The organism is Corallococcus sp. CA053C, assembly GCF_003611675.1.
Taxonomy (GTDB): Bacteria; Myxococcota; Myxococcia; order Myxococcales; family Myxococcaceae; genus Corallococcus.
The window spans coordinates 1-51,908 of the sequence record NZ_RAWA01000023.1; the positions used below are offsets into that span (position 1 = coordinate 1).

At 68.6% G+C, this 51,908-nt stretch carries 49 protein-coding genes and 1 pseudogene; 30 read left to right on the plus strand and 20 right to left on the minus strand.

The genetic code is table 11. The features are described from left to right. The 7 genes from D7V97_RS44525 to D7V97_RS05070 all read left to right on the plus strand — a co-directional run. On the plus strand, positions 1-846 hold an 846-nt coding region (locus D7V97_RS44525), incomplete at its 5' end, for a hypothetical protein (protein WP_199728711.1). Between the two features lie 16 nt (positions 847-862). Further along, on the plus strand, positions 863-2,707 hold the full coding sequence (locus D7V97_RS05045; RefSeq protein WP_120609448.1) for a hypothetical protein: 1,845 nt from the start codon (positions 863-865) through the stop codon (positions 2,705-2,707). Positions 2,708-2,714: 7 nt separating this feature from the next. Further along, the gene (locus D7V97_RS05050; protein WP_120609449.1) at positions 2,715-4,550 is read left to right on the plus strand and encodes a hypothetical protein; all 1,836 of its coding nucleotides are present in this window, start codon (positions 2,715-2,717) and stop codon (positions 4,548-4,550) included. Between the two features lie 7 nt (positions 4,551-4,557). Beyond that, on the plus strand, positions 4,558-5,649 hold the full coding sequence (locus tag D7V97_RS05055) for a pentapeptide repeat-containing protein (protein WP_120609450.1): 1,092 nt from the start codon (positions 4,558-4,560) through the stop codon (positions 5,647-5,649). Positions 5,650-5,686: 37 nt separating this feature from the next. Continuing rightward, positions 5,687-6,088, plus strand: coding sequence for a hypothetical protein (locus D7V97_RS05060; protein WP_120609451.1), 402 nt, complete (start codon positions 5,687-5,689; stop codon positions 6,086-6,088). A gap of 2 nt (positions 6,089-6,090) precedes the next feature. Further along, a complete protein-coding gene (locus D7V97_RS05065) occupies positions 6,091-6,474 on the plus strand; it encodes a hypothetical protein (protein WP_147444687.1) in 384 nt (127 codons plus the stop codon). Beyond that, complete coding sequence (locus D7V97_RS05070; RefSeq protein ID WP_120609453.1) at positions 6,471-6,863, plus strand: hypothetical protein; 393 nt, start codon at positions 6,471-6,473, stop codon at positions 6,861-6,863. Before D7V97_RS05065 ends, D7V97_RS05070 begins: the two co-directional genes overlap by 4 nt. A 109-nt stretch (positions 6,864-6,972) precedes the next feature. Here the strand turns inward: D7V97_RS05070 and D7V97_RS05075 are convergent, their stop codons facing one another. Both D7V97_RS05075 and D7V97_RS05080 read right to left on the minus strand, forming a co-directional pair. Beyond that, positions 6,973-7,437 carry a hypothetical protein gene (locus D7V97_RS05075; protein ID WP_120609454.1) on the minus strand — a complete coding sequence of 155 codons (465 nt, stop codon included), beginning with the start codon at positions 7,435-7,437 and terminating at the stop codon, positions 6,973-6,975. Between the two features lie 139 nt (positions 7,438-7,576). Beyond that, positions 7,577-9,718, minus strand: a complete 2,142-nt coding sequence (locus D7V97_RS05080; RefSeq protein WP_120609455.1) for an ATP-binding protein — start codon at positions 9,716-9,718, stop codon at positions 7,577-7,579. A 149-nt stretch (positions 9,719-9,867) separates the two neighbouring features. Between D7V97_RS05080 and D7V97_RS05085 the strand changes: the two genes are divergently transcribed. Continuing rightward, complete coding sequence (locus D7V97_RS05085; RefSeq protein ID WP_158623275.1) at positions 9,868-11,565, plus strand: DUF4157 domain-containing protein; 1,698 nt, start codon at positions 9,868-9,870, stop codon at positions 11,563-11,565. A gap of 19 nt (positions 11,566-11,584) precedes the next feature. Here D7V97_RS05085 and D7V97_RS05090 read toward each other — a convergent pair whose 3' ends face one another. Beyond that, complete coding sequence (locus D7V97_RS05090) at positions 11,585-13,261, minus strand: phosphatidylserine/phosphatidylglycerophosphate/cardiolipin synthase family protein (protein ID WP_120609457.1); 1,677 nt, start codon at positions 13,259-13,261, stop codon at positions 11,585-11,587. Positions 13,262-13,323: 62 nt separating this feature from the next. Here D7V97_RS05090 and D7V97_RS05095 point away from each other — a divergent pair, with 62 nt between their 5' ends. After that, positions 13,324-13,527, plus strand: a complete 204-nt coding sequence (locus D7V97_RS05095) for a hypothetical protein (RefSeq protein WP_147444688.1) — start codon at positions 13,324-13,326, stop codon at positions 13,525-13,527. A 90-nt stretch (positions 13,528-13,617) separates the two neighbouring features. On the opposite strand, the gene D7V97_RS05100 is transcribed toward D7V97_RS05095, so the two are convergent. Then, positions 13,618-15,504 (minus strand): DUF4157 domain-containing protein, encoded by a 1,887-nt coding sequence (locus tag D7V97_RS05100; RefSeq protein WP_147444689.1) that lies wholly within the window; start codon positions 15,502-15,504, stop codon positions 13,618-13,620. After that, positions 15,501-16,133 carry a transposase zinc-binding domain-containing protein gene (locus D7V97_RS45735; RefSeq protein WP_368668873.1) on the minus strand — a complete coding sequence of 211 codons (633 nt, stop codon included), beginning with the start codon at positions 16,131-16,133 and terminating at the stop codon, positions 15,501-15,503. Before D7V97_RS45735 ends, D7V97_RS05100 begins: the two co-directional genes overlap by 4 nt. 32 nt (positions 16,134-16,165) lie before the next feature. Here D7V97_RS45735 and D7V97_RS05110 point away from each other — a divergent pair, with 32 nt between their 5' ends. Continuing rightward, positions 16,166-16,969 (plus strand): hypothetical protein, encoded by an 804-nt coding sequence (locus tag D7V97_RS05110; RefSeq protein ID WP_120609461.1) that lies wholly within the window; start codon positions 16,166-16,168, stop codon positions 16,967-16,969. Between the two features lie 157 nt (positions 16,970-17,126). Here D7V97_RS05110 and D7V97_RS05115 read toward each other — a convergent pair whose 3' ends face one another. Continuing rightward, positions 17,127-17,987, minus strand: coding sequence for a hypothetical protein (locus tag D7V97_RS05115; RefSeq protein ID WP_120609462.1), 861 nt, complete (start codon positions 17,985-17,987; stop codon positions 17,127-17,129). A 344-nt stretch (positions 17,988-18,331) separates the two neighbouring features. Here D7V97_RS05115 and D7V97_RS05120 point away from each other — a divergent pair, with 344 nt between their 5' ends. Together D7V97_RS05120 and D7V97_RS05125 are read left to right on the plus strand one after the other, a co-directional pair. Then, positions 18,332-19,276, plus strand: coding sequence for a zinc-binding dehydrogenase (locus D7V97_RS05120; protein WP_158623278.1), 945 nt, complete (start codon positions 18,332-18,334; stop codon positions 19,274-19,276). 52 nt (positions 19,277-19,328) lie between these two features. Then, positions 19,329-19,964, plus strand: coding sequence for a TetR/AcrR family transcriptional regulator (locus D7V97_RS05125; RefSeq protein WP_120609464.1), 636 nt, complete (start codon positions 19,329-19,331; stop codon positions 19,962-19,964). A gap of 61 nt (positions 19,965-20,025) precedes the next feature. Here the strand turns inward: D7V97_RS05125 and D7V97_RS05130 are convergent, their stop codons facing one another. Further along, entirely contained in the window at positions 20,026-21,537 is a 1,512-nt protein-coding gene (locus D7V97_RS05130) for an ABC transporter substrate-binding protein (RefSeq protein ID WP_120609465.1), read from the minus strand. A 208-nt stretch (positions 21,538-21,745) separates the two neighbouring features. Between D7V97_RS05130 and D7V97_RS05135 the strand changes: the two genes are divergently transcribed. From D7V97_RS05135 to D7V97_RS05145, 3 genes are all read left to right on the plus strand, one after another. Next, the gene (locus D7V97_RS05135; protein WP_199728712.1) at positions 21,746-21,991 is read left to right on the plus strand and encodes a hypothetical protein; all 246 of its coding nucleotides are present in this window, start codon (positions 21,746-21,748) and stop codon (positions 21,989-21,991) included. A 170-nt stretch (positions 21,992-22,161) separates the two neighbouring features. Further along, positions 22,162-22,872, plus strand: coding sequence for an SDR family NAD(P)-dependent oxidoreductase (locus D7V97_RS05140; protein WP_120609466.1), 711 nt, complete (start codon positions 22,162-22,164; stop codon positions 22,870-22,872). Positions 22,873-22,883: 11 nt separating this feature from the next. After that, positions 22,884-23,120, plus strand: coding sequence for a 4-oxalocrotonate tautomerase family protein (locus tag D7V97_RS05145; protein ID WP_120556902.1), 237 nt, complete (start codon positions 22,884-22,886; stop codon positions 23,118-23,120). Between the two features lie 83 nt (positions 23,121-23,203). Here the strand turns inward: D7V97_RS05145 and D7V97_RS05150 are convergent, their stop codons facing one another. The 3 genes from D7V97_RS05150 to D7V97_RS05160 all read right to left on the minus strand — a co-directional run bounded on the left by D7V97_RS05150 (position 23,204) and on the right by D7V97_RS05160 (position 26,040). Further along, entirely contained in the window at positions 23,204-24,139 is a 936-nt protein-coding gene (locus D7V97_RS05150) for a LysR family transcriptional regulator (protein ID WP_120609467.1), read from the minus strand. Between the two features lie 187 nt (positions 24,140-24,326). Further along, positions 24,327-25,505 carry a hypothetical protein gene (locus D7V97_RS05155; RefSeq protein WP_120609468.1) on the minus strand — a complete coding sequence of 393 codons (1,179 nt, stop codon included), beginning with the start codon at positions 25,503-25,505 and terminating at the stop codon, positions 24,327-24,329. A gap of 187 nt (positions 25,506-25,692) precedes the next feature. After that, positions 25,693-26,040, minus strand: a complete 348-nt coding sequence (locus D7V97_RS05160; RefSeq protein ID WP_120609469.1) for a YciI family protein — start codon at positions 26,038-26,040, stop codon at positions 25,693-25,695. A gap of 430 nt (positions 26,041-26,470) precedes the next feature. Between D7V97_RS05160 and D7V97_RS05165 the strand changes: the two genes are divergently transcribed. Next, positions 26,471-27,298 carry a hypothetical protein gene (locus tag D7V97_RS05165; RefSeq protein WP_120609470.1) on the plus strand — a complete coding sequence of 276 codons (828 nt, stop codon included), beginning with the start codon at positions 26,471-26,473 and terminating at the stop codon, positions 27,296-27,298. Positions 27,299-27,566: 268 nt separating this feature from the next. Further along, positions 27,567-29,075: an aldehyde dehydrogenase family protein gene (locus D7V97_RS05170; RefSeq protein WP_120609471.1), complete on the plus strand. Its 1,509-nt coding sequence runs from the start codon at positions 27,567-27,569 to the stop codon at positions 29,073-29,075. A 146-nt stretch (positions 29,076-29,221) separates the two neighbouring features. Here D7V97_RS05170 and D7V97_RS05175 read toward each other — a convergent pair whose 3' ends face one another. Beyond that, on the minus strand, positions 29,222-30,514 hold the full coding sequence (locus D7V97_RS05175; RefSeq protein WP_120609472.1) for a hypothetical protein: 1,293 nt from the start codon (positions 30,512-30,514) through the stop codon (positions 29,222-29,224). Between the two features lie 264 nt (positions 30,515-30,778). On the opposite strand from D7V97_RS05175, the gene D7V97_RS05180 reads away from it, so the two are divergent. Further along, a complete protein-coding gene (locus tag D7V97_RS05180; RefSeq protein WP_120609473.1) occupies positions 30,779-30,961 on the plus strand; it encodes a hypothetical protein in 183 nt (60 codons plus the stop codon). A 37-nt stretch (positions 30,962-30,998) separates the two neighbouring features. On the opposite strand, the gene D7V97_RS05185 is transcribed toward D7V97_RS05180, so the two are convergent. The 3 genes from D7V97_RS05185 to D7V97_RS05195 form a co-directional block, all read right to left on the minus strand. Further along, the gene (locus tag D7V97_RS05185; RefSeq protein ID WP_120609474.1) at positions 30,999-31,637 is read right to left on the minus strand and encodes a glutathione S-transferase family protein; all 639 of its coding nucleotides are present in this window, start codon (positions 31,635-31,637) and stop codon (positions 30,999-31,001) included. A gap of 85 nt (positions 31,638-31,722) precedes the next feature. Further along, a complete protein-coding gene (locus D7V97_RS05190) occupies positions 31,723-32,205 on the minus strand; it encodes a hypothetical protein (RefSeq protein ID WP_120609475.1) in 483 nt (160 codons plus the stop codon). Positions 32,206-32,279: 74 nt separating this feature from the next. Further along, positions 32,280-32,789, minus strand: coding sequence for a DUF2267 domain-containing protein (locus D7V97_RS05195; protein WP_120609476.1), 510 nt, complete (start codon positions 32,787-32,789; stop codon positions 32,280-32,282). 227 nt (positions 32,790-33,016) lie between these two features. Between D7V97_RS05195 and D7V97_RS05200 the strand changes: the two genes are divergently transcribed. Together D7V97_RS05200 and D7V97_RS05205 are read left to right on the plus strand one after the other, a co-directional pair. Then, entirely contained in the window at positions 33,017-33,217 is a 201-nt protein-coding gene (locus D7V97_RS05200; protein ID WP_120609477.1) for a hypothetical protein, read from the plus strand. Positions 33,218-33,425: 208 nt separating this feature from the next. Further along, complete coding sequence (locus tag D7V97_RS05205; protein WP_120609478.1) at positions 33,426-34,202, plus strand: zinc-dependent metalloprotease; 777 nt, start codon at positions 33,426-33,428, stop codon at positions 34,200-34,202. Between the two features lie 113 nt (positions 34,203-34,315). Here the strand turns inward: D7V97_RS05205 and D7V97_RS05210 are convergent, their stop codons facing one another. Next, on the minus strand, positions 34,316-34,777 hold the full coding sequence (locus tag D7V97_RS05210) for a PaaI family thioesterase (RefSeq protein ID WP_120609479.1): 462 nt from the start codon (positions 34,775-34,777) through the stop codon (positions 34,316-34,318). A 288-nt stretch (positions 34,778-35,065) separates the two neighbouring features. Here D7V97_RS05210 and D7V97_RS05215 point away from each other — a divergent pair, with 288 nt between their 5' ends. Continuing rightward, a complete protein-coding gene (locus tag D7V97_RS05215) occupies positions 35,066-36,154 on the plus strand; it encodes a DUF3500 domain-containing protein (RefSeq protein ID WP_158623279.1) in 1,089 nt (362 codons plus the stop codon). Further along, the gene (locus tag D7V97_RS05220; protein ID WP_147444690.1) at positions 36,151-37,497 is read left to right on the plus strand and encodes a HupE/UreJ family protein; all 1,347 of its coding nucleotides are present in this window, start codon (positions 36,151-36,153) and stop codon (positions 37,495-37,497) included. Before D7V97_RS05215 ends, D7V97_RS05220 begins: the two co-directional genes overlap by 4 nt. Positions 37,498-37,668: 171 nt before the next feature. Here D7V97_RS05220 and D7V97_RS05225 read toward each other — a convergent pair whose 3' ends face one another. The 4 genes from D7V97_RS05225 to D7V97_RS05235 form a co-directional block, all read right to left on the minus strand. After that, on the minus strand, positions 37,669-39,630 hold the full coding sequence (locus D7V97_RS05225) for a tetratricopeptide repeat protein (protein ID WP_120609482.1): 1,962 nt from the start codon (positions 39,628-39,630) through the stop codon (positions 37,669-37,671). A gap of 3 nt (positions 39,631-39,633) precedes the next feature. After that, entirely contained in the window at positions 39,634-40,854 is a 1,221-nt protein-coding gene (locus D7V97_RS05230) for a hypothetical protein (protein WP_147444691.1), read from the minus strand. A gap of 119 nt (positions 40,855-40,973) precedes the next feature. Next, a complete protein-coding gene (locus D7V97_RS46455) occupies positions 40,974-41,108 on the minus strand; it encodes a hypothetical protein (protein ID WP_255424751.1) in 135 nt (44 codons plus the stop codon). A gap of 167 nt (positions 41,109-41,275) precedes the next feature. Further along, positions 41,276-42,802, minus strand: coding sequence for an MBL fold metallo-hydrolase (locus tag D7V97_RS05235; protein ID WP_147444692.1), 1,527 nt, complete (start codon positions 42,800-42,802; stop codon positions 41,276-41,278). A 424-nt stretch (positions 42,803-43,226) separates the two neighbouring features. Between D7V97_RS05235 and D7V97_RS05245 the strand changes: the two genes are divergently transcribed. The 7 genes from D7V97_RS05245 (at position 43,227) to D7V97_RS05275 (ending at position 50,909) form a co-directional block, all read left to right on the plus strand. Further along, positions 43,227-44,642, plus strand: coding sequence for an APC family permease (locus D7V97_RS05245; RefSeq protein ID WP_233582521.1), 1,416 nt, complete (start codon positions 43,227-43,229; stop codon positions 44,640-44,642). Between the two features lie 163 nt (positions 44,643-44,805). Continuing rightward, positions 44,806-45,897, plus strand: a complete 1,092-nt coding sequence (locus D7V97_RS05250; protein ID WP_120609486.1) for a hypothetical protein — start codon at positions 44,806-44,808, stop codon at positions 45,895-45,897. Between the two features lie 148 nt (positions 45,898-46,045). After that, entirely contained in the window at positions 46,046-47,296 is a 1,251-nt protein-coding gene (locus D7V97_RS05255; protein WP_147444693.1) for a sensor histidine kinase, read from the plus strand. Further along, positions 47,293-47,928: a response regulator transcription factor gene (locus D7V97_RS05260; protein ID WP_120609488.1), complete on the plus strand. Its 636-nt coding sequence runs from the start codon at positions 47,293-47,295 to the stop codon at positions 47,926-47,928. Before D7V97_RS05255 ends, D7V97_RS05260 begins: the two co-directional genes overlap by 4 nt. Before the next feature lie 59 nt (positions 47,929-47,987). Next, positions 47,988-48,620 (plus strand): outer membrane beta-barrel protein, encoded by a 633-nt coding sequence (locus D7V97_RS05265; RefSeq protein ID WP_158623280.1) that lies wholly within the window; start codon positions 47,988-47,990, stop codon positions 48,618-48,620. After that, positions 48,617-49,771, plus strand: coding sequence for a serine hydrolase (locus D7V97_RS05270; protein WP_120609490.1), 1,155 nt, complete (start codon positions 48,617-48,619; stop codon positions 49,769-49,771). Before D7V97_RS05265 ends, D7V97_RS05270 begins: the two co-directional genes overlap by 4 nt. A 151-nt stretch (positions 49,772-49,922) precedes the next feature. Continuing rightward, the gene (locus tag D7V97_RS05275; RefSeq protein ID WP_120609491.1) at positions 49,923-50,909 is read left to right on the plus strand and encodes an aldo/keto reductase; all 987 of its coding nucleotides are present in this window, start codon (positions 49,923-49,925) and stop codon (positions 50,907-50,909) included. Here the strand turns inward: D7V97_RS05275 and D7V97_RS05280 are convergent. Continuing rightward, a pseudogene (locus D7V97_RS05280) lies at positions 50,854-51,150 on the minus strand (helix-turn-helix domain-containing protein); the annotation flags it as partial. The gene D7V97_RS05275 and the pseudogene D7V97_RS05280 overlap by 56 nt on opposite strands. Positions 51,151-51,219: 69 nt before the next feature. On the opposite strand from D7V97_RS05280, the gene D7V97_RS05285 reads away from it, so the two are divergent. Next, positions 51,220-51,908 (plus strand): LysR family transcriptional regulator (locus D7V97_RS05285; protein WP_147444694.1); only part of this gene is annotated, 689 nt, incomplete at its 3' end.

Sequence of the window (51,908 nt, forward strand, 5' to 3'; positions counted from 1 at the left end):
CGGCTGGACATCGCGGGAGCCCTCCGGATGGACGCGGGGCAGGCGCTGCTCTTCGAGGGGGCGGGCACGCTGCGCGCCGAGGACGGTACGAGCAGCCTCTCCTTCCAGGACGCGCCGCCCCGGATGGAGCTGGTGGCCCTGAAGACCACGAGCGCCGACTCCGGGAGGATCCAGCTCCAGGCGGGCACGGGCATGCCCCCGGTGGTGCTGTACCCCAACGGACACGCGACCATCACAGGCGCCCAGGACGTTCCCCAGGCGCGGCTCTCCGTGCTCGGGCGCGTGCGTGCGCTCCAGGGAGGCTTCCGGTTCTCGGACGGAAAGGTGCAGCCCACCGCGGCCCGCTCCACCACGGTCCGGGTCGGAATGATCATCGACTGGTGGTTGCCCAAGGGGGTGGTGCTGCTCCTGCCCGCGGCGTTCGCCATCTGTGACGGCCACGTGATCAACGACCCGGGCTCGCCCCTGAACGGGGTGCGGCTGCCGGATCTCCGGGGCCTCTTCGTCCGGGGCACGGGGGACTACATGAGCATCGGGCAGCGCGGGGGGGCGCAGAGCCATTCGCACCTGCTCACGCAGGTGCCCCAGCACACCCATGGCGTGGCCCACAACCACGGGTGGTTCCGGGGAACGTCGAGCAACACACTGGGCGAGCCCTACTCCGACGCCACCGACGACAAGCTCACTAGCTTCGACCACCAACACGCCGTCGAGATCCGGGTCGATGAGACGGACACAACCACCTCCCACGAGAACTCGGGCATCGTGAGCCCCCCGGCCGTGACGCAGACCACCGCGAACCTTCCGTCCTACTTCGGGCTCGTGAAGATCATGCGCATCCGGTGAGGAACGAGGGCACGCCATGACGACGAAGCTGGAGAAGCCCCGCTACTTTCCGGGGGAGTTCCTGGCGGCGGGTGACTACTCGGCCGAACAGGACTACCTGGCGCGCCTGCGCCACACGCACGACGGGGTGCTGCACACGTGGGGCATCGCCACCGGCCTCGCCGTCTCGCTCAGCGCGAACCCGCTCCGGGTGACGGTGTCCCCCGGAATCGCCGTCGATCCTTCGGGCCAGCTCGTGAGCCTCACGGAGCCTCGGGACGCGGACCTCCCCGTGCCTTTCGTCGACAGCCGACTCGTCCTCACCCGGACCGAGGAGGTCATCCCCCCGTTGCAACCCGATGGACTGCCGCGCCTGCGCGAGTCCGCGGAGCTGTCATGGGAGCCCCTGGGAGCCCCCGACCTGGAGCCGCGGCTGGTGCTCGCGAGCGTGTCGGCGGGGCCGACCCTGGACTTCACCCTGCGCCGCCATGCGGGCCTGGAAGTCGGTGCGCTGCGGTTCGTCAGCCCACGGCTCGCGCGCACGCGGGAGCCGTCGCTGCTGGGCTGGTCGGCGGCGGAGGACCATGGGGTGCGGATCAGCGCGAACGAGCTGCGCATCCAGCCCCTGCAAGCGCCACGGGAAGCCACGGTGTCGCTCCAGGGCGGCATGCTCGGCATCGGCACGACGCTCCCGACCAGCCCGCTCGACATCCGCGAGCCCAACGCGCCGCTCGTGGGCCCCGGGCTCCTGTCCAGCGACGGAACGCTCGTCACCGGCACGGATCCGACGCTCGGAAGGCTGCTGGCGGTGGGCGACCGGATCCTCACCCGGGACCGTCAGGGGCAACAGGTCCAGAGCGCCATCGCCGCCGTCCTTCCGGATGGGCGCGTGGTCACCGCGTCCCCCCTGGAAGCCCAGGACGCGCTCTGGCAGTTCCGCCGCGAGTCCATTGCCCGGTTCGCTTCGCCTGACGGTCGTGCGCTCCTGACGTGCGACGCGACGGCCCAGGTCCGGATTGGCAGGGACCTGTCGGGAACGCCCGCGCGACTCGCGGTCTCCGGAGGGGATGTCCTGCTGCGCGGGGGCGCGGTGGAGTTCCAGGCGGACGGCCGGATCCAGGATCTCACCGGCGCCCAGGAGATCCGCTTCAATCAACGCGAGGGCTTCCTGGGACTTCGCACCGCGGGCGACCTCCACCTGCGCGCCAGCACGGCCCCGTCTCCCCTGCCCTTCGGCCTTTTCCTCGCGGCGAGCGGCAACGTGGGACTCGGCACGGACGCACCGGGGGATGCGCTCGTCGTCGAAGGCGCCCTGCGCTCCGTCGGCGACGAGGCGCGGGGGATCGCGGGTGGCTTCGTGTTCCCCGACGGCACGGTGCAGGAGACCGCGGAGATCGCCCTCCCCATTGGGGGCATCATCGACTGGTGGCGGCCCAACGCCCAGGTGCAGATCCCCGGCGAATACCGGATCTGCGACGGCAGCACCGTCGACGACGAGGACAGCCCCTTCTACGGCAAGCAGCTTCCGTCCCTCACCTCGCGCTTCATCCGGGGCGTCGGATCGGTGAACGACGTGGGGCCTGGCGGCAGCGACACCCACGTGCACGTCTACACGGTGCCCGCGCACAACCATCCGTTCCAGCACACCCACCCCGACTACGCCGGGCTGAGTGGACAGGCGAACGGCAACGACGGCCCCGCCGACCGGCTCGCGAGCCAGTTCTGCGACCGGGGCCACGTCCACAACTTCCGGGCGCAGATCTTCTCGTCCGCCACGACGAACACCCGGGACAACGGCGACGCGGGGACCCAGGCCCCTTCCGGGCCGGCCTCCCTGCTTCCGCCCTTCTACGGGCTGCTGAAGCTCATCCGGATCAAGTGAGGACACGATGAGTCCCGGGAACCAGAGACCGCTGTTCCTGCCGGGAGCGCTCCTCCAGGCGGAGGACCTGTCGCTCCAGCAGGAATACCAGCTCACGCAGGACCGGACGGCGAACCAGGGCCTTCACACCTGGGGCATCACGGAAGGACTGGAGCTGCGCGCGTCCGGCACGAACCTCGTCTCCGTGAACGCGGGCATGGCGCTCGATTCGCTCGGTCGCCAGTTGGTGCTGTCCGCCCCCGTCACCGTGGACCTCCAGGCCCTCGCCGAATCGGAGCTCTACATCACCGTGCGCTACGACGAGGCTCCGGTCTCACAGGTCGGAGACGCCCAGGGGACCTGGTTCCTGCGCACCCGCGTCGCCCCGCGCGTCCGCGCGCTCGCGGCCCCTCCCGATGACGCCTCGGTGGAGCTCGTCCTCGGGAGCGTGACGCTGTCGGTGTACCGGGAGGTCGTCGCCATCGACGTCGACGCGCGTCGCTACAGCAGCCTCGTCGTGGGCACGTTGGCCTTCACGAACCCCACGACCAGCCCCGCGCGGCTCTGGGCGGGCCCCGAGGCGGGAGCGCTCCACGTGGAGGCACCGAAGATCAACCTCCTGGGTTCCGCCGCCATCCAGGGCGCCCTGGGCGTAGGCGTGGGAGTCCCCACGGCCGGGCTCGATGTCGTCGGCGCCGGTCAGTCGGTGGGCCGGGGAAGCCTCGTGCTCACCGAAGCGCCCTCGGCCGGCCGGGGTCTCCAGGGCGGCCGGCTCACGGCGTACGGCAACGGGACCGCGTTCTCCACGGAGCTGCGCGTGGGCGACGTGCTCCGGGCCGGGGCCGTGCAGGCCATCATCGAGGAGATCCACGGCGCGAACGTGCTCACCCTGGGACGGCTGGGTGACGACGCCGCGCCCGGCGGAGAGACGCCCTTTCAAATCCAGACGCGGCTGCTCGCGCGCATCGCCCAGGGCAATGGCCAACCGGTGCTCGCGGTCACCGCGGAGGGGCGCGTGGGCATCGGCACGGAGACACCCGAGGCGTCCGTGCACGTCGCCCACGGTGACGTGCGGCTCGACGGAGGCGCGGCCGTCCGCTTCCTGGGAGGCGGCCAGATCTGGAGCGGCGATCCCTCCGCCCACGCCATCACCTTCCTGTCCACGGGCGGGCTGACGCTGCGGGATACAGGCGACCTGCTGCTCACGTCGGGGGCCCCGGACGCGACGCATGCGCCAACGCTGACCGTCTCCGGTGGAAGGGGCTTCGTCGGCATCGGTACGCGGGTCCCGGTCGACGCGCTCACCGTCAACGGCATCATCGATGCGACGGGCGGCCTCATCTTCCCCGACGGCTCGGAGCAGACGGTGGCGGTGGTGCCCATCCCCATCGGCACCATCGTGGACGCGTGGCGGCCCCCTGACTCCTCGCAAGTCATCCTCGAGGGCTTCCAGATCTGCGACGGCAGCACGGTGACCCATCCGGACAGCCCGCTGGTGGGCCAGCGGCTGCCCGACCTGCGCGACCTGTTCGTGCGCTCGGTGTCGAGCTACGAGGAGATTGGAACCACCGGCGGGGAGGAGGAGCACACGCACGACGTGGTGCTCCAGGTCCACACACACTCCATCCACCACCAGCACGACATCCAGGCCCAGTTCGACCCCACGCCCCAGAACTCGGGCACCATCCTGTCCCAGAAGAAGCTGGCGCTGGCGGAGCACATCCACAAGCTGGACAACGCGCTGACGCTCCCGCCCACCCCCACGGAGTCCTCGGAATACGTCGGAGGCGAAGCGGTGCAGACGCAGAAGGCCAGCGCCGTGCCTCCGTTCATGTCGCTGCTCAAGCTGATGCGCATCATCTGAGGCCCCCATGCTGAACGTGTGCATCGTCGCGGACGAAGCGGAGCCCCTGGCCAGCGAGGCCGCGCTGCGCCTGCGCGCCGAGGGCCATGACTACCAGCGGGTGGATCCGCGCCACGTGAGCGGACTCGCGCTCGCCACCGCCATCGATCAGTCCCAGGCGGTGCTCGTCGTCCGTCCCCGGCAGAACGAGTCCTTCCTCGCCACGGGGCTGGCGCTCGGCCGGAACAAGCCCCTGCTGGTGCTGGACGGAGGCACCACCATCCCGCCGGGCCCGGGCGTGCAGCAGCTCTCCAGCCTGGAGGACATGGCCAACGCCCTGCGCGTGCTCCCGGAAGCCTCCGCCTTCGTCCACGCGGATCACTTCCGGGCCCAGGGCGCGTGCGACGAGGCCGTGAGCTGGTTCTCCAGTTGCTACCCAGAGGGTGGCAACACCCGGGACTGGACGCAGGAGGAGCAGGTCCGCGCCCTCAGGAACGGGGGAGCGCCCTGGCTCCTGCTCGCGCAGAAGCGGCACCTGGCGCGCATCTGGCCCATGGACGGCGTGGATCTGCGCAAGGCCGACCTGCGCCATGCGGACTTCCGGCGGCTCGTCTTCACGGGCGCGTGGCTGGAGGACGCGGACCTGAGCCACGCGGATCTGCTGGGCACGGGCCTGCGCGGTGCGCACCTGGCCCGCGCGCGCCTGGACCAGTCCCGCCTGAAGGACGCGGACCTCTGGGACGCCGACCTGACGGAGGCCTCCCTCGTGGGCGCACGGTTGATCCAGGCACGGATGGTCCGCGGCCGGCTTTGCCGCGCCAACCTGACGGAAGCGGACCTGAGCCATGCGGATCTGACCGACGCCGACCTCCAGGGCGCCATGCTGCGCGGAGCCAACCTGACAGGTACGAAGGCCAACGGCGCGAACCTGGAGGGCTGCGACCTGTCCAGCGCCCACCTCATGCGGGCGAACCTGCGCGGCGCGCGACTGGCGGGGGCCCGGCTCACGGGTTCGAACCTGCACCAGGCCGACCTCACCGGCGCGGACCTGCGGGACACGGAGTTTTCGGGCGCCTATCTCGTCAACACCATGGGAGTGGTGGGAACGCGGCGGGAGTAGGCTAGCATTCGCCGGACGGAGTCTGGCCGAGGACGGAATGCCCATCGCGTATCGCAGCGTCCGCGTGGTGCTGCAGAACAGCACGGATGACGTGATGACCGTGGAGGGCACGGAGGTGCTCCTGGGCGCGTGGAGCTCCGGCCTCGGTCTGAAGAATGGCGACACGCTCGAGCGGCAGAGCGCGCGCGCCTTCGCCACCGAGTCCATCGTGCTCCAGCGGGGAACCCAGGCCTACGCGCGGCTGGGGTCGCAGAACGGCTACCTGAACGTCCAGTGGCACCTGCCCTGGATTGGCGACTTCACCTGTGACGTGACGTTCGCCTCCCCCCTCCGCCATGTCGCCATCCGCGTGAATGACGACGAGCCGGCCTCCATCGCGGTGCTGGTCACCGTGACGCAGGATCGCGTGGCCTCCAGCGCTGTTCCTCCAGGGAGCTGACCGTGCAGATGGTCTTGAGGAGCATGGACGTCGTGCTCCAGAACAACACCAATGAGCTGCTCACGCTCGAAAGCGCGGAGGTGATGCGCGGCGAGTGGGGCCCGCCCGCCGCGCCGCGCCGCGGCGACGTGGTGGAGAAGCAGAGTTCAGCGAAGTGGCTGAACCAGTCCACGGTGGATGGCGTGGGCGTCATGGGCTTCCTGCGCCTGGGCTGCACCAAGGGCTACATCGACATCTCCTGGAACTTGCCCTACTTCGACGTGGGCCAGCGGACGCAAGAGGTCAAGGTCCCCCCGCCCCTCGACTACCTCATCGACTTCAACACCGAGAACTTCGACCAGGTCGTGATGATGGTCACCCTGGTACGAAGAAGGAACGAGCCATGACGGTCTACCGAAGTGTCAAGGTGGTCTTCCAGAACAGCACGAACCAGGTGCTCACCGTGCAGGGTGTGGCCACCCTGAAAGGGCAATGGACGGACAAGCTGGCGCCGAAGCAGGGGGACGAAGTCCCGCCGCAGTCCGCGGTGACGTGGATGAGCGAGTCGACGGTGATTGGTTCGGGAACCAGCGCCTTCGTGCGGATGGGATCGGTCCACGGCTACATCCGGTTGTCATGGACCCTGCCGTGGGTGGGCCGGTTCGACTTCACGCCGGAGGGTATTCCGGACGGGTGCCGCAAGGACGTGAACATCGACGACCGGCAGCCCGACGCCGTCGTGGTGTCCATCACCCTGCACGACCCCCGCCGCGGCAACAACGACCGCGACGACTGACGCGAACGGGGAGCCTGCGCACCGGCGCTTCCCCGCGTCCTGGAAACACAACGGCCGCCCGGTGTGAACCGGGCGGCCGCTGACGGGGACGACAGCGCCCCGCGAAGGACTACTTGTCCTTCTTGTGGGCGGCCAGGAGGCCGGCGATGCCACCCACGCCGCGCAGCGCCAGGGCCTGCGTGTGGGCGATGGTCTGGGCCGGCAGCAGCTCCACCTGGAAGATGGTGTGGTTGGGGTCCGACGTCTGGAGCTGACCGACGCTGGTGCGGATCTTGTCGTTGCCCGTCGCGTTGACCGTGCTGGTGCCGAACTGATCGTTGCGGAAGTCGATCGCGACGGGAACGTTTCCGAAACCGCTCAGGTGCACGGTGGCGCCCGCGGTCGCGGCGGGGTTGTCCGTCGACACGCCCCAGAGCGCGCCGGCGTACTGCTCGATGGGCTCACCCACCGTGGCCTGCTCCCCGTCGATCCATCCCGTGTCGACGCCGGTGATGGTCGCGGTGCGCACGTTCAGCGTGGCCTGCGTGTTGTTGACGACGGAAACCTCGATGCTTCGATAGCCTGCGTCTGCCATGATGTTGTCCCCTTGCGGCTGTGAAGCTCCGGATGCGAGCGTCCGGCATGAGACCCAGGGACATGGAGTGTGTCAACCATTGAAGGCTTTCGTCACGAACCCCTGACAAGGTGATGCGACGTCAGGGGTTGCCCTCGGATCAGCGCTCCGCGGACTCGGTGAGCAGTTCGGCGTACTCCTGGAAGTCACCCGTCAGGAAGGCCCGGCCCAGCTTCCCGTACTCGCGCCGCGCGGCGGAGAGCAGCGCCCGCATGTCGATGGACGTCCCCCGGTCCACCGCCTGGAACGCCGCGTCGAGGACGACATTGCGCAGGCTGCCACCGGAAAGCTCGAGCTTCTCCGCCAGATAGTGCCAGTCCACGCGGCCATCGACGGGCGCCGCACGGGGCACGAACTTGTCAAGAAGCTGTCGGCGGCGACCCACGTCTGGAAACGGGAAGTCGATGATGAACGACAGCCTTCGCGCGAACGCCGCGTCCAGGTTGTCGCGCATGTTGCTTGCCAGGAGGGTGATGCCCTCGTGCTGCTCCATCCGTTGCAGCAGGTAGCCGGTCTCCAGGTTCGCGTACCGATCGTGAGAGCCCTTCACCTCGGTGCGCTTGGCGAAGAGCGCATCGGCCTCGTCGAAGAAGAGGATGGCGTTCGAGCGCGCGGCCTCATCGAACACCTGGCCCAGGCTCTTCTCCGTCTCACCGATGTACTTGCTCACGACCGAAGCGAGATCCACCGCGAAGAGGGGCAGGCCCAGCGCCCCGGCGATGATGCGCGCGGCCATCGTCTTGCCGGTGCCGGGAGGACCGCTGAACAGCGCGTGCGTCCCGCCACCGTAGAGCACCTTCTCACCGAAGCCCCACTGCTCCAGGACGTGGCGGCGCTGCTGCCGGTGGACGCAGAGCAGCCGCAGCTGCCGGACCGACGACTCCGGCAGCACGAGATCCTCCCAGGTGGAGCCCGGCTCGATCCGCCGCGCGAGCTGTCCCAGGCGGTGCTCCGTCTGCGCGAAGGCGCCCGCGACCAGATCCTGCCGGGAGATCCTCCCACCGCCTCGCGGCCGCGTCCGGGCGCGCTCGTGCGCCGCGAGGACGGCGTCGCGCAGCTGCATGCCCGTGAGGTTGAAGGCGTCCGCCAGGGCCGCGGGGTCCAGGTCCGGATCCACGGGCACGGCGAGCGCGCCCAGCGTCTGCGTGAGCGCCTGCGCCCGCTCCTCCGGACCGGGCAGGCCCAGCTCGACTTCAAGGCTCCTGAGCGCCTCGGGGAGCGTGCGGCGTCTGCCCGCGGACAGCGGCTTTTCGAGCAGCAGGTACACGAACGGCAGCTCACCGAGCACTTCCGCGAACACGCGGCGCGCCCCGGCTGACGCGTCCTCCGCGAAGCACCGGTCCGCGCCCCGAAGCACCAGGGCGCCACGCTCCAGGGCCAGCGTCCGGGTGATGCGACGCGCCCGCCGCTCCGGTGGGGTGGTCCCCTCCAGCAGCCGGCCTGCTTCCAGGGAGAAGAGCTGGAGCCCCAGCGTCCCGGTCGCCGCCGCCAGCCACGGCAGGGCCTCGCCCACCGCGGGGCCATGCACCTCGACGGCGAAGCGGAAGCCCTGGGGGACGCCCTCCTTCAGGCGCCCGCACAAGGTGCCGAGCGCGCGCACCGCGGCCGAGCCCAGCCGGTAGTCCTCCGGCACCTCCGGAGCAACGAGTGCGAGTCCCTCCGCGAACGGGCCCGGGTGATCCGACGCCATGATGAAGTGCAGGATCTCCAGGTCGATGAAGAAGGGCCGGAGGTACAGGTCGCTGGAGACCGTGTCCCGGACGCCTTCCATCGCGAGCAGCTCCCAGCGCAGCAGGGGCGCCTCCGGGTGGAAGGCCTCGATGAGGTCGCCCGCATCACCGAGCACCGGGGCGAGCAACGTCCTCGCGGAATCGACGGTGGGATAGGTCCGGCGGGGATCACCCAGCAGGCGCGCGTAGGTTTCACCGAAGCTTGGATCCAGGAGCGGCGCGAGCGCGAGCAGGAGGAGATCCAGGTCCAGACGCGACAGGTGGAACGTCCGCGCGAGCTGGGCGAGAGGCAGGCGAAGTCCCGCCGAGTCCGCGGCGTCCACCTGCTGGCGGATGGCGTCCTGGAGCGCCGTGAGGTCCAGCGGCCCGCGCTCCGCCGCCCCCGAGTCCTCCGCCGTCGCGCGGCGCACGATGGCGCGCAACCGAGCCAGCTCCGCCTCCAGGTGGGCGCGGGCAGGCCCAGGCGCGGAGGGCATTTCGTCGAGCCGCGGACTGGTTTCGGGCGCATTCATGGATGGGGACTCCTGGAGGGGCGACCGTCGGGTTAACAGGACGCGGGCGAACGCGTCAACGCGGTGTCCCCAGCGGAGCACCGTGCTCACGCGTGATAGCGTCATGCGCTGGAGTGGTGACGGCAGCGAGGTGGACGATGGGCGCGAAGATGGCGAAGACCCCCGTGCCATCCGGGCCGAGCCTGTCCGAGCGACGGGGCGAGCCCTTGTCGGAGCCCGTGCGCACCCGCATGGAGGATGCCTTCGGGGCTGACTTCCGGTCGGTGCGGATCGACCAGAGCCGTGAGGCGCTGCCCTTCGACGCGCACGCGTACACCCGAGGCGACACCATCCGCTTCGCGAGGGGCCACTATGATCCTTCCAGTACTCGCGGCCTGGAGCTGATCGGCCATGAGCTCGCGCACGTGGTGCGTCAGCGCCAGGACCGCGTGGGGGGCGGCTTCTCGCTGGGTGGGGCGAAGGTGAACGCGGACGCGGGGCTGGAGCGCGAAGCGGACGCCCTGGGGCGCGCGGCGGTCAGCGGCCGGTCCGTCTCCGTCGGGCACGTCCCGGATGCGGCGTCTTCCCAGGCCAGCGCCGACGTCATCCAGATGAAGAGCCCCCACATCGTCGGCACCCCGAACTCCACGTCCGTCAAGCACCCCATCTCCGTCCTCAACGACAACCTCAAGACGCAGTTGGGCGACTACCCCTACCCCATCCAGAACGGAGCGCAGGTCCGGCCCAGCGAGTTCATCAAGAGCTCGAAGAAGATCTACGACGCCGTGGACCGGCCCAACTCCATCCACGTGGTGGTGGAGGGGACGCGCCGCACGCCGAGTTCACGCCAGGCCGCGGCGCCGCAGACGGAGATCGGCAACATCGGCGAGCACGAGCGGGCGATGTTCGACCGCCCCGTCACCGCCAAGTTCAACTATGCGGGCGGCCACCTGGTGAGCGACAAGATCCTGGGTCAGGACAGCTACCGCGCGGACAACCTGGCGCCGCAGCTTCGTGACTTCAATTCGCCAGCCTGGCGCGTGATGGAAATCATGGCGGAGAAGGGGCCCTACGACACCGTCAACAAGCGCTTCGACACCAGCGTGCCCATCGACATGAAGGTGGCCGTCGAGTACGCCGACCAGGACTACACGGTGAAGGTCGCGGACCTGGCGGCCTGGAGCGTGATTCCGTCCACGGTGACGCAGACGGACGGTGGCGCCAAGACGATGACGATTCCCCGGCGCGTGCCCCACGTCTGGAAGGCAGAGCTGGCGGTCGACAGCACGAAATTCCCGAACCACGTCCTGAAGGAGGACGCCGTCCCGCCGGTGCCCTCGAAGCACTTCGTCGGCTTGGACACCGCCGTCCTGGATCCCGTCGCGAATCCCTCGTTGAAGTCCCAACCCGAAGAGGGATTCGTCTTCGGCCAATCGAGCGCGACCAGCTTTGGCACAGGGTTCCGGGTCGGTGGAAAGGCCACGGAAAAGGTGGTCGCGGTCCAGGCCTATCCGCAGGACAAGGCCTCCCAGCCCACGGTGGGAGGGGGCTCGGTGATCAAACCCAGCGCGCCCCCCGTCAATCCGACGTTCCTGAGCCTGCCCATTGACATCTCGGACTTCTGGATTCCCCAAAAGGCAAGCGCCAGCAAGAAACGGTCGCGGGAGGACGCCTTCGACGAGCTGGAAAGCAAAACAGACAAGCGCTTCCGCCAGACGTTCGAGAGTGCCGTGCAATATTATCCCGTGCCGAAAACCCGCGCGGAGTTCGGCACGATCCTGAGGTCGAAGCGGGTGGCGAAGCGGAAGAAGGACGCCCAGATCGCCAAGCAGCTCCAGATCGACACCAACATCCTGAACCTCACCTGACGTGCCGCCGCACCCGCGCTCAGAACCAGCTGTAGTCCAGTGGGAAGGGCAGCTTCTCCTTCACCTTCTCGGAGCCCGCCCCCAGCTCTCCTGGACTCCGGGGGATGAGCCGCACCTGATTGTACGCGCTCCGCGCATCGTCGCGGAGCGCCGCGGGCACCTCCTTGATGGAGTGCACGTTGTAGTGCGGAAAGAGCTTCCGTTTCACTTCGATCGCGAACTCGTCGCTCTGGATGTGGAGGCTCATCTCCCCGTCGTACTGCATGCTGCGATGGCCGAAGTTCGCGCTGCCCACGATGACGTGTCGCGAGTCGATGAGCATCAGCTTCGAGTGCACATAGATCTTCGTGCTGTTCGCGTACTGGTCGCTGTCCGCCGGGAAGCGCACCGGGCAGTAGAACTGGACGCGGGGCGTGGTGCCCTCCGCCAGGTCCAGTCCATCAATCGCCTCCAGCGCCACCGTCACCGGCTTGCTCACGGTCTTCTGGCCCTTGAGCTCGGGAGGGCGCATCTGGAGCCTCGTGCCCTCCATCCAGCCCTTCGGCTTCTTCGCGTCGAGGACCTTGTAATACACCCCTTGCTCGTTGTTCACCGGGTCCGTGACGTCGTGGATCCTCAGGCTGAGCAAGGCTTCGTCCAGCTTGCCCTTGGTCCCGCCCTTCTCCTTGAAGCTCGCCAGCAACATCCGGGTGTACGCGATGCGTGACAACTGGGTGTTCGCCTGCGTCGGATCACAGATGGGATCCGGGATCACCACGCAGACCTGGAATTGCTTCTGCGTCTTCAGCTTCCGGCAGATCTCCGTGATGATCTCCGGCTCGAAGAACTGGTAGTTCTCCGCATAGACATACGCGTTGGCGCCCTGGAGGAGCGTCTTGATTTCATCCCGGATGCTGTGTTCGGTGCTCGTGGCGGAGACACCCGTCGTCAGCACGGAGATCCGCAGCCCGCCGTCCTGGGGCTGATCCGTGGCGAGCGCCCGAACGGCGCCCCGGACCTTGTATGGCGGCGTCTCCCAGAGCTGGAACGACACCTGCCGCATCCACCGACGCAGCCATTCCTCCTCGATGTGACACGTCACCGGCCCTTCCACCAACACCGCCGTGTCATGGAGGGTGTGCCCGTGCTTCGTGATGGGGTGTTGGCCGTGGTGGTAGGCCGTGTCCCAGTACTCCTCCTCCATGTTGAAGCCGCCCACCAGCGCCTTGAGCCGTCCTCCGACGGAGAAGAGGGCCATCTTCTGGTGCAGCCCCAGGCCCACGCCCCCCAGGGCCGGGTGACTCTCCAGGTAGACGAGGATCTTCTTCTTGTAGCCGTCCAGGGCCTTCTTCACCGCCTGGTTCCCGCGGGCCACCTTCTTCGCGAAGTTCTCGTCGCCGCCGGCGTTGGCCGACAGGGCGTCCGGATCCCACAGGATGATCTCCACGTGGATGCCCAGGTCCGCCAACTGCTTCAGCGCCACCTCCAGCGTGAAGTCGGGCGTGTCCTTGCTCAGGGGCAGGTGCGGCTCCATGGCCCAGTAGGCCAGCCGCACGTAGGTGTTCGCGGGCACGGGAGCCTGCTGCTGCGACAACGAAACGGTCCCGTCGGAGACACTGCGCCGCACCTCGTCCAGACACGCGACGAAGGCAGCGAAGAAGTCCTCCCCATCCATGAGGAACGTCGCGCCGTTGTTGTCACTGGTCCGCTTGCTCATGGGCGGAGACTACAAGAGCGACCGGGATTTTCGACCACACTGTGCGGTTCCCGTCGCCCGGCGTGACGATCCAGTTCGACCTCGACGCGTCGGCCGCGGCCCGCCAGCGGCGCAAGGCGATGGCCGAGGCGGCCGCGAAGGGCTACCTCGTCGCGGCGGCGCACATCTCCTTCCCGGGCATCGGGCGCGTCCTGTCCGACGGCAAGGGCTTTGACTGGGTGCCGGTGAACCACAGCATCGCCGGACTCAAGCCCCAGACTCCGTAGCGAAGCGACGATGCGCCGGTGCGGGCCAGCACCCCTGCACTGAGTGGATGCGAAACCGCGCGCGCCGGGAGACACCGGCGCGGGGGTGTGTCAGACGGGGGCGAAGGGATTGAACGGGGTGTGCTTCGCATCGCGCAGGATCTGGCGGATGATCTCCTGCAGCTCATCCATCGCATCAGCCCCTTCCGGGATGTAGAGCATGCTCTCCAGCAGAGAGGGCGGGACCTCCCCCGACAGGTTCTCCGCCCTCAGCTCCCGCAGGAACAGCTCCCGGTTCTTCCCGATCGACCAGTCGAAGTGCTCCTGTCCAGGCCCAGCGGGATACTCCAATCTCCCCCGGTCGTGCGGGCGTGGCGGCCTACGCGGAGTCACTTTGTAGAGGTCGGGCACCACGACCTTGTGCTGCTCGAAACCTGGGATGCGCTGGTAGAGGTTGACCAGGTTCGGCGCGCCCCCCGGCTGCTGGAGCGGGATGGTGGCCAGGTCAATCTGGAGCTTCCGGGCCCTCGGGTCGTCCCGTCTGGCGAACCCACGGGCCTCGTTCGACAGCAGCGGCGTGGGCGAGCTTGAGATGCTTACTCCGCGCTGACGATCCGAGGATCCGAACTCCTGGTGAACGAAGACCATGTCGTTCTCGCTCAGCCTCCTATCCGGCGCGATGTCCCCCGGGAATGAGCCCAACTGCACCTGATCATAGCCCGTCGCGTTCATGACATCGGCGTTGTTGGCGACGGAGATGAACCTGCCCCTCAGCGTGTCATTGCGCCGGAGGATGCCCACCTGGGTGTCATCCTTGAGGGAGTAGGCGTGACGGCGCGTGGGCACGCCCCGGTCGTCGAGGACGTATTCTTTGCCGGCTTGAGCGCCATGCTTGGAGAAGAGCGTCCGACGCAAGGGTGCCTCAGTCGCGGCTCGCGGCTTGGGGTAGAAGGCAGACGCTCCGCCCTGCAGTGTGTAGATGTGCCTGCCTTTGTAACGGATGATCGTCTCGTGGTTTTTGGCGACACCCGAGAACGTCAGATCCTGGGCCAGATCGGGATTGAGCTGGAGGTACTCCTGCAGTTTCTGGGGCGTGATGTTCGTCGCGAGCAGGTCGCGGACATAGCTTCCGTTCTCCCCGAAAAGATTGTCCATGAACGCGGCCCCGCCTGGGTGATTGCCGAAATCCTTCCTCTTCACCTCGTCGGGGAATCTTGCGCGCTCTTCGTAGATCCCTGCCGCGAGCTCTACCTTCTGAGCCCTGCGCTGCGTCTTCAGCTCGGCCAATGCCGCTTGCAGTTGAGTGACGACCCCCTGGTAGGCCGGGGGAACCCTCTTGACCGGGCGGTGTCCGTAGATCCGCTTCTCCAGAACCAAAGGGCCCTCGGTCCGCTGCGTCTCCCGGGCCTCCTTCTTCTGTTGCTTCCGGGCTTCCTGCTGCCGTTCCTCCTCGATGAGCCGCTGGTGCGCCTCGCGTGCCTTCCTGCGTCGGAGCACCTTCTTCTTGCCGCCCTGCACGGGCCCTGGGGCCAGCGCCCCTCCGTCCACGGGATGGGCCGAGGAGCCCGCGCCCATGAGTGACACGGGCTGCCCCAGCGCGGCGCGCTCACCCATCGCGTCGGCCTCGGATTCCATGCCGGGATGCGAGAGCCGCCCCGGTCCGTACGGCATCCCCTGGCGCTGGCGCACCACGTGCGTCAGCTCATGACCGAGCAGTGCCCGGTCCTCGTGCGTGTCGAAACGGGGCAGGCCCTGACGGAAGAAGATGTGCTCACCCCGCGTGGCCGCGTCATCCCCGGTGCGACCCACCCAGGAGCCCGTGTGCAGCCGCACGTGCGAGAAGTCCGTGTGGAAGGAGCGCTCCATGCCGGCGCGAACCTCCCAGGGCAGTGAGACCGCCGGACCCGAGGCGCCCTCCCATTCCGGCCGTGCTTCCCGAAGGGGATTCGCCTCCGGGCCCCGTCTGGCCTGGGTGCTCCGCTGGACGTAGGACTTCATCGCGCCATCCTCCAGGTCGCCAGGGAGCCCATGCACCGGTGCAGGCACTCCAGTCTACACCGGCGTTCGATTAGCGACTGGCTACAGGCGGACCCGCTCCTGTGGGGTGGCCCCCGTGCTGGGGACAGTCTCCCTGGCAGCGTGGGCAGTCCCAGGTGCTCCAGGATGGCACGCACCCCACTGGGAGCCGTCAGATACGCCAGCACCCTTAAGCCTGCCTCCACTCCTGCCGCAGGCGAACACGTCCAGCGCGAAACTCCTGCTTGAGCAACCCGGCCCCATCCAGCCGCGGCGTGCGCTCCTGGGTCGCACACCCCTCGTCCCTTGCACGAGAAGGCGACGAGAAGTTCGTCATTACAACTCTCACAACGCACCCGCGCGAAGCCGTGCGCCAATACTCCGCACTCCAGGTATCGGGTGAAGTCCCGCTCCACGTACCGGAGCAGGCCGCACCCCACTTCGCTCGCCTCCGCTAGAAACGTGGCGAGATTGTCCCTCACCGCCTCATACAGCACCGTCCCCTCCGGCCGCCTGCGCCGGTACTCCCAGGAGCGCGCTCCGTTCCGGACAGGGCGGCCACGGTCGAGTCTAATGGCCTCCCATGTCTTTGCTGCCACTGTCCGACCCACCTCCCGAGAGCAACCGAGCAGCGTTCGCAGATGTGCCGTCCGACGACCTCGAGCGGGCGCGTGCCCTGCTCGCGAGCGTCCCGAGAGCGCCGCGCGTGCCCTCGAAGGAGGCCCGGCGCCTGGTGCTCGCCTTCGCGGGTCCCCAGCGCGTCGCGCTCTACACCAGCCTCTTCACCCTGCTCGCCGGTGGGCTCGTCTGTGCCTTCTTCCAGTCCCCTCGCGCCGTGGGGGACCTGCTGCTGGACCTGCGCTCCTTCGAAGTCCCCGGCGTCGTCGACTCGGTCGAGGTAGGGATGCGCAAGCGCAGGCCCCATCCGCCCGTGTACTGCGCGCGCTTCCACTCGGAGGACGGCGCGCTGGTGGGGCGCAGTTGCGAGCCGGGCGGTCGCTTTGAGCCGGGCCAGCGCGTGGTCCTCGAGTCGCGCGGAGGCCAGGCCCGTATCCGTGGCACCACCCTCACCCCCATGGGGCGCCTGGGAGGGCTGGCGCTGTTGTTCCCCCTCGTGGGCGCCGTGGGCCTGTTGCGCGTCGTGCGGACCAACCACCGTGAGTCACGCGCGGCCCGCGTGGGCATCCCGATTCTCGCGCGGGTGACGTACTTCGGCGACGGAAAGCCGGTGCGCAAAAAGGGGCCGCCGCCCACGGAGCTGCGCTGGAGCTTCATCGCGCGCGGCGAGCGGTATGAGGGCCGTCTCTCCCTGGACAGCGCGTCCGAGTTCGACTTCCTCCCCAGCCGCGACGTCATCGTCGTGCTCTACGACCCGGCGGCTCCGGGCATCAACACCGTCTACGTGCCCTGGCGTGTTCCGGGCGGCGCAACCCGCCCCAGTTGCTGAGGGTTGATGCGCCACCGGTTGCTTCGGCAGGAGGACGAGGAATGTGAAGTGGCAGGTGTCGCGCGCGCGAAAGACCCGCGGTAGAGCACGTTGGGCATGAGCACGACGAAGCCGGGCCTCCCCCTGCGCCCGGCCTCCAGACGTCAGTGCCGTGGGGCTACTTGACGCAGTTGCTCCAGCCGCGCTTGCTGTTGCTGACGGTCATCTCCCAGTAGCGGGTGCCGCTGTTGTAGTCGATGGACACGCCGTCGCTGAAGTCGCTGGTGCTGAAGTTGCCGCCGATGCCGGACAGCAGGCAGGCCACGCCGCCCGGGTTGTAGTCCAGGTTGTGCGTGAAGGTGCCGGGGTTGCCCGCGATCCACAGCCAGCCGCCCTGGGCCGTGGGGACGTCCACGCAGATGGCGCGCGCGCCACCGGAGGCGCCCAGGTTGCCGCCCAGGTACCAGTTGTAACCGTCATTCCAGACGCGGGCGTAGTCGGAGTTGGCCGTGAAGCCACCCGCGGCCTCCACCTGCGTGAGGAAGCAGCGGCGGGACGCGGTGACGGCGCCCAGCAGCTTCGCCGCCTGGCCGTCGTACCAGGCCATTTCCGGGGTCCGGTTGGTGTCGGTGTTGATGCACTGGACGCCCGTGCCCAGGGCCTTGCTGTTGGTGTGGTTGACGAAGATCTGCCAGTTGCCGGCGTACTGGAACACGCCCGCGCCGGCCCAGCTGGTGCCCTTCAGGTTGCCCTGGATGCCGGTCAGGAAGCAGGTCCGGTCCGTGGAGGTCCCGATGCTGGTGGAGGTCAGGCCGTTGGCGGAGGTGCCCCACCAGTAGGTGCCGCCCAGGTTGACACCCTGCTCGCTCGTCGCGAGGGACGCGTCCTCGGGAGCGGCCGGGGCGGCGGCCTCGTTGACCGCCTCACCGGCGGACTCGCCCGCCGCGGCTTCGTCCATCATCTCGCCACCGCAGCCCACCGCGAAGAGACACAGGGGGGCCGCCAGGAACAGCTTCCGCGCGAAGTGATTCGTAGACATGACGTTTCTCCGTTCAGCGTCGAGGAATGCCAGCGATGCGTCCTGCTGGCCGGGGTTCGTCCCGGCCGGGTCGCCAGCGGGGAACGTGACGGTGCATGAGCAACGAAGATGCCAACGCCGCGTCCCAGGGGGCGCGTCGACGGAGGCCGCGAAGGACGGCAAGCCTTGCATGTCCCCGGCGCGTGGGGACCGGCAAGGCTTGCACGGACGACAAGAGTTGCACGGTGGGGGCCTTCGCAGGAGGTGTGTCCGTGAAGGGCTCCCGGTGGGCGCGGGCAAACTTACTTGCTATCGCGACAAGCAAATTTTATGGACTGGGGAGTCAAACCGTTCCTGGAGGTCGGATGAAGGCCGTCACGGTGGAGAAGCTGGGAGGGCCCGAGGGGCTGGTCCTTGGAGAGGTCGCGGACCCGGTCGCCAGGGCCGGCGAGGTCGTTGTCGCGGTGGAAGCCTCGGGCGTCGGGCTGGTGGACGTCTTCCAACGGCGCGGCCAGTTTCCAGGCTTCGACCGGCCGGGCTTCGTTCCAGGCGCCGAGGTCGCGGGCCGGGTCATCGACGCGGGCCCAGGCGTCGCGCGCGAGTGGATGGGCAAGCACGTCTTCGCGCTCGTCCGCACCGGAGGTTATGCGCAGAGGGTCGCGGTGGATCCGGGCCAGCTCATCCCCGTTCCCTCGGGACTGTCGTCCGTGGAGGCTGTCGCCCTGGGCATCAACGGGCTCGTGGCGAAGTTCTCCCTGCTGCGCGCGGGGCTCCGGCCCGGGGAGCGGCTCCTGGTCCGAGGCGCGGGAGGTGGCATCGGCTTGAGCGTCGTCCAACTGGCGGTGCTCGAAGGTGCGCGGGTGACGGCCCTCACCACGGCGGCGCGGGCACGGCAACTGGCGGACCTGGGCGTCGAGAGCGTCATCGTCCGTCAGGCCGGTACCGACGTTCCCGGTGGGTTCGACATCATCATCGACCCGGTGGCCGGCCCGGAGCTGGGGACCTTCCTCCAGAAGCTGCGCCCCAACGGTCGCTACGTGATCAACGGCGTCGCGGCGGGCTTTCCCACTCCTGACTTCGGGATGGGCCTCCTCGCGAACTTCGCGAAGTCACCCGTCCTCTGCCTCCTGAGTCTTGATTCCATGGGACCGGCGGAGCTGGCAGAGGCGGGACAGGCGCTGTTCGGGCTGGCCGTCACCCGGAAGCTGGTCCCCAGGGTCGGGAGGACCTTCCGCCTGGAGGAAGCGGCTCGGGCGCATGAGGTGCTGGAGGACGGCCAGGTTCTTGGCAAGATCGTCCTGCTCGCATGAAGCACCGGATGCGGGGTTTGAAGTCCCCTCAGGAACGCACTCCAGGACGGACATGACGGTTCGGCGGACGCGCAGGACGCAAGAAGAGAGACGCGACGAAGCCGCTCGCCGGATGCTGGCGGCGGGGGCACGGCTCGTCGCGGAGCGGGGCCCCCAGGCCCTCACGCTCGCGCAGGTCGGTCAGGCCGCCGGCTACAGCCGGGGCCTGCCTGCGCATCACTTCGGGTCCAAGGCGGAGTTCCTGCACGAGCTGATGCGATACGTCGCATCGGAGTTCCGCGCGGCGATGGATGCCTTTGAAACGGAGGAAGGCTTGCCCGCCCTCCTGAAGATGCTCGGGTCCTTCTTCGCACGGCCCACGTCGGACCCTTCGCGCCTCTGCGCCTTGCGGATCGTCCTGTCCGAGCCCGGGACCCGGCCGGGGCGCGGTCACGATCTCGCGACACTGCGGCAGCAGACCATTCGCGCCTTGGAGAAGTGGATCCGACAAGGCATGGAGCTGGGGCAGATCCGAGCGGGTGTGGACGCCCGGATGACAAGCCTGCTCCTCGCCACGGCCCTCTGCGGCGCGATGGGGCTGTGGCTGGAGGATCACCAATTCGATCTGGAGGCCGCGGGTTCGCAGCTCGCGGAGCTGGTCCATCGCGGGCTGGCGGTGTCTATCACTTCGCGCTCAGGGCCTCGCTGAAGCGATGCGGCCCGTGAGGAGGGAAGGGAGCAGGCTCCCTTCCCTCCCTGGACTTCAGCGACTACGGGCTGAACATGCCGGTGAGCACGCTGGCGCGGCCTCGGGGCAGCGAGCGCTTGAACGGGCTCGTCGCGAGGTCCGAGCCGGGCTGGTACCAGCTCTGGATCTCCGCGAAGTACGTCTGGCCCGCCTGCAACACGCCCGGGGGCAGGTACACGCTCTGGAGATCCGTGTGCAGCACCGCCACGCGCGTCGCGGTGGTGGCACCGTTGCTCGTGCCCAGCCGGTAGATGTTCACCACGTAGTTCGTGGCCGTGCCGACCAGCGGCTTCGACCAGCGCAGCGAGGCGTCGGCCCCCACGCCCGTGAGGTCCTGGAACGCGCCGCGCGTGTTCACCTGGGGCGCCTGCACCGGCCCGACGAGGGGCTGCACGGGCGCGGCGGTGAACGCGCTCGCCTCCTGATCCACGCGGATGTCCACGCTCATGGTGTAGGGCGTCGCGGTTCCCAGCGCGTAGCTCTTCGTGAAGCCCGCGGCGACGAGCGCCACCTTCTGCCACGTCGCCGGGAGCGGGTTGTTGTAGGTCATGCTCCCCGTGACGATGTCGGTCCGCTGCGTGTCAGGATTGAGCTTCACGAGCAGTGGCTGCCCGCTGATGGACGCGATCGCCGAGCTCAGCGCGGCCGGCCGGGCGGACATCCAGATCTCGTTGTACGTGCTGAGCGCGCCCGGGTTCACCTGGGTGCGCAGGGCCTCGAAGGCCGAGCGTCTCCAGTCCACCGCGAAGGTGCCTGTCGCGACGGGCTGGGTGAAGGTGCCACTGACGGTGACGGGCTGGCCCTCCACCTGCGTCATGCTCGTGGCGAGCACCTTGTGCATCGCGCGGTAGGGCACTCCATTCGCGCTCGTCTGCCACCGCATCTGCGCCAGCGAGAACACATCCCCGCGGCTGCTGTCGAGCAGCACCGGGTTGAGCATGTCGGCGTAATTGAAGCTCAGCCCGGAGAGCGACGTGGCGCCCGCCAGGGGGAACCCCGTGGCGCCGCCGTGGATGTAGCCGAACGCGCCCGGGTTCAACGAATACATCTCCAGGTAGTCCCCCGGCTGCCAGGGAGACAGGCCGGTGGCGGACACCGTCACGGGGGTAGGCAGCGAGGCGAAGGCGCCATCGCGGCCCCACTCCGTGGAGCCCAGGTCGAACGCGCGGCCGGTGCTCACCAGGTAGCGCGAGCCCAGCTTCAGGTAGATGCGGCCGGAAGGGACGTTCGGCACGGAGACGGTGCCGTCCGCGGAGCCCGTGCCCGGATAGGCCGTGAACGCCCCGGTCGTTGAATCCCGCATGTAGGCCACCACCGACGTGGCGGACTGGTCGTAGGGCTTCGTCTCGTTGCCCGACGTGGCGACGAAGGTGACCGTGCTGGTGCCGGTGACCTGGGTGATCAGGCTCTGGGTGACCTGGGAGGTTGCGTCCGTAGGCACGGAGGAGTCCACCGCCTCGGCCTCGTCGAGCCCCCCGCAGCCGACCCCTGCCATGCCGACCAGAAGCCCGAGGGAGATCCATGACTTATGCATTGTGAAGGCAACCCTTTCGACGGCGTCCTGAATGGCGCCGCGCAGGGAGATTCATACCGTGTCGGTCTGACATTTCCGGGGGCGCTTCGATTCCAATTTTCCCTCGGGGCTGTGACGGCAAACGCGCTCGGGGGCCTGGAGCGCGTTGCGTGGTGCCATCCCCTCGCTGAGAAATCCACTGCTTGCCTGGGTTGCCGTGCACGAAGGCGTGCTGCGTGCCCCCTCGCCCATCCCGAGCGGCGAGCTCGCGATCTTCGAGCCCTCGGAGAGGTCCATCGACTTCGTCGCCGAGGGCGCCACGGTCTTCGTGCTCGGCTCCGCGGCGAAACATCCGCACGATCTCGTCCTCGGGAACTACTCGGTGCACACCAGCGCTGGCGCCCTGCGCCAGGGGGAGGCGGAGATTCGCCGCATCGGCCATCAGCTCCGGGCGAACGGAACGCTGAGGCGCTGACCCCGGAGGCTCACGAGAGCCCCGCGCACCGGGATTCTTCCACGCGGCGGAAGAGTCCCTGCCGGGCGGTGGGTCTTCAGTCAGCAGACGCCGCCTCTTAAGTCTCTCCTCGACGCCCATGCCAGGGCCGACGGCGGCACTCCGGCTCGCCGTAGCAACGAGGAAAGATCATGAACTCCCACCAGAAGGTCGCCCTCATCACGGGCGCGTCGCAGGGCATCGGGGCCGGGCTCGTCGAGGCTTACCGGGGCCGCGGCTACCGCGTCGTCGCGACCTCCCGCTCCATCAAGCAGGGCAGCGACCCGGAAGTGCTCGCCGTCGCGGGCGACATCGGCGATGCCTCTACCGCCGAGCGCGTGGTCAAGGAGGCCATGGCGCGCTTCGGGCGCATCGACACGCTGGTCAACAACGCCGGCATCTTCATCGCCAGGCCGTTCACGGACTACACGGCCGACGACTTCACCGCGATGATCAAGACCAACCTCGGTGGCTTCTTCCACCTCACGCAGCGCGCCCTCGTGCAGATGGTGAAGCAGGGCTCCGGCCACATCGTCAGCATCACCACGCCCTTCGTGAACCAGGCCATCGCGGGCGTTCCGACGGGGCTCGCGAACCTCACCAAGGGCGGCATCAGCTCCGTGACCCGCGAGCTCGCGGTCGAGTTCGCCGGGAGGGGTATCCGCGTCAACGCCGTCGCCCCGGGCTTCATCAAGACCCCCATCCACGCGCCGGAGTCCCACGCGTTCCTCGCCACCTTGAACCCCGCGAAGCGCATGGGCGAGGTCAGCGACGTCACGGATGCGGTTCTCTACCTCGAGGGTGCCAGCTACGCGACGGGCGAGATCCTCTACGTCGACGGCGGCCAGAACGCCGGCCGCTAAGGGAGCCTGCCATGCCCATCGTCACCATCCAGATCACCCGTGAGGGCTCCGGCCCCGGCCGGGACTCCGTCACGCCCGAGGAGAAGGCCCGCCTGATTGCAGGCACCAGCCAGCTCCTGCTCGACGTGCTGAACAAACCCCTCGACTCGACCTACGTGGTCATCCAGGAGGTCGAGCTGGAGGACTGGGGCTGGGGCGGCTTGCCGGCGCTCGAGTTCCGCAAGCGGCGCGCCGCGGGCACGTCGTGAATCCGCACGGAGACCGCCAAAGCCCCGGCGGTCTCCGTCCCCTGTGCACCCGAGGGGGCCCCCTGCCCGGGGTGCCGTTCCCGTCAGCCCTGGAAGGCATGGGCCTGCACGGAGAGCCTCGAGAACTCGGCGCGCAGGCGTGGCACCGCGAAGTCCACGAAGGCGCGGACCTTGGGCACCGACATGCGACCCTGCGGAGTGAGGAGGTGCACGGGGAGGGCTGACGGCTCGGCGTTGCGCAGGATGACCTTCAGCGAGCCATCCTGGACGCGCTCCGCCACATGGTACGTGTAGAGCCGGGTCACGCCGTGGCCGTCCACCGCGGACGCAAGTGCGGCCCGCACGCTGTTGACCACGAGCCGCGGCTTGAAGTGCACGGAGCGGGAGATGGCGCTCCCGGCGGCTGGCGGAAACACCCACGCATCATGCCCGAAGTGCGTCGTGGTGATGATCCGGTGCTTGCCCAGGTCCGCCGGCTCGAGGATGGGCGGATGCCCGGCGAGGTAGCGCGGCGATGCCACGATGACCCGCTTCACGTCGCCACCGACACGGACGGCGACGAGGGAGGAGTCGGGCAGCTCGGCGACGCGCAGCGCGACATCGATGCCTTCCTCGACGAGGCTGGCGTACCGGTCGAGCAGGACGAGGTTCACCGAGACCTCGGGGTAGGCATCCAGGTAGGCGTCGAGGATGGGCCGCAGGATCTCCTCGCCGCTGATGGGTGGCGCGCAGATCGTGAGCGTCCCCCGCGGAGCGACGCGGTCGCCCGCGGCGCTCAGCTCGGCCTCCTCGAGATCCGCCAGGATGCGGCGGCACGCGGACGCATAGCGCTCACCTGCCTCGCTGAGCTTGAGCGTGCGGGTGGTGCGGTGCAGCAGCTCGGCGCCGATGTGTTGCTCCAGCAACGCGATGGCACGGCTCACGGCAGCCGGCGAGCGCGCGAGCCGGCGGCCGGCGCCCGCCAGGCTGCCCTCGTCGAGCGCCGTGACAAACACCTTCATCGCCTCGATGCGATCCATGTCCCCTCTTCCGCGGCGCAGGATGCCCCTCATCCGCGGGGACCCCTGCAGCGAGCCGGGTGATGGTGTACCGCAGGTCACCCCGGGCCCTCCACGCAAGGACACATCGGTCTTGTCCTCGATGGGGGTGGACCTGCCGTCCCCGACTTCACCGGGCGGCGTGCCGGCGGGTGGCCAGGCACGCGAATCACTCCCCGAAGACGTCCTCTCTGGCGAACTTGAGGAAGCCGCGCTCCGCCTCGAAGAGCTGCTTCCGGGCCCGCTCGAACAGCTTGAACAGGATGTAGCTGCTGCGCCGCTCCGGCATCACGGCCTTGTCCTTGTCCAACAGGTCCGCGAAGTTCACCGTCCCCGTGTCACAGAGCAGGAGCTTGAGCTTCTTGTAGGTCTCGTGGATGACCTTGAGCAGGCACTTGTTCGCGTAGGTCCGCTTCCTGTCGTCGTCGATGTGGACACACGCATCGAGCTTCAACGGCAGCTTGGGAGCCGCCCGCAGCCCGAAGGTCGTGCAGCGCGCGTCACCCTCCCCCCGCTTGCGGAGCAGCGCCTTGATGCCCTCGCTGACGCCCAGGATGGCATTGCCCGAGGTGACGAAGTCCACGACCACCAGCCCCAGGTCCTTGCGGACGAGCTCGTCGAAGTCGATGAACCGGCTCACGTAGTCGGTGAAGCGGCTCAGGTACTTCGGGACCTTGAAGTGCTCCTGGAAGCTGCTCCGGCGCAGGTTGAAGATCGCGATGGCGCGCTCCCGTTCGAGTTCCGCGCGCTGCCCGCGGATCTCGCCCTCCGCATCCTCCCGAAGCTCCTCCAGCTGCCACTGCTTGAGCTTCGCTTCGCCCCCCTTCTCGTTCACCTTGGACTGATAGCGCTTCTCGATGAGCTCGGACTCGGAGCCACCGGACTCCGCGGCCTCCTCCGTCAACCGCGTGATCTCCCTGTTGTGCGCATTCGTGACGTTGAGCGAAAGGCACTCCACGTTGCTCATGGGCATGTAGATGACGCGGCAGTCCTTGTAGGTCTCCAGGTAGTAGCAGAGGGGAAACGGCGAATTGCCAAGGCACAGGAAGACGTGCTTCGCGGGCGCGAAGGCGCGACAGACGTCCTGCGCCAGCGTTTCGATGCCCAGCACGTCCTGGGCACCGAAGCCCTCCTTCTCTCCCTTGGATTCGATGATCTTGAGCTTCGACTCGTGGAAGGTGTCGAGCTCCGGGAGCGTCTGCAGCCGCTCCGCGCGGACGGGCACCACGCGGGAGCTGCCCCCGATGCGGACATGATACGTGCCCGCTTCCGGGTGGCCGGCGATGACGCCGTACCAGGGCTTCGACTGCGCATCCACCACCACCCGGAGGCCCGTGGGAAGTCTCATGGTCGTCCTTGCATCCAGTATCAGAAACCGGTTTCAACCAGATTACCTGACCTGTCCGTCATTCCCCAGGCCGGGGCCCCAGGTAGACATCGACGCAAAACGACGCCTCCAGCCCCGGCCGGTGGACAGCATCACCGTGTGCGTCGGCCGGCCGGCGCACACGGCATTCACGACACCTGCCGGCGGCCTACATATCCACCACCTGCCGCACCTCGCACTCGACGTTCCACTCTTCACCGTGGACGGCGAGGAAGCGCTTCGTCAGCGCGAGGGCCTCGTCCATCGAGTCGGCCTTGAACAGCGCATAGCCGCCGACCATCTCCTTCGTCTCGGTGAAGGGCCCGTCGGTGCGGCTGTGCTTGCCACGGTTGTTGCGCAGGCGGACGGCCTGGGAGGTGGGGAACAGGCCGGCGGTGTCCAGCAGCACGCCCTCGTCGCCCATCTGATGCAGCAGCTTCTCCATCTCCGTCATCAGCCGCTCGCTGGGCCTGTTTTCGGGGCTCTCCTGCACGCGGACCAGGGACAGAAAGCGCATGGGACTCTCCTCGTTTCGTCGTCGGTGGGTGGATGAAGCCGGGCCAGAAGGCCCGTTTCGTCGGGACGACGAACGGCCGCGCGCAGGATCGACACGGCCCTTTTTCGCCGAATATCGCTGACACAGCGCACCGCGAGCTCAGGTCAGCGTCCCCCAGGCCCGCAGGGCCCATGAGCATCCGCACCCGCCTGCTTCCCGGTTGCGTGGAACACGAGCGCGGGTGTCCTCGCCTTCAGTCACGCGCGGCACGTGACGCGGATGACCGCCAGTCCGCACTCGTGCCATTCCGTGGGCCAGTACTTGCGCGGGCCTGCGGTTTCCACCTTGGTCCCGGTTCCGACTTCCCGAGAGGACTCGGTACATCGGTCGGCCCTGCACGCCCACCGCTCGGTGAGCAGGCGGTCAGAAGACAAACAGGATGGGGGGCACAATGAAGAAGATGAAATGGGCGCTGGGGTTCCTGTCGCTGCTCGCAACCGCCGGCTGCTCCGACGCCTACTACGACCCGTACTATTACGACTCCGCCTATTACGATCCGTATTACGGGGCGTACGACGCGGCGTGGAGCTACGCCTGGGTCGATCCGGTCTACGGCTATTGGTATTACAGCATCGGCGGGGTGCTGGCTCAGTCCATCGCCAGCGGGCAGCCCCAGGCCCCCGTCGACGTGAACGCGGCGGCCGCCCAGCTCGCGACGAACGCCTCATCCACCTTCACACCCGCCGGGTGCGCCACCGCCACCGCGTCGGGCGCGACGGTGAACTACACCTTCAACAACTGCTCGGCGCAGGTCGCGCTCCAGCAGCTCTCCGGCAACGTGCAGCTGGTGCTCGCGGACAACCAGGGGCAGCTCGGCATCACGGCCACCTCCTCCAACCTCACCATCAACGGAGCGCCGTACACGCTCTCCATGCAGATCGCCGGCACCCCTCCCAACGGGAACCAGCGCCAGGTGACCATCACCTCCAACAGCTACTCGCCGGATCGCTTCGACACGCGATCCTCCCAGAGCACGGTCACGTGGGTGACGGGCAGCGGGTGCTTCACCCTGGACAGCCAGTCGACGTCCACGCGCAACGGCCTCAGCTCGACGTCGAACGTCTCGGGCTACCAGCGCTGCGCCAACCAGTGCCCGTCGGCGGGGTCCGTGACGACGCAGACGAGCGAAGGGACGTTCTCCTCGTCGTTCAACGGCTCCAACAACATCGAGGTCACCGGGCCGGGCGGTGACACCCGGTCGTATACCCTGGACTGCTGAGCTCCGGGCGCCGCAGGGGCGGGCGGGAGCGTCCGGCTCCCGCCCGCTTCAGGCGCCTGCTTGCCGTGGCTCCCGTCGCACCGTCCGTTCCACCACGCAGGTCCAGTTCCCCCGGGCCGTCCGTCCCGGGCACCCTCCCGTCAGGCCCTTGCCTGCCTCTCCAGACAGATGAAGCGCGCATGACGATATTGCGCTCATGCCGCGGCTCGTCATGGGCCGGGCTTCAACTGATTCGGAAAGCGCAACCCACGCGCGAGGAGGGACACCCGTGCTGAATACCGAACCTGTTGGCGAACCCCTGCTTCATCTGGAGAGCCGCCACCTGCTGACCGAAGCCCGGAGGGCTCTCCCTGAAGCCTTCGACGCCCGGGGCCGCCTGCTCTCACCCGTCGCGGGACGGTGGATCCAACCGCCTGCCTGGTTCAATGCCAGCTCACCCATCGACGGCAGCGTCATCGCGGAGCTGCCGCTGCTCGGCGCCGCCCAGGTGGCCGCGGGCGTCGAGCAGGCAGCGGCGGAGTTCGTGCCCTGGGCGGCCCGCCCGCTCAAGGACCGCGCCCAAGCCGTCTCGGAGGCGGTGGTGCTGCTTCACGCGCACCGTGACCTGCTCGTGCGGATCCTGGCGTGGGACATCGGCAAGACGCTGCCCACGGCCTACAACGACGTGGACCGGTGTCTGGCGGGCATCGCGTGGTACCTGGAGCGGATGGGCCCGATGCTCGACGGCCGGAAGCCGCTCGGCCTGGTGTCGAACATCGCCTCCTGGAACTATCCCTTCTCCGTGCTGCTGCTCAACGTGCTCGTGCAGGCGCTCGCGGGCAACTCGGTCATCTCGAAGATTCCGACCCAGGGCGGCGGTGTCTCCCTCACGCTCGCCTTCGCCCTGCTGCGCCGCGCGGGCCTCCCCGTCTCGCTCGTCGGCGGGCGCGGCAGGGACCTCTCCGAGGCGCTCGTCGGCCATCCGTGCATCGCGGGGGTCGCCTTCATCGGCGGCCGCGCCAACGGTGCGCAGGTCCACCGCCGCCTGCGCGACACGGACAAGCGCTACGCGCTGGAGATGGAGGGCGTGAACGCCTACGCCATCACGCACTTCACGGATTGGGATGCGCTCGCAGGACAGATTCGAGCGGGCTTCGACTTCGGCAAGCAACGCTGCACGGCCTACACCCGGTGGGTCGTCGAACAGTCGCTCGTCCCGAGGTTCGTCCGGACGTATGTGGACACCGTGTCGAGCTTGCGTGTCGGCAATCCGGTCCTGGGCTCGCACGTGGACTTCGGGCCCCTCATCTCCCAGAGCAAGGCGGAGGAGCTCCGCGCCCTCATCGCCGAAGCGCGAGCGCGGGGCACGGCGGTGCTGCATCAGGGCGAGCTCGCGGAAGACGCCTTCACCTCGCGGCAGGAGCGGGGCGCGTATCTGCCGCCCGTCCTGCTCTTCGGCGTCCCGCGCGACAGTGAGCTCTACCTGCGCGAGCCCTTCGGCCCCGTCGACGTCCTGGTGTCGGTGGACTCCGAGGAGGAGCTGGTGCGGGAGGCCAACGTCTCCAACGGCGCGCTCGTGGCCTCGGTGGCGACGGACGACCCCGGGCTCGCCCAGCGCATCGCCTCGCGGCTCCACGCCTTCAAGGTCGGCATCAACGCGCTGCGCTCGCGGGGCGACCGCGAGGAGTCCTTCGGCGGCAAGGGCGGCTCGTGGGCGGGCGCCTTCGTCGGCGGCACCCACCTGGTGCGCGCCTTCACCGACGGCCCCCATCCCATCGAAGGCAACTGGCCGGACTGAAGGCCTCCCCCGCCCCAGCGGTGGACACCCCGCGAGTCCTGTCTGGGAATGACGCGAAGGCCGAGGGAGGCCCGGACCACCGTCGGCGCGGAGGTCCGGGCCCCGCGTCCGTCAGGCCGTTGCGCGGCCGCGGGACGCGGTGCTCATCAGGACAGGGCCTGGGCGCCGCTGCCGTTCCTCATCTCCTTGCGCACCGCCTCGCTGACGCGCTCCCGGACGACGTCCGCCATGCGCTCGCGGAGTTCATCGCCCACGCGCTCGCGCACGGCGGCCACGAGGCTCTCGGTGTCGATCTGGCCGGGGCCCTGCGACGGGAAGCCGCCCAGGTGCTGCTCACCGAAGCCGCCGCGCATCGTGGGGCCCATCGGGCCCACCGAGCTCATCGACTCGCGGATGGCATCACCCAGCCGCTCCCGCAGCGCCTCGTGCAGGTGCTCGCGGAGGTTGTTGGACAGCCGCTCGTGGAGGGTGTCGACCAGGCGCCCGCGGATCGCCTCGGCGATGCGCTCCGGGTCCATCTGGCCGAAGGCCTGCGAGGGGATGCCCGCGAAGCCCATGGTGCGCTCGCTCATCCGCTCGCTCATCCGCGCGCGCAGTTCGTCGCCCAGCCGCTCGCGCAGCGCGTCGCGCACGCGCTCGCGCAGGCCACTCTGGACGCGGTCGCGGATGCCGTCCGCGACGCGGTCGCGGAGGGTGTCGGCGATGCGCTCCGGGTCGATGGCCTGCATCCTGCGCTCGGACAGCGCGGAGCGCAGCGCATCCGCGAGCCGCTCCTTCAGCGCGTCGCGCACCCGCTCGCGCACGGCGGTGTGGATCCGTTCGGACACGGCATCGGTGAGCCGGGTGCGGATGGCGTCGGCGATGCGCTCGGAGTCCACCGGAGCGAAGCCCTCCATCCCCATCCTCCGCTCCGTCATCGCGACACGCAGGGCCTCGCCCAGCCGCTCGCGCATCGCGTCGCGCACGCGCTCGCGCACGATGGAGCCGAGCCTGTCGCGGAGGGCGTCCTCGAGCCGGGTGCGCACGCGCTCGGCGATGCGGTGCGGATCGATCTGTCCGCCCGCCTGCTGGATGCTCATCCAGTTCTCGGCCAGGGCGCCGCGCAGCACCTCACCCAGCCGGTCCCGGAGCACCTCGCGGACGCGCTCGTGCACGCCGCTGGTGACGCGCTCGTGGATGACGTCGGCGAGGCGGCTGTGGATGGCCTCGGCGAGGGTGCCCGGGTCGACCGGCTGCCCGCCGCCCAGCCCCTGCTGCATGTTCATGGCGCGCTCGCTCAACGCGCTGCGGACCGCGTCGCCGACGCGCTCGCGAATCTCGGTGCCAATCCGCTCCTCCAGTCCGGAAACGACGCGCTCGCGCACCGCGTCGACGATGCGGGTCTTGAGGGCGTCGCCCATCGTCTGATCTCCCTGCATGTGGAACTGTTCATTGCTCATTGAGAGGCCTCACGGGTGCTGCGGTTGGCACGACAGGCGTGAAGCGTCTCGGCCTGCCGCGTGAGGCGGATTGATAGGGGCATCGGCCGTCGGCGGATACAGGGCCCGGGGATGGCGCATGTGTTGGAGCCCACCCTTCGGGATGCGTTCGCGGAACGGGCCTGACAGGCTCAAGCATGAGGCATCGGACGGACGTCCCCAGCCTGGGGGCATGCGGTACGCTGGCAATGCACGAGGGCGCCCTCGTGCTCCCATGGAGAGCGCATGAGCCCGCCGGACCACTCGCCCCTCGACACCGTGGCCAGCGTGGCCAGCGTCAAGGGGACGAAGGCCGCGGACACGCAGCTCAAGTCCTATTACTGCCTCCAGCGCTCCGTCGGAAACATCCCGCCCGAAGCCGTCACCGCCCATGCCGCGTTCTTCGAGTGGCTGGGCTGTGGGCCGTAGGCCTCCGCTCCGACGGTGATGACGACGCGCCCCGCGCTCAGCCCGCTTCGACGCGGTCGCAGTAGGCGTCGAACGTCTTCTTCCAGGCCGGGCGCGCGATGCAGCGCTTCTGGAAGGCGAGCACGTTGGGATGGTCCTTGACGACACTCTCGTCGATGCCGGCGCCCAACACATGCGTCATCAAGATGTCCGCGACGGTGAACGCGTCGGTCGCGACGAACTCCCTGCCCGCGAGCCAGCCGTCGAGCTGCTTCAGGCGCATGTCCCCCCACTGGCGAAGCGCATCGCTCGCCTGGGTGCCCTTGCCGCCGTTCAGGTCGACGAACCACGCGGTCAGGATCGGGACTTCAATCGTGTTCAGCGCCGCGACGCACCAGCGCAGCACCTGCGCTTCGCCGGCGAGGTCGCGCGGCATCAGCTTGCCGCTCTTGCGGGCGAGATAGAGCAGGATCGCGCCCGACTCGGTGACGACCACGCCGTCGTCGTCGATCACCGGAATCTGTCCGAACGGATTGAGCGCGCGATACGCGGGCGTATCCAGGTCGTGCCGCGGATGATCCATCCCCACGACCTCGTAAGGCAGACCCATCTCCTCCAGCGCCCACAACACGCGCAGGTCGCGGGTCTTGCCGCGGGCCATCTTGTGCACTCGGGAGAAGCCGTAGACCTTGAGCATGCGCACAGCCTACTTCGCGCGCAGATGGATCGTCTCGTTGGACTTCACCTCGCAGCTCCAGCTTGCGCTACAGCAAACAAACCGCTCAGGGCTCGAGGAAGCCGCCGCGCACCCACGCGTTGGCGACGTCTCGGGTGAACTTGAAGTTCACCGGCACGCGATGCTTCGCGACGGTCGCGCCAGCGTCGTCGATGGCCGAGAGCAGCGCGTGGGGCTCATACTCATCGGCCACCATCTCGAGCCGGACCTCGTACCAGCAGCCCTCCCAGGCGATGGAGAGCTTCTTGGTCATGGCCTGGTCGCGCTGTCGCGCGGAGCGGTCCAGGACCTCTGAGGCCGTCTTCACGAAGGTCGCGAAGGCCGTCGCATCGAAGGGCTTGGGATTCTTCTTGTCGCGGCCCATCACCCACGGACTGATGAGGACGGGCTCGGAGATCCCCTGCTTGCGGATCTCCACGGCCCAGCCGTCGTCCTCCTCGTTCTTGATGACCCTGGCCGACCAGCCGTTCTTGCGCCAGAACGTAGGCTCGAAGATTTCGGTCTCGGCAGGCGTGCTCTCATTGCTCATGGGCATTCCTCATAACCTTGATGGCCCTTTGCCCAGAGAAGTATCAGCAGCGGGTGGAATGACGGAGGGCTCCGTCAGGCGGGGCGAGCCCACAGGTCGCGCAGGTCCGGCGGCAGCTCCCCGGCGATGTCGTCGCTCTCTCCGGTGGAGATCTGGGCCTGGATGGCACTGAAGACGGCGCGGATGAGGGGCTCGGTGTCCTCGGGCTCCATGTCCAGGTCGTCGGCCACCATCGACATCATCTCCGCCCTGCCGAACTTCTGGGGCGGGGGACCGGCCTCGTGACGGTCGCACCGGACCAGGAGCTCCCGCAGCTTCATGGGCAGTTGGGCCTCCAGGTCGTCGTCCTCTTCGCCGACGAGACGCTGCTCCAGCACGCACAGCACGGACACGGCGGCGTCCTCCGCGGCCTGCTCGCTCGGGAGCTTGCCCACGTCGCACAGGTATTTGAGGAAGGCTTTGTAGGTCTGCGACGTTCGGGACTCGTGGCGCATGCGGCGGCGCTCGTCGAGCGGGACGGACGTCCTGCGCTTCGTGGGGCTTCCTATCTGCTGTCCGGAGCCGGGGATGTCTTGCGCTGCCATGTCCGTTGCCTCGTTCCTTGGAATGCGGTCCAACCCCAAAACTGAAGTGCTCGCGAACCAGGAGGAAGACACGCGCCGCCCTGCGAGCCGCCCGCTTCCCGCAGGCGGGGGATGCCGGGAAGCGCCTGCTCCCACTTCCGTTGCCGACCTTGCCCTGGCGCGGGTGCATCCGAACCGTTGAGAGAGGGGCCGCATGGCGCGGTTGCTCTCTCAAGTGAGGTTCCGACATGCGTGAAAGCCTTCAGCCCCAGGGAGAGGCGCTGCGCAACGCAGCCCGCAGGATCGCGGTGCGGAGAGCCGAGGAGCCGCAGACTCCCCTGGTCCAGATCATCACGGAGGCGGCCCGCCACTTCGACCTCTCGCCGAGCGAGGAGCAGATGCTCCAGGCGGACCTGCTGTCCGGGAGTTCAGAGGCACCTCCACCCTGAGGGTGACGAAGCAGCTCTGTCAGGTCAGACAACCCAAGAAGGCATCCCACCGGGTGGGCCTGATACAGGCCCATGTGGTGTTTCATCGGACATTGCCTGCTTGACACTCTAATCCCACCTGCTTGGATTTTCTTGTATTTTGGATATTTCACGTAGAATATTCCAAGAAACCGGGAAGTACGATTCGGTCCAGGCGAGGGAGAACACCATGTTCAAGAGTGCGGCAGTCCTGGTGGTGAGCTGTGGCGCGTTGCTGGCGGGTTGCGGTGGCGAGACCGATTCGCAGCCTGGCGCCCAGGAGGAGATCGTCTCCAACCTGATCGAGGCCGGCTTCCCCGAGAACGACATCATGGTCGTCGACGGCGACGTGTACGTGGGGCGCGACGCGCATGTGACGCTCGAGGCGTCCCGCGAGATGATCCTGCCGAGCAAGGAGACCGTGGAGCAGTACCGGACCACCAACCTCGTCGGCACCAGCGTGACGAAGATCTGCGTGAATCCCACCGCCACGTTCAACAGCTACAGCCGCCTGAGCGAAGGGCTCGATCTGGCCATCGAGAACTACAACAGCCAGGGCCTCTCCTTCAGCCTGGTGCGCGGCCCGGCCACCGGCTGCAGCGCGAGCATCGCCGCGAAGACCACGTCCGGCGTCGGCGGCTCCTCGGGCTTCCCCAAGGGCGGCAAGCCCTACGGCACCATCAACATCGGCGTCGGCCTGCAGGACTACAGCGTGGACGTGAACGAGCACGTCATCACCCACGAGATCGGCCACACCATCGGCTTCCGTCACACCGACTACTACAACCGGGCCATCAGCTGCGGTAGCGGCGGTGACGAGGGCGCCTCCAACGTGGGCGCCATCCACATCCCCGGCACGCCCACCACGGCCACCACGGGCGGCTCGGTCATGAACTCCTGCTTCCGTTCGAACGAGAGCGGCGAGTGGAGCAGCTCCGACCGCACCGCGCTGAGCTACCTGTACTGAGCGAAGTCGCTCCCGCGGGTCGAGCAGGCCTTCCCTCCCCGACGGAAGGGGAGGCCTTGCTCCCGCACGGCCGCTTCAGGAGTGCTCGACAGCGCCTGACAAATAGGCGTGCGCTACGACTTGACGTCGTCGCGGCCGGCGACCGCCATCACCGTGGCGCTCATCGTCGCGATCAGCTTCTCGCGGTCGCCCTCGACGGCGTAGGCCCGGCCTTCGACCACGCTGATCGTGCGACCGGACTTGACCACCGTGCCGACCAGGCGGAAGCGCTGGCCGCGGGCCGGCGCGACGAAGTTGATCTTGTATTCAATGCTGAGCACGCCCACGTCGGCCGGCATCAGCGTGGAGGCGGCGTAGCCGCAGGCCGAATCGAGCGCGGCCCCGATGATGCCCCCATGCAGGAAGCCGTGCTGCTGGGTGAGGTGCGCAGCCCAGGCCAGCTGCACCTCCACCTCACCGGCCTCCACGCGCGTGAGCTCCGCGCCAAAGGTGCCCATCGCGGTCTGGAGGGCGAAGCTGGCGCGCACGCGCTCGGCGTACGCGGGATCCGCGGGCTGGAAGTCGGTGGCCGGCATGGGGCGCTCGGGTGGGTGGTGAATTGAAGTTGACGTCAATCCTAATGCCGGGTTGCGCAGGCGTCCGCAACACCCCTCCCCGTCGATGCGCGCGGCTGCTTCAGGATTGCTTAAGGACTCATCACTAGAAGCAGACCCTGGCGAACCCTTGCCCAGGGGAAGTGAATGCAACGACATGCTGTCAGATGGCTGTTTCTCGGAGTGAGCTGCTCATTCCTGGCCCTCAGCGCCTGCGATGGAGACCCGGCCCCCGGTACGGATGGAGGGGTCACGACGGCGGATTGCTCGATGGCCACGACGCACATCGAGCAGGTGGTCTGCGCGTCCAATGCCTTCCTCGCCACGCTGACGGAAGACCAGCGGACTTCGCTCGTCTCCGCCTGGACGGACAACGTCGCGAAGACGTACTGGTCCAACCTGCCTGGCGTCACGCGCAACGGCCTGACGTGGGGCACGTTGAGCGACGAGAGCAAGGAGGCCGAGCTGAAGCTCGCGGCCCTGGTCCTCACCCCCGACGGGTACTCGGACATGAGGGGGGCGTTCGCGGCGGATGACTACCTCAACGCGCAGGACGGCGGCACCGGCGGCCCGCCTCCCGGGAGCGATGGCGGGACGGGCGGTCCGCCCCCCGGCGGTGACGGCGGCGTGGGCGGCCCGCCCCGGGACGGAGGCATGGGCGGCCTCGTGCTCGCCTACGGGTCGGACAACTACGTCATCGCGTTCATCGGGACCCCGTCCACGACGGGCAACTGGATGCTCCAGATTGGCGGCCACCACCTGGCCTACAACGTGACGTACCTCAACGGCACGGGCTACCCGACGCCCAATCACATCGGCGCCGAGCCCAAGGGGACCTTCACCCTCAACGGCGAGTCCTACGCGCCGCTCGCGGACGATGGCGACGCGATGGTGGCCCTGTACGGCTCGCTGAGCGCCGAGCAGCTCGACGCCGCGTACCTGCCCGGGAGCTACTCCGACGTCGTGCTCGGGCCGGTGGAGTTCGGCACGGGCAGCTACTCAAAGGTCGTCTTCCCGGCCCAGGCGGGCGTGCTCGTCTCCACGCTCTCCGCGAGCCAGCAGGCCCTGGTGACGGCGGCCATCAAGAAGTGGGTGGGCGACTTCGCGCCCGCCATCGCCGACCCGCTCGTGGCGGCGTACACGTCCGAGGACGCCTACGCCCACACCTACGTGTCCTGGGCCGGCACGAAGTCCGAGGGCGTCAACGTGGACGTCAATGGCACCTACATGCGCATCGACGGGCCCCGCGTCTGGATCGAGGTGGCCTGCCAGGGCGGCGTCGTCATCCGGGACCAGACGCACTACCACACCCTCTACCGTGACAAGCAGACGGACTATGGGAACCAGCTGACCCCATGAGCACAGCCCCTGCCAGGAGGACGACGAAGGGTTGGGCATGGACGCTGGGCCTCGCCGTGCTCCTGGCGGGGGTGTCCGCGCACGCGCACCTCGTGCGCGACACGGCCGTGCTCCTCGACCTCGGGGAGCACACGGTGGAGGCGGAGCTCCAGCTGCCCCTGGATCAGCTCGCGCTCGCGTTGACGGGCTCCTTCGACGCGGTGCCCGCGGAAGTCCTCCGCGAGCGCGCGGCGCAGCTCCCGGCCTACGTCCGTGAGCACTTCGGCGCGAGCACGCTAGACGGCCATCCCTTCCAGGTGGAGGTCGGCACCGTGGGCGTGCAGCGCATCCAGGACGGTGACTGCTTCGTCGCGCACGTCACGCTGCGCGCGCCCCCGGGGGCCTCGGCGCGCGTGTTCACGCTCACCGACACGCTGGTGCTGCACCAGGTGATGAACCACCGCGCGCTCGTGTCGGTGCGGCGCGACTTCCACACCGGCCTCTTCGGCGAGGGCCAGGAAATGGTGGGCGCGGTGAGCGCTCAGACGCCGTCGCTGCTGATCGACCGGACGCACGGCTCGTGGTGGACGGGCTTCCAGGCCGTCTTCCGCCTCGGCGTGCGCCACATCGCGGAGGGAACGGACCACCTGCTCTTCCTGCTCGTACTGCTGCTGCCCGCGTCGCTGTGCGCGCGCGGGGGCCGGTGGCGGGAGCCGGACCGCCTGGGGTCCAGCCTCAAGCGCGTCCTCGGGGTGGTGACGGCCTTCACCGTGGGCCACTCGCTCACGCTGGCGGCCGCGGCCGTGGGCGTGCTCCGCCTGCCGAGCCAGCCCGTGGAGGTGCTCATCGCGGTGAGCATCCTCGTGTCCGCCGTGCACGCGGTGTGCCCGCTCTTCCCGGGCCGCGAGCAACTCGTGGCGGTCGCGTTCGGGCTCGTGCACGGGCTCGCGTTCGCGACGGTGCTCGCGGGGATGGGGTTCGATTCGGGGGCGCTGGCGCTGAGCATCCTGGGCTTCAACCTGGGCATCGAGGCGATGCAGGCCGCGGTGGTGCTGCTCGTCCTGCCCTGGCTCCTGCTGTGGAGCCGGGGGCGCGGCTTCACCGTGCTCCGCATCGGCGGTGCGGCGGTGGGCGGCGTGGCGGCATGTGGCTGGGTGCTCGAACGGGCCCTGGGGGTGAGCACGCCCCTGGGGCCATGGATCGAAGCCGCATCCCGGCATGCGTGGATGGGGCTCGTCGTCCTCGCGGCCATGGCGCTGGGGATGTCACGGCGGGGTCAGTGGACCGCCCCGTCCAGCCACCAGCTCACCGCCTCGCGCGTCATGTCCTCGGGCACGACATGCGGCCCCTCGAACTCGCGGTAGCTCAGGTCGTAGCCGGCGCGCTGGAACGTTCGCGTCAGCCGGCGGCTGCAGGCTGGCTGGTTAGGTCAATCTGGGTGTGCCCGTCAGGCCAGCCGCGTTGACCCAGGTGTCGAGTCGAAGCCACCAACGTCGGTTCGCCCTGGACCCCGACTCAATGAGCCGAGGCCTGAATCAGGCGGCTGCCATGCGAGCCTGCAACTCCACGAGCTTCTGCTCCACCTCCGGACGGTCCTCGGCCGCAGGGCTCAGCCGCAGGTACGTGTGGAGGTCTCTCTCGGCATCAGCCAGACGGCCCAGTTCCGCCAAGGCAACAGACCGGTTCTGGTAGAGGTCCGCCATCTCGGGCTCCAGCGTGAGTGCGCGGTCCAGGTCGACCAAGGCTGCATCGATCCGACCGGCCTCGTAGTGCAACACCGCGCGGCTCGCGAAGACGAGCCCCTGAGTGTCGTCCAGCGCAAGCGCCACGTCGTAGTCCACCAGGGCCTCTTCGGGCCGGCCCTGGGTCTCATACACTTGCCCGCGGTGCACCCGCGCTATCACTTGCTGCGGGAGCAGATCGAGTGAGTGAGACAGCGTGCGGAGCGCTTCCTCCAGACGGCCCTGGAGCCGGTAGCACTGCCCCAGGTTCGTCAGCACCTCCATGTACGGAGGGCTCAGCTCGATGGCCTTGAGGAAGTCACGCTCCGCTTCCGCCCACCGCTCCAGCTTCAAATACAGGCTTCCGCGATCATTGTAATACTCGGAGTAATTGGGATCCATGCGGATGGCCTCCGTGTACATCTGGATGGCGTCTTCCTGTCGGCCGAGAGTCGAGTACACCTGCCCCACGTTGTAGAGGAGCACGGAGCGGTGGAGCAGGTGTTCGTCCGGCCCCAGATGCTGGTTCAGCTCGGCGAAGCTCTCATTGCACAGCGAAATGGCCTCGGAGTAGCGCTTCTGGAAGTGGCGCACGAGCGCCAGGCCATTGCGGTTGAAGGCTGTCTGGAACAGGCGCGTGTGCAACGGAAGGTCCGCCTGCTGGATGTAGCGTCGGCCCTTTTCCAGGTACTGCTCCGCCAGCGCCAAGTCGCGCTTGGGCAGGTAGCGCGCATGGAACATGGAAAGGATGTAGCACCAGCGGTAGAGGTGCGCTGGCTCGTCCGTGAGCGTCATGGCCTTCTCCGCCACCTGAAGCCCCTCTGCCGAGCGGCCCAGTCCCGCGTAGCAGTTCACCAGCTTCATGTAGATGGCCATGCGCTTGTCCAATGCCTCGGGACAGTGGCGCTCCAGGTTGGCCAGAGCGGCTTCGCCGTAGAGGATGGCGTCTTCGTACATGCCTCGCGTCGTGTAGGTCGACAGGGCCTGCATCAGCGGCAGCAGGGCACGTTGGGGCTCGTCACTCCGCTGCCAGGCGCGAATCAGCCGGGGCAGGACCCGCTCGAGACCCGCCATGTCCGGGGCCTCTGGCGCGAGTGCGCGTGCCTGGGCCGCCATCTCCTTCGGATCCACCGGAGGCGCCGGAGGGTCCGCAGGGAGATCGGGCGTCACCCGCTGGAGGGGAGTGGACGCGTCGAAGCGCGCGCGCGTCAAGTCGCCCATCCCTGGCGCCACGGCGAGCACGAGCTTCACGTTCAGCGCCTTGCCACGGCGGCGCATCAGGTCCGCGAAGAACTGGCGCACCAGGGCGCCCCCCCGCTCGAAGTTGTCGCAGATGATGACCCAGGGCTTGCCATCGCTCCTGGGCCGCCATGCATCCAACAGGTCGATGAGACCATGACCGATGCGATAGGCCCGGTCCGCCGCATAGTTGCGCGTGCGCTCCGCCTCGGGGCTGATGTCGGTGAGGGTCGGGTTGCGCACGGTGACGGTGCGCTGAAGCTCTGGGACCACGAGCACCAGCTCGTAGTCGTAGCGGAGCACCAGTTCCGGGGCGCGAGCCTGGACCTCCGGCACCAGGTCGGTCATGAGGTCACTCAGGCCAGCCCAGGGCCCTCCTTCATCACGGTCGCACTCCAACAGCCAACAGGTGCCACCCTGCCCCCGGGCCTGCTCCTGCAACTGCCGCAGGGCTTCGGTGCGTGCACGGCCGCGTGGAGCCTCGACGAGGAGTACGCCGCCGGGGACGAACGGAAGGGCATTGACGAGAGCCACCATGGATCAGACCTCTTGGGGTTTACGGAAGGAGCGGAACCACAACCACATGCCAAGCAGCTGCGGGCCGAGCGCGACGAGGGTCATGCCAAGCACGTCCACACTGGTGGGCAGGCCCGGCGCGCCGGTCGTGCTTGAGGCACCACCGAAGAGCAACTGCCCGTAGTGCCAGAGAAGGGGCAGGGAAATGCTGAGGCCCACGGTCAGCGCCAGCACGCGGCCCCCCAGCCAGACGACCGAGTACAGGCGGATCGCACGCCGCTCGTGCGCGGGGATGTGAGACTGGTCTTCGTAGCGGAACCACGGGAGGGCGCGCGAGGCCAGGTTCTTCAAGAAGGTGACCGTGTCGCCCAGCAGGTTCTTGCAGCCCAGGACGTTGCAGATGACGTAATAGAAGTCCGTGCGGACGAAGAAGTAGCACTGCCATGCGATGCCCATCAGATAGCGCAGCAGCATGGCCTGGACGAGCGCAGCGCCCAGCGGCGACAGGGTCAAGACGCCATGCTGGGCGGCGTATGCAACGAAGAGGAGGAGTGACGCAGAGACCGCGTCCAGCATCGGGCCCGCGAGAAATGGCAGATAACGTTGTCGCGGCGCCACGCGCCAGATGCCTGTCATATCCGTCTCCGCGACGAGCAGCCAGAGACGGTTACCCACCCCCAGACGGCATGGCACCCCCAGCGAACGGGCCGCAAGCAAGTGGGCCATTTCGTGGAGGAACACAGACAGATACCCCAACACCGTCAGTAGCAGATAGGACAGGGTGATGTGCTGCGTGAAGAAGAGGGCTCGCCAGCCGGGCATGAGCTCCGGTTGTGTCAGCAACAGCGCGGCGCCTGCAGCAATGATGACGCAATACACCGCGAGCATGGGCCAACTGAAGACGCGGCGGGCCAACGACTCAGGAATGTTCTCGAAGTGGAAGCGCAACGGTGTCTGGTTCCCCCGCGAGGGACCTTTTCCGCCCTCCGGCCAGACGAAGCCCTCATGCTCCAGGCGGCCCAGGAGGTCCTGGAGGTCCGGGTCGTCGCCGCAGCGCTCCTGGTAACGGGCACGGGCCTCACCCACCGTCGAGCCTCCCGCCAGATCATCGAGCAGGGCGACGGCCTCGGCGGGCAGGGCCAGAAACACGGCCGTATCAGGTCGACCGATGATGACCTCTCCCCCCTCCTCGCGACGGGTGAAGGGGAAGACAGAGATTCGCGAGTCGGCCATATAGTCAGCCATCAGCACCCACCAGGACACTCACGGCTCCGCTGTTCCCAGCCAGAGCACGGCAGAAAAGACTGGGCGCACCAGGGAGTCCAGGTGCGCCCATGGGGCGAGCGCGGCTCACCCCCGTTTCATCAGGCATCGACGCCGAAGAGACTGCCCATGCCGAGAGTCGTCATGATGTCACACCACATGTCGCAGCTGGAGCAGGCATACAACGCGGCCGTGGTCTTCAAGGTCTCAACCTTGCGAACGGAGATCTTCTTCATGGCATACCTCGGGGTGTGGTGTGTGCGAAGTCCACCCGCCTTGAACCCAAGACGAGCGGCTCCGCGAGGCGCCTGGGATAGACGCCTCACCCAAAGCCTACAGAGGAATACCGGCTAATGCAAACAAACCAGGGAAGTAGTTATTACCGGTCAAGTCGGACCCTCAATCAAGGTAGTGCAGTCTTGACGGGGGCGCGGGCCTTTTCCACGGCGGAGGTAAGGGTTTCCCATTCCGTGGGGCCCAGGTGCATGCCGAAGGCGCGTGTCACCGCCAGCGTCTCGCGAGTGGCCACATCTACCGCCTCGGACACCTGCTGCACGTTGAAGAACGAGTCATCCGGCAGGCGCTGCACCAGGTCGCTGGTGTAAAGCAACTGGTGCTCTGGCATCCAAACGAACAGCATGCGTTCACCCGTCTCGGTACGCGCGGGGATGAGCTCCAACCGGTTCTTCCCTGAGCCCAGCACCTTGCGTTTGCTGACCACGCGGAGCTTCGCGGCTCGGGAGGCTTGAGCAAGCGAGTCTGGCAACATCGTGCGCGGCGAGGCCACCAATCGCTCCACCAGGGGGCGATTGATGTCCAGGACTTCCAGTGGAATGCCACGCGCCACGTACTCGCGCAGGCCGCCCACGTGAGGCCAGGCGTCGCTGGTGGACACGACAGCCTTGACCTTCATGTTGGGGAAGCGCTTCGAGCACTCCTCCAACACGCGTTGCGAATAGCCGGAGGTCAGCGGCCCCTCCAAGACCACGATTCCGTCCTCCTGCTTCACCAGCGTGATGTTCCAACGCCCAGGGATCTGCAGCACGCCCTCCACCAACTCCACGGGCGGCGCATCCGGGCGGCCGAGCGGCATGCTCTCAAACGGCTTTGCGCCGCGCGCCTCGAAAACCTTCTTCACGTCCTCCGACAGCGCGAAGTCCCCCTCCTTCATCGGGGGATTGAGTGCCACTGCCGTCACCACCTGTGAGTGGTAGGCTTGGCCGTTTCGCTCCCAGTCCCAGCTGCGAGGGTAGCGCAGGCCCCCTGCTTCCAGTGACCAGGACTGGAAGGACAGCAGCGTGCGCACATCCCCCCAGACACTCCAGAAGGTGTCCTCGGGGTGGGCATCCACCGTCTCCACCGCGGTAGGTAACTGGGTGTTGGCGTTGAGAAACAGGCGGACACGCACGCGGCCGTGATGGAAGGCCACCACGTGGTGCAACACGTCCTGCATCACCACATCCTTCTCGGAGCGCAGATCACTTGCATCCAGGGCGGTGAGCAGCACGCGCTCGGGCGCGAAGTCCAAGCGCTCCCGCGCGTCTTGAAGTTGCGCGGGCCCTGCGGAGCGCAACTGCCCTTCCTGCCCCATGGCTACCACGCCGTTGGCGAGCACCGTGACCAGCGGCTTCCAGTCCTCGAAGGACGCCCCCCGCCTCTTGCTCGTCAGGTGCATGCGTCCGTGCTGCACATCACGCACCTCGTCAAACTGCTCATAGAGGACAAGGAATGGCGGCGAGGGCCGCTCGGACTGCTCCAAGAGGTTCCAGTGGCCCACGCCTTGGATGCGAAGGCCCTGGAGGGTTCGAAGTTGGGCCTCTCCTCCCATGGCTTCCGCAGCGGCCTTGACACGGTCGTGGGCAGCACCTGCGGCAAGAGCTGGCACTGCGAAGAGCAGCGTGGTGGCAATGGCCAATAGAGCAGAGGGCATGAGCTGTCATGCTGCCACACGCGCAGGCCACACATCAAAAACCGGGCCGTCGGCTGCGCTGTGTGCAGGTCATCTCCGACACGACTGTAGTTTTTCTGCGAGGAGTCAGCCGAAACGGCGAATTGGGCAAGCACTGACGCGCCCCGGCGCAGGCGTCGATTGCGACATGACGTTCCGACGCGGCGCGTTCGTACCGCTTGAGGATCAGCCGGGCTGCTCCGGCGGAAACAGAATCAGCTCCTCAACCGAGGTTGATGGGCATGAAGGAGTTGAAGCAGATCCCGGCCCTGGATGACGGCCCTGGGCGTCGACCTCGCACAATTGAAGGCCGCCGCGTGCGCGGAGGCTGGCATCCCGGGTTGAGCAAGCCAGGAGGGTCTACCGCGCATCCGACCTCTCGCGGCCGGCATATGCTCGGAGACCCATGCCCCCCTCCCCCCTCCAGGACGAAGCCGAAACCGAAGCCGGAGCCCCTTCGGCCGGGCCTCGCGACGGCTACGCGCGACGCGTCGGCCTCTTCTCGGGGGTGATGCTCGTCATTGGCGGCATCATCGGCTCGGGCATCTTCCTCAACCCGGCCATCGTCGCGCAGCGCGTGCACACGCCGGAGCTCACCCTGGGCGTGTGGCTGCTCGGCGGAGGCGTGGCGCTCATCGGCGCCTTCATCTACGGGGAGCTGGGGCAGCGCATCCCCAAGGCGGGCGGCAGCTACGTCTACCTGCGCGATGCCTTCGGCCCGCTGCCCGCGTTCCTCAATGCGTGGGGAATGATGCTGATGATCGCCACCGGGGCCATCGCCGCGGTGGCCGTCACCTTCGCCAACTACACGCTCGCGCTCACCGGACTCGGGCCCGGCTTCCGGTTCCCCCTCGCCGTCGGCGCCATCCTCCTGCTCTCCGCGGTGAACTACTTCGGCGTGCGGCCCGGTGCGCTCACGCAGAACGTCTTCACCGTGCTCAAGCTGCTGGCGCTCGCGGTGCTCGTGGGCGCCGGACTCCTGCTCGAAAGCCCCTCACCCGCGGTGGTGGAGGCCGTCGCCGCTCCACAGGCACCCGACTCCATCGTGCTCGCCCTGGGGGCGGCGCTCGTCCCGGTGCTGTTCAGCTACGGAGGGTGGCAGCAGACGAACTTCGTGGCCGAGGAGATGGTCGACCCCGAGCGCAACCTGCCGCGCGCCCTGTTGTTCGGCGTCATTGGCGTGGTGACCGTATACTTGCTCGCGAACCTCACCTACCTGCGCACGCTCGGCGCGGCGGGGCTCGCGGGGAGCAGTGCCCCGGCGGCGGATGCGCTCGGCCAGGTGCTCGGGCCGGCGGGCCGCACGTTCATCACCGCGGGCGTGGCCCTCTCCACCTTCGGGTTCCTCAACCTCGTCATCCTCGTCTCGCCGCGCGTCTACCAGGCGATGGCCGCGGATGGACTGTTCTTCCCCTGGATGACCCGGCTGCACCCGCGCTACCGCACGCCCTCCACCGCCATCCTCTTCCAGGCGGTGTGGGCCATCCTCCTCACGGGCACGGGCACGTACGGCGAGCTGCTCGACTACGTCGTCTTCGCCGACTGGCTCGTCTTCGGCGCCACGGCCGCGACGCTGTTCGTCTACCGCGCGCGCGAGCGGCAGGGGCTCATCCCCCGCGCCGCGTATCGGGTGCCCGGCTACCCCTTCACCCCGCTCCTCTTCATCGCCGCCGCGCTGTACGTCCTCGTGGGCTCCACGGCCTCCAACCCGCTCAACGCGCTCAAGGGCACGCTGCTGCTCGGCGCGGGCGTGCCGGTGTTCCTGTACTGGCGCCGGCGCACCCGGCGGGCGGCGGCTCCGTCAGCCCTCGGCGCGCCCTGAACGGGCCCGCGATGCGTTTCACAGAGCATCCGGGGGAAGACCACCGACTCCGCGGCGCGCAGCATGCAGGTCAGATGCCTTCCGAAGGGTGAGGAGAAAACGCGGCGAGTTCCGTTCACGGGGGTGCGGCGAATGATCGCCGTCATTTCCTGGAGCCGTCCCCGTGAAGCCGTTCTCGACCTCGCTCGCCCTTGCCCTCACCAGCGCCGCCTGGCTGCTGGGTGCAGCCCCTGTCCACGCGCAATCGCAGGCGGCCTCCGGACCGCGTGAGATCGCTCGCGTCACCGGGGCCCGCGGCAACCACGTCGTCTGGCTCGAGAACGACGACGGCGCGGTGGACATCGCCGTCATGGCGACCTACCCGCAGCGCCCCCTCGTGGCCCCCCTCTTCCTCAAGAAGCACACGCCGGCGGAGGTGTTCCTCGCGCTGGCCCCGTCCCGGCAGGAGCTTCCGGCGGCGCTCGCGCGCCAGTCGTCCTTCGCGGAGGACTTCACCGCGCGCGAGCAGCTCCAGCGGGAGAACGCGGCAGCGCTCGCGGAGCTGCCCTCCGGGTTCGACGCTGGCGGCCAGTCCCTGACCGCGGGCTGCTCGGCGTCCTTCCGGGCGTGGGTCAGCTCCGAGTATGGCGATGCCTCGTGTGGTGATCCCAACCAGGAGGTCATCAGCACCGCCCACCCGAGCGATACGTACTGCACCAGCGGGTGTGACTTCCCGCTCGGAGCCCAGGACCGCGGCTCGTGTCAGCCCAACCTCCGCTCCTGCGACATCATCCAGGGCACGGCCACGGTGGTCCGGCTCCGCACGACCAACTGGTGGGGCGACGTCAACTTCAACCACCCGGGGCACTCGGCCCACTTCGGTGTCGCCAACTGCAGCGGCAACGGGCCTGTCACCTTCAACCGCCAGCGCGGCGCGTCGGGCGTCTTCACCGTCCAGGTGCCGGTCAACGGCCTGCTCCACTACAAGCCGGGGACGGCGATCGTTCCCGCGAACGCCGCCAACTTCGTCGCCTACGGCAGCTGGAAGAAGGGCAAGACCGCGAGCGGTGACACGTATGTGAGCAACAGCATGTCGGTGGAAGCCAACGGTGGCACCGACGACCGGGTCATCGCCTGCGGCGACATCTACACGGACTACACCCTGCAGGATGTCTCGTCGCCCACCTGCCATGGCCCCGACATCTCGCTCTGCACGGGCGGCAACTGCACCAGCGCCTGCTTCTATTGTTCGGGTGGCAGCTGCCCCATCAACTAGGGCCGGCAATCCCAGCCATCGCGGAGGGGCGCTGCACATCGGGAGCAGTGCCCCGCCGGGTCACCCCACCGACACCGCGATGACACAGGGCTTCCTGCTACGGTGGCCGCGCAAGACGCAGCCATGACGGCAGGACGGACGAGCGCCCATGCATCCCGGTACCCCACTGCGCCTGAGTCCCCCGCCGGGGGCCCTTGAGCCCTCCGGCCCCCTGGCGCCGCCCGCCGCGACGGACGACGCGAGCAGCCCACGGCTCCCCTCGGAGCGGCTCTTGCGCTTCGCGGGCGTGGTCGCGTGGACCCTCACCGTGCTGGAGGAAGCCGTCGAAGCCGCGGCCCGGCCGGGCGACGGCAGCCACCTGGTGGCGCGCTTCGCTCCCCTCGCCCTCTACCTTCCCGCGCTCTGGTGGCTGCTGGGTCCCGGGCTCATCTCACCCCGGCGGCGGGTGAGGACCGCGCTGCTCGTCCTCCTGTCGCTCATCGGCACGTTCCTCTTCCCCAACCTGCACTACATCGTCGCGGCCACCCTGCCCTTCCTGCTGGAGCCGCGCCGCGCGCTCCGGTGGCTGGCGGCGTGCAATGTGCTGGGCGTGCCGTGGCTCGTCTACGTCCTGATCCGCGATCCGGGCGCCGCGGGCATGCCCGCGTGGATCCCCGGCGGAGGTGTCCTCCTCGCGACCCTCGGCGCACACCTGGGCTGGCAGGCCTTCGCGTTCGTCATCGGGCTCATCGCGGCCACGGAGCGACGCCAGCGCCATGAGAGTCAGTGGTTGAACCGCGAGCTCGTCGCGACGCAGGGGCTCCTCGCGGACGGCGTGCGGCTCGCGGACCGTGTGGAGCTCTCGCGCGAGCTGCACGACACGCTCGGCCACCACCTGACGGTGCTGCACCTGCAACTCGAGCGGGCCGTGCAGCTGTCGGACGGGGCCACGCGCAGCGCGGTGGAGGAGGCACGAGGCATCGGCAAGCAGTTGCTCGGGGAGGTCCGGAGGGCGGTGGGCCACCTGCGCACCGCCGCGGTCATCGACCTGCGCACCGCCCTGCTGACGCTCGCGCACGGCACCGGAGCGCCCCGGGTGCACGTCGCGTTCGACGAGCGCCTCCAGGTCCGCCACGCCGGCCAGGCCCACGCGCTCTTCCGCTGTGCGCAGGAAGCCCTCACGAACGCGCTCCGCCACGCAGGCGCGGGCAACGTGTGGCTGGAGGTCCGCGAGGAGGAGGCCACCCTCGTGCTGTCCGCGCACGACGACGGCCAGGGACAGCGCGTCGTGCAGGAGGGCCACGGCCTGAGGGGGATGCGCGAGCGACTTGAAGCGCTGGGTGGAACCCTGCGCATCGTCACGCAGGAGCACGCGGGCTTCCGGCTCGAAGCGCGGCTGCCCCGGGAGGTGCCGACATGATCCGCGTGGTGCTGGTGGATGATCAGACGCTCCTGCGCAAGGGCCTGCGCAGCCTGCTGGAGTTGGCTCCGGACATCCTCGTGGTCGGGGAGGCCCCCGACGGTCAGGAGGCCCTGGGCCTCATCCGCACGCTCGCGCCGGACGTGGTGCTGCTCGACGTGCGGATGCCCCGGCTGGACGGACCGGGCGTGCTCGAAGCGCTGGGCGGACACGCGCCTCCCACGCTCCTGCTCACCACCTTCGACGACGAGGAGGCCCTCTTCCGGGGGATGCGCGCGGGGGCTCGCGGGTTCCTGCTCAAGGATGTCTCCTTCGAGGACCTGTGCGAGGCCATCCGCCGCATCGCCCGGGGAGAGACGCTCCTGCGGCCCACCGTGACGGAGGCCGCGTCGCGCAACCTGGAGGCCCTGCCGGTGACCTTCGAGCGCAGCGAGCAGCCCGAAGCTCTCACGCCGCGCGAGCGCGAGGTGCTGCGGCTCATGGCGGGCGGGTTCAGCAACAAGGAGATCGCGGACGCGCTCGGCACCCGTGAGGGCACCGCGAAGAACCACGCGTCGAGCATCTTCGCGAAGCTCGGCGTGCGCGACCGGACCCGGGCCGTGCTGCGGGCGCTGGAGCTGGGAATGATCTGAAGCAGGCATGACCAATGGCACATGCGCGCGGACCGGGCGCATCGGTACCTTCGCGGGCCATGAAGATGCTTCTGGGATGTCTCCTGCTGCTGGCCGCCGTGCCCGCCAGCGCGCAGCAGGGTGTGCAGTTCGGGGTGCGGTTCGTCCCCCAGTCCACGAGCCTCCTGTACGACACCGGTTATCCCCTCATCGACTTCCTCAAGGTCGCGCCGCATGACACGCGGCTTCGCACAGCCCAGGGGCTGGGCGTGCTCTACCACCCGTGGGAGCACTGGAGCCTGGGAGCGGACCTGCTCTACTCGCGCAAGGGCGGCGGCTTCGCGTCGCGACAGGTGGACCTGGACTACCTGGAGGTGCCGCTGTGGCTCGGCTTCAACACCTCCTCCTCCAGTCGCCTGATGTTCAACGTGCAGGCGGGCCTGGAGGTCGGCTACGCGGTGCGCCGACAGCTCAGGTCCGCGGGAGGCAGCTCCACGGACCTCTCCGGCTACGTGGACCGGGTGGCCTTCGGCGTGCCCGTGGCGGTGGGCCTCCGGTGCCGGCTGTTCTCGGCATACTCCGTCAACGCGCAGCTGTTCGTGTCAGCGGGGCTTGGCTCGCTGGTGCGCACGAACCCCACGCTGGGCGTGCGCAATTATGTGTTTCCGGGCCTCCGCTTGAGCGTGGACCGGCAGTGGGGGGTGGGCCGATGAAGCCGGGACTGCGAGTCATTGCGCTGGGGGCCGCCGTCGCCGCCCTGCTCGGTTGTGACAGCGGCAGGTCCGAACCCACGACGCTCCAGGAGGCGGTGGATGACATTGTCGTCCCGCACATCGCGCTGGGCGCGAACGTGGGCATCGTGGTGGGGGTGAGCCAGGCGGGCCAGCGGAGCACCTTCGCCTACGGCGAGCGCCGGCTGGGTTCCGGGGAGCCCCTCACCGCCGACACTGTTTTTGAAATCGGCTCCGTCACCAAGGCCTTCACCGCCGTCGCGCTCGCGCAGATGCACCTCCGGGGCGAGCTGCGCCTGGAGGATCCGCTCCAGGACTTCCTCCCGCCGGGCGTGCGAGTGCCCATGCGCGGCGACAGCGTCATCACCCTCCGCCACCTGGCGAACCACTCGTCGGGGCTGCCGCGACAGCCGACGAACATGGACACCGATCAGGACGACCCCTATGCCGGCTACACCGAGGCGCGGATGTTCGAGTTCCTGAACGGGTACGCGCTGCCGCGCGATCCGGGGAGCGGGTTCGAGTACTCGAACGCGGGCTATGGGCTGCTCGGCTACGCGCTCGGTGCGCGCCACGGCACGGACTTCGAGACGGTCCTGCGCGCACGCGTCCTCGACCCGCTGGGGCTGACCCACACGGCCATGACGCTCACCGACGCGCAGCAGGCCCGGCTCGCCCAGGGCTACCACGGCAACCGCGCGGTGGAGCCACTGCACATGGAGGACATCACCCAGGGCGGAGGCGGCCTGAAGTCCGACCTCAACGACATGCTGACGTTCCTCGACGCGGCCATGGGCGTGGGCCCCTCACCGCTGGAGGAGGCGATGAAGCTCACCCAGGAGCAGACCTTCGGCTCGTTCGACACGGTGTACTTCCAGGTCGACGGCGTGGGGCTGGGGTGGAACCTGGACGTGCAGGACGGCGCGCCCCTCGTGTTCAAGAACGGGGGGAACATCGGCTTCACCGCGTTCATCGGGTTCGACCGGGAGCGTCAACAGGGCGTCGTGGTCCTCGCCAACTCCTCCCTCAACCCGGACGCCTTCACCACGTTCATCGGGCTCGAGGTCCTCAAGAAGCTGCGGGCAGCCCCCGGCACCTGGGCGGCCTCCCACGGGTGCGGCCAGGGAGGCTGACGGACGTCCGCTCGGGCGCTTTCCTGAGCGTCGCTTGTAAGCAGTGCTTAACAGCCCCTTTGCACCTCGCGCGTAGTCCGGAGCGGGCCCGGTGGGTATTTCTCTGGGTGTCATCGCTCAACAGCGCAGCCCTTTAGAGAGGCGAAGCATCATGAAGAAGCGACAACTCGGCAGAGGCGGTCTGGAAGTCTCACCCATCGGGCTCGGCTGCATGGGCATGAGCCACGCCCTGGGGCCTGTCCCCGACCGGCAGCAGATGATCAGCCTCATCCGCGCGGCGGTGGAGCGCGGCGTCACGTTCTTCGACACCGCGCAGATCTACGGCCCCTTCACGAACGAAGACCTCGTGGGGGAGGCGCTCGCGCCGGTGCGTGACCAGGTGGTCATCGCGACGAAGTTCGGCTTCGGGTACGAAGACGGGCGCACAGGCGGCCTCGACAGCCGGCCGGAGAACATCCGGCGCACGACCGAGGCCTCGCTCAAGCGCCTCCGGGTCGAGACGATCGACCTGCTCTACCAGCACCGCGTGGACCCGAACGTCCCCATTGAAGAGGTCGCCGGGACGGTGAAGCAGCTGATCCACGAGGGCAAGGTGCGGCACTTCGGGCTGTCGGAGGCGGGCGCGAAGACGATCCGCCGCGCCCACGCCGTGCAGCCCGTCTCCGCGCTGCAGAGTGAGTACTCGCTCTGGTGGCGGGAGCCGGAAGAGAGCGTGATGCCGACGCTCGAGGAGCTGGGCATTGGCTTCGTTCCGTTCAGCCCGCTGGGCAAGGGCTTCCTGACGGGCAAGATCGACGAGACGACGTCGTTCGACGCCTCGGACTTCCGCAACAGCGTCCCGCGCTTCACCCCGGAGAACCGGCGGGCGAACCTCGCGCTCGTCGCGTTGCTGAAGCAGATCGCCGAGCGCCTGAAGGCGACCCCGGCGCAGGTCGCGCTCGCGTGGCTGCTCGCGCAGAAGCCGTGGATCGTCCCCATCCCCGGCACCACGAAGCTGCACCGGCTGGAAGAGAACCTGGGCGCGGCCACCCTCCAGCTCACGGACAAGGACCTGCGCGACATTGGCGACATCACGTCCACCGTCACGATCCAGGGGGCCCGCTACTCGGAGACCAATCAGCGGATGATCGACCGCTGAACGTCTTCCGCAGCCGTGCGATGTCGCGCGAGGGAGGAGCCCCGAACATCCGGCTGTACTCGCGGCTGAACTGGGACGGGCTCTCGTAGCCCACGGAGTGGCCGGCCATCTCCGCGTCCATGGCCTGCGCCAGCATCAGGCGACGGGCCTCCTGGAGCCTCAGCTGCTTCTGGTACTGCAGCGGGCTCATCGCGGTGACGGACTTGAAGTGGTGGTGGAGCGCGGACGGGCTCATGTGGACGGCGCGGGGCCCGGCGCGAGCGCAGGGAGTGAACGTGCGCCCGCGTCCACGATGTGATGCACTTGCCGCGTGCTCGAAAGCGTCACCATTGATCAGCTCCGGACGCTCCGCGCGGTCGCGGAGGAGGGCAGCTTCACCGCGGCGGCCCGCAGGCTCGGACAGGGACAGCCCGCGGTCAGCCAGGCGATGCAGCGGCTGGAGAAGCAGCTGGGCCTGCGCCTCTTCGACCGGAGCGGCCGGGTGCCCCGGCTGACCGCGAAGGGGGAGGCCGTCGTCGCCGCGGCGGAGCGGCTGCACGAGGACCTCGCCGTCTTCCAGGGGGTGGTGGGCCGCATCAAGAGCGGCGCGGAGACGAAGCTCTCGCTCGCGGTCGACGCCATGTTCCCGACGAGCGCGCTGATGGCCTTCATCCACGAGCTCGCCCAGGCCCACCCCGGCGTGGAGCTGGCGCTTGAAATCGAGTTCCTCGCGGCGGTGACCGCGCTCGTGCGGGAGCGGCGGGCCACGCTCGGCATCGCGGGCACGGACCTGGACCTCTCAGGGCTGGAGCAGCGTCCCCTCGCCCTCCTGCGGATGATCCCGGTCGCCGCGCCTTCACATCCCCTGGCGGCGGGCAAGGACGTCATCACGGAGGAGCGGCTCGCCTCCGCCGTGCAGATCGTCCTCACCGAGCGCACTCCCGCGGGCCAGCCCGGCTCCTCGGACCGGGGCGTGTTCTCCCCCCGGACGTGGCGGGTCGCCGACCTGATGACGAAGCA

Excerpts from the sequence above, each read along its gene's own strand:
- D7V97_RS05045 (WP_120609448.1), top strand. The coding sequence starts at position 863 with ATGACGACGAAGCTGGAGAAGCCCCGCTACTTTCCGGGGGAGTTCCTG.
- D7V97_RS05050 (WP_120609449.1), top strand. The coding sequence starts at position 2,715 with ATGAGTCCCGGGAACCAGAGACCGCTGTTCCTGCCGGGAGCGCTCCTC.
- D7V97_RS05055 (WP_120609450.1), top strand. The coding sequence starts at position 4,558 with ATGCTGAACGTGTGCATCGTCGCGGACGAAGCGGAGCCCCTGGCCAGC.
- D7V97_RS05060 (WP_120609451.1), top strand. The coding sequence starts at position 5,687 with ATGCCCATCGCGTATCGCAGCGTCCGCGTGGTGCTGCAGAACAGCACG.
- D7V97_RS05070 (WP_120609453.1), top strand. The coding sequence starts at position 6,471 with ATGACGGTCTACCGAAGTGTCAAGGTGGTCTTCCAGAACAGCACGAAC.
- D7V97_RS05075 (WP_120609454.1), bottom strand. The coding sequence starts at position 7,437 with ATGGCAGACGCAGGCTATCGAAGCATCGAGGTTTCCGTCGTCAACAAC.
- D7V97_RS05080 (WP_120609455.1), bottom strand. The coding sequence starts at position 9,718 with ATGAATGCGCCCGAAACCAGTCCGCGGCTCGACGAAATGCCCTCCGCG.
- D7V97_RS05085 (WP_158623275.1), top strand. The coding sequence starts at position 9,868 with ATGGCGAAGACCCCCGTGCCATCCGGGCCGAGCCTGTCCGAGCGACGG.
- D7V97_RS05090 (WP_120609457.1), bottom strand. The coding sequence starts at position 13,261 with ATGAGCAAGCGGACCAGTGACAACAACGGCGCGACGTTCCTCATGGAT.
- D7V97_RS05100 (WP_147444689.1), bottom strand. The coding sequence starts at position 15,504 with ATGAAGTCCTACGTCCAGCGGAGCACCCAGGCCAGACGGGGCCCGGAG.
- D7V97_RS05115 (WP_120609462.1), bottom strand. The coding sequence starts at position 17,987 with ATGTCTACGAATCACTTCGCGCGGAAGCTGTTCCTGGCGGCCCCCCTG.
- D7V97_RS05120 (WP_158623278.1), top strand. The coding sequence starts at position 18,332 with ATGAAGGCCGTCACGGTGGAGAAGCTGGGAGGGCCCGAGGGGCTGGTC.
- D7V97_RS05125 (WP_120609464.1), top strand. The coding sequence starts at position 19,329 with ATGACGGTTCGGCGGACGCGCAGGACGCAAGAAGAGAGACGCGACGAA.
- D7V97_RS05130 (WP_120609465.1), bottom strand. The coding sequence starts at position 21,537 with ATGCATAAGTCATGGATCTCCCTCGGGCTTCTGGTCGGCATGGCAGGG.
- D7V97_RS05140 (WP_120609466.1), top strand. The coding sequence starts at position 22,162 with ATGAACTCCCACCAGAAGGTCGCCCTCATCACGGGCGCGTCGCAGGGC.
- D7V97_RS05145 (WP_120556902.1), top strand. The coding sequence starts at position 22,884 with ATGCCCATCGTCACCATCCAGATCACCCGTGAGGGCTCCGGCCCCGGC.
- D7V97_RS05150 (WP_120609467.1), bottom strand. The coding sequence starts at position 24,139 with ATGGATCGCATCGAGGCGATGAAGGTGTTTGTCACGGCGCTCGACGAG.
- D7V97_RS05155 (WP_120609468.1), bottom strand. The coding sequence starts at position 25,505 with ATGAGACTTCCCACGGGCCTCCGGGTGGTGGTGGATGCGCAGTCGAAG.
- D7V97_RS05160 (WP_120609469.1), bottom strand. The coding sequence starts at position 26,040 with ATGCGCTTTCTGTCCCTGGTCCGCGTGCAGGAGAGCCCCGAAAACAGG.
- D7V97_RS05165 (WP_120609470.1), top strand. The coding sequence starts at position 26,471 with ATGAAGAAGATGAAATGGGCGCTGGGGTTCCTGTCGCTGCTCGCAACC.
- D7V97_RS05175 (WP_120609472.1), bottom strand. The coding sequence starts at position 30,514 with ATGAGCAATGAACAGTTCCACATGCAGGGAGATCAGACGATGGGCGAC.
- D7V97_RS05180 (WP_120609473.1), top strand. The coding sequence starts at position 30,779 with ATGAGCCCGCCGGACCACTCGCCCCTCGACACCGTGGCCAGCGTGGCC.
- D7V97_RS05185 (WP_120609474.1), bottom strand. The coding sequence starts at position 31,637 with ATGCTCAAGGTCTACGGCTTCTCCCGAGTGCACAAGATGGCCCGCGGC.
- D7V97_RS05190 (WP_120609475.1), bottom strand. The coding sequence starts at position 32,205 with ATGAGCAATGAGAGCACGCCTGCCGAGACCGAAATCTTCGAGCCTACG.
- D7V97_RS05195 (WP_120609476.1), bottom strand. The coding sequence starts at position 32,789 with ATGGCAGCGCAAGACATCCCCGGCTCCGGACAGCAGATAGGAAGCCCC.
- D7V97_RS05200 (WP_120609477.1), top strand. The coding sequence starts at position 33,017 with ATGCGTGAAAGCCTTCAGCCCCAGGGAGAGGCGCTGCGCAACGCAGCC.
- D7V97_RS05205 (WP_120609478.1), top strand. The coding sequence starts at position 33,426 with ATGTTCAAGAGTGCGGCAGTCCTGGTGGTGAGCTGTGGCGCGTTGCTG.
- D7V97_RS05210 (WP_120609479.1), bottom strand. The coding sequence starts at position 34,777 with ATGCCGGCCACCGACTTCCAGCCCGCGGATCCCGCGTACGCCGAGCGC.
- D7V97_RS05215 (WP_158623279.1), top strand. The coding sequence starts at position 35,066 with ATGGCCACGACGCACATCGAGCAGGTGGTCTGCGCGTCCAATGCCTTC.
- D7V97_RS05220 (WP_147444690.1), top strand. The coding sequence starts at position 36,151 with ATGAGCACAGCCCCTGCCAGGAGGACGACGAAGGGTTGGGCATGGACG.
- D7V97_RS05225 (WP_120609482.1), bottom strand. The coding sequence starts at position 39,630 with ATGGTGGCTCTCGTCAATGCCCTTCCGTTCGTCCCCGGCGGCGTACTC.
- D7V97_RS05230 (WP_147444691.1), bottom strand. The coding sequence starts at position 40,854 with ATGGCTGACTATATGGCCGACTCGCGAATCTCTGTCTTCCCCTTCACC.
- D7V97_RS46455 (WP_255424751.1), bottom strand. The coding sequence starts at position 41,108 with ATGAAGAAGATCTCCGTTCGCAAGGTTGAGACCTTGAAGACCACGGCC.
- D7V97_RS05235 (WP_147444692.1), bottom strand. The coding sequence starts at position 42,802 with ATGCCCTCTGCTCTATTGGCCATTGCCACCACGCTGCTCTTCGCAGTG.
- D7V97_RS05245 (WP_233582521.1), top strand. The coding sequence starts at position 43,227 with ATGCCCCCCTCCCCCCTCCAGGACGAAGCCGAAACCGAAGCCGGAGCC.
- D7V97_RS05255 (WP_147444693.1), top strand. The coding sequence starts at position 46,046 with ATGCATCCCGGTACCCCACTGCGCCTGAGTCCCCCGCCGGGGGCCCTT.
- D7V97_RS05260 (WP_120609488.1), top strand. The coding sequence starts at position 47,293 with ATGATCCGCGTGGTGCTGGTGGATGATCAGACGCTCCTGCGCAAGGGC.
- D7V97_RS05265 (WP_158623280.1), top strand. The coding sequence starts at position 47,988 with ATGAAGATGCTTCTGGGATGTCTCCTGCTGCTGGCCGCCGTGCCCGCC.
- D7V97_RS05270 (WP_120609490.1), top strand. The coding sequence starts at position 48,617 with ATGAAGCCGGGACTGCGAGTCATTGCGCTGGGGGCCGCCGTCGCCGCC.
- D7V97_RS05275 (WP_120609491.1), top strand. The coding sequence starts at position 49,923 with ATGAAGAAGCGACAACTCGGCAGAGGCGGTCTGGAAGTCTCACCCATC.